The following is a 44,170-nucleotide window of genomic DNA, read 5'->3' as shown; positions in this document are numbered from 1 at the left end:
CTTTGATGCCGATCTTCGCACCGCTGGTGGTAACAAAATCCTTCGCAGTGATCGAACCATTCTGCGCGGTGATCGCAATACCGGCACCGGTCGTTTGCACCTGATCGAGTGTCAGACTGTCACCCGCCGTCAGCGTAACCTTGTCGCTACCGCCATCGATGGTCGAACCATCGGCCTGGGTGATGTTGCCTTTGGTCGCAGTGATAGTCACGGCACCGCTATCGGTCGAGGTGACATCCGACAGGCCATTGGTGAAGGACACGTCATTGTCACCGGTGATCTCAATTGTTGCATCCGACGTTTTGATAAAGTCGTTGGCGACAACATCGCTCGCTTGCGCCGTGATCTTGATGGCAGAACTGGTCGTCTGCACCTGATCAAGCGTAACTTTCTTACCAGCGGTCAGGGTGACTTTACCCGTACCGCCATCAATCGTGCTGTCATTCTCCTGATAAAGATCACCCGCCGTGGCGGTAATCGTAACATCCCCCGATCCGCTCGAGGTCACATCGGCTTCATCGTTAAACAGCGTCACGTTCTGCGCGGCGGTCATGCCGATTGCGCCGTTGCTGGTCGTGATGAAATCCTTCGCCGTGATCGAACCAGTCTTCGCAGTAATCGCAATATCGGCACCGGCGGTTGTGACCTGATCGAGCGTCAGGCTATCACCCGCCGTCAGCGTGACTTTATCGCTGCCACCGTCGATGGTTGAACCATCGGCCTGGGTGATATTCCCGGCCGTGGCGATGATTTCGACTTCGCCCGCGCCAGAAGACGTCACATCCGCATCGGCAGTATCAAAGGCAACGTTTTGCGCTGCCGTCATAGCGATTTTTGCACCGCTGGTCGTGACGAAGTCTTTGGCGGTGATTGAGCCGGTTTGCGCCGTGAGGGTGATCGCGGCTCCGGCGGTTTTGATCTGATCGAGGGTCAGGCTGTTTTTCGCCGTCAGGCCAATTGTGCCATTCCCGCCATCAATGGTGGAACCGTCAACCTGCGTAATGTCGCCGGACTGTGCCGTTAACAGCACGCCGCCATTCCCCGTCGCAGAGATATCTGCCGTCGCTTTATTCAGCGCAATACCGCCCGCAGAGGTGATTGAGATGGCACCACCGCCGGAAACGTCATTGTTAAGGGTAACATTACCATTTTCAGCCTTGGCCGTGATGGCACCTGCACTGCTGGAAATTTGATCAATGGTCAGGTTTTGATCGGCGGTGAGATCCACCTTGCCAGCACCCCCGTCAACCAGGGTCTGGGCCGCCATGACAAGATCGCCGGTTTGCGCCGTGAGTGTCACATCGCCCGCATTGCGGGATGTAACGCTGGCAAGGCTGCCAACAAGACGCAGGTCTTGGCTGCCGATAAGGTCAATATTGCTACCATTGGTCGAGATGGCATCGGCAATTTTAAGAACACCATTATTTTTGGCATTCAGATAAATCGTGCCTGACGTCGCCGTGATGCCCCCCTTGCCGCTGGCAAGTTCAATATCGCCATCATTGACGATGGAGATACCGGAATTTGAAGCCACAGAGGTGTTCTGGGCAATACGGTTAATGGTCAGATTGCCATTATTTTCAAGCCACAACTTGCCATTGCTGATTTTAACATTATCAAGCGTTGCGACTTTCGAGCGCAGCGTAACGTCACCGCCAGCATCAAGATTAAGGGCCGATGCAATAACGCTGTTGGCCGCCTGATCCGTAATAGTGCCGTTGGTCGTTTTGAGGGTCACGGCATCGAGGCCGGCAATTTTGCCAATCTCCAGCGAACCAGCCGCCGCAACCTCGACCAGGGCCTGCGTTGCCTGCTGGGTAATCGTGCCAACCTTCAGCGTTGCCGCATCCGAGAACCGGATCGCCCCGGACGTTGTATTAGTTGCATTCAGCGTATCAATGCTGGTTTCAAGCGCGTTTGTCGCCCCAATGCCATTGGCAGCGGCAAGTGTAACCACAGCACCGGCATTATTGGCTTCAAGGTCGATGCCCGTATCGCCATTATCGGTGATCGCACCGCTTGTGCTGGTGATTTTGATCGCATCGGAGGTGGCATTTGCCGTGACAATACGCGCAATGCCGATATTACCATCTGCCTGCAAGGTAACGGTACTGGTCCCGGCCTTGATTTGGGCCCCATCTGCCTGGCTGATCGAACCGCCATTCTGCCCTGCCTTGGCCGCTGTTAATGTCAGCGCCTGAGAGAGGGTGCCAAGGTCGATAATACCTCCAGACGTCATGCTGATATTTTTATCGGCAACCAGCGTGGTCTGTACACCGTTCCCGCTAAGGCTTCCCTTAACCGTGATCGAACCGCCCGATTTTGCCGTCAGCGCGATCATCCCGTTCGAGGTGAAATCCTGATCGATTGTCAGATCACCCTGCGCGGTAATCTCGCTTGCCGTGCCGCTTTTGATATCCACGCTATCAAGAACAAGGCTGCCCTTGTCCTCGATCAGGATTTTGCCGCTTTCGCTATTGACCAGGGACAGACGACGAACATCGAGATCAAGAGCATTGGCACGACCAATCCCCTCATCCGAAATCAGGGTCACAAGACCGGCGCTGTTGCTGCTGGAAATATCGTCATTGGTATCGCCACCATCAATAATGTGCCCATCGGCATCCACCTTAATGGCCTCATCGGTCCCATTGCTGGTTACAAGCGATGCCAGGGTAATGTCCCCGCCCGCCTTGACCGTAATCGTCCCCGCACCGGCATTAAGCGTTGCACCGTCATTCTGGGTGATGTTGCTGCCGGTTGCTGTCATCGCAACATTGCCACCGCCAGAGCTTATGCTGCTGGCCGCAAGCATGACGATATCGCCCGCCGAACTGTAGCTTTGGTTATTGCCGTTGCTGTTAACGCTGTTGCGAAGCGTGATGCCGTTATCGGCACTGACATCAAATACGCCTTTGACATTGACAATACCAAGCGCAATCGAGCGACCGGGACCGGAAATATAGGCCGCGCCGTCACTTGTGGTTACGTTAAGGCTACCCGTCGCACTGCTGATGCCAACATCAAGACCGCCCCCCGCAACCGAGCTGCCGATCCCCTTTGAGGCGGCAAGCGTAACGGATTGCGCCACCACATCGGCAATCGCATCATTGGCACCATCAAGAATGCTGCCGTTATCGGCGGTCAGATTGACATTATGGCTGGAGAACAGACCATCGACATAAATATTGCCACTGATTTCATGAAGGAAAATATCATCCGCGGCACGCGCGGTCAGCAGGCTGCCGTCAGACTGATTGATCATGACCGGTGCATCAGCCGTACCGATATGACCATCACTGGCCTCGAAGATCATGCGGTCGCCATCAAAGTTGGCGGCATTGCCATCACGGCCATCGGTAATCGAACCGGCAACCTTGACGCGGATTTCCTTACCCGAAGCATTGAAGACGTTAATGTCCTTTTCCGAGCCCAGGAAAATATCGCCCCCCGCCTTGATGGAGGTCGTGCCCTTGGCATCAATATCGAAATCTTCGCGTTGAACGATGGTCAGGGTCTTTTTGGCGTCATCACGAATAATATCGTCACTTTCCGCTGCCGCCAGCGCCACCTTGACGTCATCAGTCAGCGCGTTCGACTTGGTCAAATCGAGAACGATGTCGCCCTTGTGATTGCCCATGCTGCCAGAAACGTCAATCGAGACATTGCGTGCCGAAACGTTGGCCGTTTCAACGACTGTCGTGGTATCGGTCGTTTCCTTGAAGGCAAAGGATGGCAGAAGGTTGGTCAGTTCCTTTTGCGTCCATTTGTACCCGTCGGTAACAGCGGCAATTTCATCGGACGTGGCCGTGTAGGTGAACCCGGCATCATAGGAAACATCGCCAAATTTTTTGAAAGCGGCCTGATAGCGTTCCGTCTGGCGGTCGGCATAAGCCTGAATGCCCGCGTCATCCAGACCGGCATCAAGCAGGCTGGCGCGTTCGGTATCGCTTACGGTGTAAGTGAAATCGGCATTGGCGGCATCAGCAACATATTTGCCATCGCCATCCTTTTTCAGGTTCCGCATCGAGAAGTAATCGTCATAAAGCGATTTCTGCTCGGTTTCATAGGCTTTGACCTGCGCATCCTTTTTGGCATCCGCATCACTGCCCATCAGATCCAGGCTGTCAAACAGATCCAGAAGCTGCTGGGTGGTGTCGGTATCTTCGGTTTCATCGGTATTGCCGTCAATCAGGCTGCCATCGCTGACCTTGATCGAGACATCGCCCACCGTTTCAATTCGGTTGACGATCAGATCACCCGATGTTTCCTCGACATTGATGTCACCACGCGCGGCCTTGGCCGTCAGTTTGCCACCATTTGCCGCATCGGTATCCACACGCAGCACGCCATCGCTGGTGCCAATGCGACCATTACGGGCGACAAGTTCAACGTCGTGGCCCTTGATCACGCCATTACCCGAGGTAACAATATCAAAGTCGGCACGCAGGCCTATAGAGCCGCTCCCGGCCTGCAGGTCACTTAGCACAAGGCTGCCGCCCGGCGCATCAAGATAGATGTTTTTACCCGACGAAACCGAGACCAGATCGCCCTGTTTCTGCACCAGGTTAAGGTAATTATCCGCCCGGCCAACCGACCCGTTCAGAGCGGAAAGCTGAAGATTGCCGGACTGAACCGCCCCGCCATCACTATAGATATCGCCCATCTGCGACGTCAGGGTTGTGGCACCACCCACATTGCTGAGATTGCCGCCAAGGGCAATGCTACCCTTCGAGGTGACATCCACCTTACCCGTGTCATAACCGATAAAGTTGATGCCAATCGATTTGTCCGCCGCGACAGAGTGGTAGTAATAGGTGTTGGTCCCGGTTTCGGTGATGGTTGTGCGGGTGAATTCATAAGTCCGCGTCCAGCAAACAAACCAGGTGCAGTCACTGCCCCAACTGCGTTCGGAATCCCCCTGATAGACCTGCCGGTTCGAGGTGGTTTCCTCGGCCGAATTAAAGGTGTAATCGGGCTGGCCGGACCGCTGGGCAACATAATCACCGGATGGCAGTTCAGCCTGGCTAAGTTGCTTTTCTTTCGGATAACCTGAAACCAGATTTGAATCCGTGAAAGACCGCTGGGAAATTGGAATAAAACCAAAGACGCTTTTTTGCTGTTTTTTAAACTGCTTTTGCGTCTGGGTCGTGGTGGATTTACCCGCCATCCAGTAATAGCGCATATCCTGCTGCATATTATAGGAAGACGAGCGTGAACCCGCCGACGTCCCCACCAGCTTGGTCGCCTGTGAACTGTCAAGATTGATATTGCTATATTGTTTTATGTCATTCCCCAGGCGTTCATAACGCGTTGTCAGGGCACGACCCTTGCCATTATCCTTGCTTTTGTCGATCAGCGTGATCTGGCCTTCAATTCCGCCGGTATCGACATTATCCAGACGGACGGTATTGCTGGAATTATTAACGATCTTGATACGACCGTAACCGTCAATCACATTGATTTTGCCATTGCCTGTTGACACCAGACGCCCGCTTAACAGAACGGTTCCGCCTTCAACCTTGGCATCGAGAATGCGGATCTCACCGGTGACACGGTCCAGTTCGGCCTTGATGCCACCAACACCCACACGGCCCGATCCCATGCTGATGCCAACATTCTTGACCTCTACATAACGGGCACCGGTGTGCGAGCCGGTATTGTAGGCCGCATCAACATCGGACTGATTGATCACAATTTCCTTATCCGCAATGCCCGACTGGATCACACCATTGATATTAATGGTATCGGCATTGATGAAGACATTGTTCGCCGCAATCGTCGAACTTGAATCACCACCGGACTGGCTGACATTGTTTTCCGAACCGCTGGTGGCCGAACCATTTTCATATTTGTTGACCAGCGACGAGAAACCGGCATCCGGGTTGGGACCAATATTAAGCAGCGTATCGGGGGAATCAAAAACGAAGTCCCCGCCAGTTGAAATTTCAACGGTTTCCCCGCGCATTCCGGCAACCGAATAGATCGAACCCTTATTGCTGGAAACCTTGATCAGACCGTTAATGTTGCTGATCTGACCGGCCAGAATCACATCGGGTGCGGCAATGTCGAGCTTGTCACCCGGGTTATAAACACCGGAATCAGGGTCAAAGTTGTTTTCAATAATGATTTTGGGATCATCGGAAGAGACCGAACTGATCATTTCCATCGACGCGGTGCCATCGGCATCGGTGTTGCGCGCATTGATGTCGGTTGCGTTCAAAACCGACTGGCCGTTAAACAGAATTTGACCACCCAACTCGTCAGGCACGGTCATTTCCGTAATACGGATCGGCATCGGCGAATTATTGATGATTTTGATTTCCGCATCGCCCGGGCTGTTGATTTTGCCCGAACCAACAACGTAATCGGAGAACAGTTCAACATTGCCGGTGGCAGCTTCGGTTGGATCAACCTGGATCACATCGACATAATTATCGGCCTTGCGGCTGGCAATTGCGGCACGCAGGATCGTAAGACGGCTGTTAATGTCGTTTTTAACCTGGACGCTGTTGGCATCGCTCGAACTGCCATAACGGCGCAGGACATTTTCCAGGCGGGTTACTTCCGCCTGAAGGCTCTGTCCGAGATTCTGGTCAGCCAGAATGCTAAAGCCCATACCCTCGCTAATTTCATCGGGCGTGAAAACCTTGATGATTTTCGGGGTCGAGGGATTATCCGGGTCTTGGGTTGCCAGCACCCAGCGATCATTTGCAGTATCATAACTTGGATAATAACGGATCATATTGCCGTTAGCATCCTCGACATAGGAACTGAAATTGGTGCCAAAAGTAATGTAACGCTTGTTGCGAATACCGGTACGCAATTCGCCATCTACCTTGATACCACCAACACCTTCGTTTTTGCTGGTGCCACCCACGACTTCAAGCGACCCTTCGGTATCGGCACCAAAGACTTCACCAATGGCTTCGAGGGCCTTTTTGGCAAGGTCGGTTGCACGGCCCACACCACTGGCAAACAGGTGCCCCTTTGTCGCCTGAACGCGCAAATCCTTGGCCGAGGCAACCAGCGCATCGGAACTGATCGTGACCTTGCTGTTATGAATGGCGTGCGCATCCGCAGTTGGCGGCGTCGGAATGGAAATCGCGGTTTTGTTAAACAGGCGTGTATCGGCCTTGGCATCAATAATGCCCAAACCGGTCGCATCGGCCCCGGCATAAATTTCAACCTCGCCCACACCGACCATGTTGGTTCCATTGCCAACAGTCACACCATCGCTGGCCGTTACTGTCGCCTTGGAAACACCACCCGCCGCACCGGCAAAGCCATATGTTACGGAGCGCGCCCGCGCACTCATGGTCGCATCACTGCGCGCGGCAACCACCAGATCACCAGCCTGGGTTTCAAAGCTGGCATTGTTGCCCAGCGTCACATTGCTGCCAATCGTGGCGCTTTGCTCTGTCGTGGCGATTGGTGCGCTGATCAACCCGCCGCTGTCAAAGCTGGATTCATCATCGACATTCACCTTGGTCAGCGCCTGGATCGAGGCATTGCCCTGATCGGCCGCATTGCCAAACACATAAATGTTTGAATCCGAACCAATACCGATATTGGTCGTGGCATTCATGGTGCCCTTCGATACACCCACAGCCATGTTAAACCCGCCGCCCTGGCTGGTTTTAAAGTTGGATCCATCGACCAGATCCTTGGCAAGATTGTTCAGGGCCGAGAGCGACAATTGATGGGTTTTAAGGCCTGTTTTAGCCCCGAAACCCGCCCAGACATTGCTGGTGCCATCCACCACCAACGCGCCCGCGGCCGCCTGGGCAAGGGCTGCCCCGGTGGTATCGATTTTACCGTCATATTTGCCATTCGAGGTGGCAGAAATCGTTGTTGTGCCATCGGCGTGCAGGTTTGTCAGCGATGTGCTATCAAGCGTCCCAGCCTGCACCGTGCTGTTAAGGTCAACATCGGTCAAACCGGCCTGAACGACACCAATGCCGCCTGCGCCCGATATGGTATCGCCATATGCGTGTTCAGCGCCGACCGAAGTCAGGGAAAGATCGGCCATTGTTGTTGCGGTTGTGCCCGCACCGAACAGGGCCTTGCTGGTTGTATCGACATCCACAACCGCACTATGCCCGCCCAGCGAAATGACACCTGCCGATACCCCAATGGCACGGGCCTCGGCAGCCGTTTCGTTACGCGCCGAAACCGATATGCCGTGGTCGGCCACAGCGGTCGTGACATTGTTTTCATCGGTCTGGGTGCGCTGAATGCCCAATAGTTTGGCGTTGCTGCCGGTTGTGGCCGCAACATTGACATTCGCCTTCGTGACAGCAGATGACCCCGCTGCCCCGACGAGAATACCGCCGCTACCGGCAATGGCCTTTGAATCGGCATTGTTGTTTGACCCTTTCAGCATTTCCGCCTTAAGGGTGATGCTGTCGCCGGTCACACTGGCATTATTGTCAACCAAGGTGCTGATATTGCGGTCCAGCAGGGTTTGAGAGAGCGAAAGACCCAGGCTATACCCCGCACTCAGGGCTGCACCAACCGCCTCGGAACTGGCATCGGGCTGGTCAATGGCAGAAATGACAACATCGCCATCGCTGTAGATAACCGCGTTGGCATCAATCCGGGCGGTTGTATCGCCGTCCAAATCCACCGTGGCATCGGCCCCGGCACCCGTACCGACCAAACCAAGAGCCGCCCCGACCGAATAGGCATCAAATGTGCCGCCATTGGTGGCCGTTACGGTAATATTCCCGGCAGCATCATCCGTCGCACCGAGTTTGGCATTCGACCCGATTTCGGATTTTACATCGTCGTCGGATTTTGTCACCGCGACCGAAATCCCGGCTGCGGCAAAACCGGCCGCCCCGGCAATGGCGCGCGACTGGCCGCCAGAAGCATTTTGCGAGGTAATCGAAATTGCATTGTCAGCCAGAAGATTGGCCCCGGAACCAATCACCGACTGGGTTGTCGTACTGCGATCCAGCACTGCAATGGTTGCACTAAGCCCGACAATACCGGCCGAGGCCCCATAAGCCTCGGCGATGGAGCGATCGGTTTTGTTTTTAAGATCCGACGAAATGCTGATCGCATTTCCGGCATCAAGACCGGCATTCTGCCCGACCAGGGCCTGGGCGGTTGTGCCCATGCTGGCGACTGCGACCCAGCCACCAACACCAACCGCCCCGACAGCCGCACCACCGGCAAAGGCACGGACACGACTTTCGTCGGTCGCCTTGATGTTAATATCGTGGCCCGCCTTGAGGGTGGCGTTATTATCGACAACCGCCGAAACACCATCGTCATAGCTGACATTGCTGGAACTCAGCGGTGCCATGACATTTTGGGTTTTTGATTTTGCCGTGGTGCGGTCACTATTGGCGTCCGCCGCCTGGGAATGCGCCAGCTTCCCGGCATCCGATGTGGACAGATCGGCGGTGCGATCCTTGCCAGCCTCGGCATTTACCTTTTCGGTGATGCTGCCATTGTCCGATGTCAATTGATCGGTCCCGCGGCTGTCCGCATCGCCACCCAGAACGGCAATCGCAACCGAACCTGCAACACCGGCAGCAAGCCCGCCCGCCCCGGCGATACCGGTGGCGGAAATATCCTTTTGTGCACTGGCGGTAACAGAAACATCGTGTTTGGCCGACACCAGCGTATTCGCACCAATACGGGCCGTTGTCGCATTTCGCGCCACGGCAATATCCATCCCAAAGCCAACACCGCCGATACCGCCAATCGCGCCAGCACCGGTTGCCCCGCCAACGGTCAGGCTATTGGTGGCAGACACATTAACAGCCTGATCGCTATCTGCACTGGTTGTGGACTGATTGATTTTTGCGCCGTCGGCAATTTCGGCAACGGTTTGCACGGTGGCCGTACGCACACTGATGGCCCCTTGCAGGGTCAACCCGGCAGAAACACCCCCGGCAACGTTATGTTGCATCAGGCTCTGAACGGAATCGGCACGGACCGATGTAACACCATTGGCATTGGTGGTGGCATTTTTGCCAATACGCGCGGTGATGTCAGACGAGGAAACGGCAACACCAACGGACCCGCCCTGTGCCGTGACCGCAGCAGCCGAGGCCGAACCGATGATCTGGTCAAAATCGCTGTTCTCCTTGGCCGTGACCGTCAGATCATCGCCCGCGACAATAACGGATCCATCCGCGATTTCAGCAAGGACACTATTATCGACAACATCAACCCCCAGCGACAGATTCTGCCCGGCAATGGCACTGGCAGCCCCATTTGCCGAAATGCTGGAAAGGTCCTGGTCAGAATTGGCAAGAACAACAATATCGTCTTTTGCGCTGACAGTACCGCCCATGCGTGCTGTCAGGGTTTTGGAAATAACGTTGGTGGCCGCTGCCGCACTGATGGCCGGGCCCATGCCCGTAACCGCCGCTGTCACCGGCACGGTGTTCAAATCCGTGCTGTCATAGGCCGCAACCAGAACATCCTGCGCATTGACCGCCCCGACATTAAGGGCATTGATGGTGGCATCACCAATTTCAGCCCGGGTTTTCCCGGCAATCACATTAACCGATGCCACACCCGAAAGTGCACCACCCGCACTGGCCCCCGCACTGATCGGCAGGGAGGTGACATCCTGATCGGAACGGGCGACAACAGCCAAACCATTGATGGTTTCGGTATTGCGCGTCAAGGTCGAACGGTCCACATCAATGGCGGAAACCGTCAATGTGCTTTTGTCTTTGTTGGTCTGGGTGGTTTCAGCCAGAACTTCGTCACTGCTTTCGCTGCGCGAACCGCCATCGGCGGCAATTGAAATGGCCGTGCCATTCCCCAGGACATTCAGTTTCGCCCCGTCGGCAACCACGGCCTCGGTGGTTGCCTTGATGGTATTGACGGAAACAACACCCCCAAGGGCCGCCCCGCCCACGGCAACAGATGTTGAAATATCGTCAAGTTCAACATCGTTAAGTGCCTGAACCCGCATATTGCCATAGGCATTTACCGATGCGCCCTCGAGCACGCGTGCCGCCGTATCGGACACAACCGTGTTGACCGCAGCCGTCCCCCCTGCACCAACACCACCGCCCTGCACACTCACCGTGACAGAAACGATATTGTCATCCGAATTGGCATCAACCGTTACATCGCGGTTGGCATCAACCTTGGCATCCTCGCCAATCCAGGCCTGGGTTTCCTTGGCAATGGTCGTCACGTTCGCCGCTGCCCCGACACCGACAATCGCGCCACCAGCAGCACCACTCACGGTGATGACATTGCTGTCGCTTTTGGCATCCAGACTGACATCCTGGCTGCTGCCTGCGGTTATGTCATCATCCTGGTTCACCAGAGCACCGTCACCGATATAGGCCGACGCATCGGAAAGCAGGGTGGTAATGGCGACCGAACCGTTAACAGCAGCATAGAACCCGCCACCGCCAGCAGCAGCCGCATTGATAACGTTATCGTGGCTGGCGGCATTGATGGAAATGGCATTCACCGCATCAACCGCTGCCTGGCTGGCGATATAGGACTGGGCGGAACTGTCCACCGTGGTGATGGTAACACCGCCACCAACCGAGACACCGCCGCTACCGGTTACGGCAAGCGTTCCGGCAATCACCTTGGAGGTATCAGACGAATTGATGTCGATGGTGGAACCGGAATAAACCGTGGCCCCCTGACCAATAAACGCCTTGGTATCGTTACGCGATGCTTCGGCAGTCGCGTTGAAATCGTCGGTAATACTGGTTTTGCCGCGCTGGGCAGCAGCAGCGTCATTGGCGGTTTTCGCTTCGTCGCGATCGCCAAGGGCATCACCGATCAGGTTTTTGTTGGTCGCACCGTCGGCTGCAGACCACGTATTGCCCGGCTTTTCGCTATCATTGCTGGAAAGACGCGATTTGGCATCGTCATCGACGATACCGCCCAAAAACGCCACCGTTACCGCACCGGCGACACCGGCCTGGCCCCCGGCGGCCCCGGCAACACCCAATTGCAGCAACTGCTTTTCCGATGTGGCCGTCAGCGAGATGCTGTCATGGGCGGAAACAAGACTGCCATCCCCGACAAAGGCATTGGCATTATTGCGCAGAATAACCACATCTGCCGCCGCACCAACCCCGGCAACACCCCCGCCGCCAAGGCCACCCGTCACGCTGACCAGACGCACAAAGGCGTCGGCATCAATATCTACATTCTGGCCGCTGACGGAATAATTGCTGTCCTGGTTGACCTTGCCTGCGGCATAGGCCTGGGTCGTGGATGTATGCACGCCCACACGCACCGACCCGGCCACACCGGCACTTCCGCCCCCGGCACCGGCCACAACAGCGGCATATTCTTCCTCATGGCCGCTGGCGGAAATTTTGGTTTTACCCTTGGCATTGGTTTGGGCATGGGTATCGGTATAGGCCTTGGTGGTGTTATCCAGCACCGAAACACCCAGCGCCCCGCCGACACCAGCCGACCCACCGGCACTGATTTGCCCGGCAACCTGGATAAAGGTGGTATCGGTATCGGCATCAATCGTCAGATCACCACCGGTATTCACCAAACCATCAATATAAGCCAGCGTCGTATTGGATGCGACCAGCACCGACAGCGACGCGCCAACTCCGGCATTACCGGCCGCAGCGATATTGGCCGCCACCGAAATGGCATGGGTGGCCTGATCGGCCGCCACACTCACATCATCACCGGCCTTCACATTGGCATTCTGCCCGATATAGGCGCTGGTGTTTTTACTCAGCGTCAGGCTGTCAATCGCCCCGCCAATACCATTGCCGCCCCCAACGGCAACACCGCCAGCGACATCAACCGACAGGGTATCCCCCTCGGCCTGAACAGTGACTTTCTGCGCGGCACCGGCTATACCGGTGGCCTGGTTGATTTGTGCACCGTTGTCGATATAGGCCTTGGTGGTATCGGAAACCACGCCAACAGCAACCGCACCGGCCACCGCATTCCCGCCGCCAGCCGCACCCGTGGCCGAGAAATTGGCAATATCCTGGTCAGAATAGGCCGTGACCGACAAACCCTTGCGGTTTTCGGTATTCAGCGTCTTTTTGAAAAGGGAATCTTTAAGGTCATCAATTGTGGACGCCTTCAATGCCAGCGCATCATCCGACGTTTTTTGCAGTTTATCGCCTGCACTGTCCTTGTCGAGATTTGCAAAACCGTCAAAAAGCGGGCTGCTGATGGTAACACCACCCGTCATGACATCCAGGCCGGTGGCCGAATTGCCAAACGCGGTAACATTGGCATTGCGGCCAATATAGGCCGTGGTTTCCCCAATAAAGGTGGTCACACCAAGTGATGCCCCACCGGCATTGCCACCACCGCCGGCACCCGTACCGTTAATCACTAGGGCATCGGTTTCATCGCTGGCATGAACGGCAATATTGCCGGTGCTGGTTACAGTCGCACGCGAAACACTATCATCATCCGTATCTTCGCGTTCACCAATAACGGCCGTGGTGGTGTTGTCAATCAGGGCCAAACCACCAGACCCGGTAATCGCCGTTCCGCCGACAACAGCCACACCCAGCGACAGGGCGGTGATGTTCTGTTCGCTACCCGCCGTCACTTTAATGTCGGTATCAGCTTTGGCCGTGCCGTTCAAAACAGCACGGGTGGTTTTGGCAATGGCGTTACTGGCCAGCACACCGCCAACACCCGTCCCCGATCCGAATGCACCAGAGCCCATGATGTTGCCAATATCGGTTTTATCCTTCGCCGTTACCGAAATGCTGCGCGCGCCTGCATCATTTGAACTATTGAGCAATGCACCATTGCCCACCGTGGCCGAGGTATCGCTTTTAACCGTATTCGCACCCAGGGTAACAGCAACGGTTGTCCCCCCGGTCGAACCAGCGGCACTGACAGTGGCCGATGCAATATCTTCGCTGGCATCTGCATTCACCGAAATCGCATTGGCCGCCGAGACACTGGCAGCATCACCAATCGAGGCAGCGGTTTTTGCCAAAATCAGGTTGGTTGCCAGCCCGGCACCGACACCGGTCTGGCCGCTAAAGGCAACACCGCCCACAAAGGTGCTGATCCCCGTGGCACTGGTTGCGGCAATGCTGGCCCCCTTGGCCGAGGATATGGTCGATTTCGAGGCAATATCGGCGATGGCTTCGGTTTTAATGACATTAATGCCCACCGAACCGCCAACGGCGGTGCCGCTGGTCGCTGCAGCACCCGCCACAACGATGGAACCAAGATCCTGTTCGGCCTTGGCCTCGATCTTGACATCACCGGTTGATGTCAGGCTGGCACCCGTCGTTGCGCCCGAGGTTCCCAACCGCGCCGAAACCTTGTCGGCCAAAACCATCGCATTTAGCGTAACACCCACGCCGGTCTGCTTGGAGGCGGCAATCGCCCCGCCCAAGGTACGGGCATTCTGACGGTTTTCAGCCGTCAGGGTAATGTCATCGGCGCTAACGGTCGCCGATTTGGCAATGCTGGCCGAGGTTTCGTTTTGCGTGACCGTGACCGAAAAGGAACCGGAAATTGCAGTATTGCCGGTCGAGGCGGCACCGGCCAGCGCCTCGGTATAATAGTTCGAGGTCTGGAACACCGATGTCGGATTAAGCAGGGAATAATCCCCGTCAAAACCAAAGCTTTCTTCGGACTGCCGCAGATTTTTCGCCGAAACCGTCAGATCGCCGGTGGTGGAAATTTTGGCCCCGTCATCGACCAGGGCGGTGTTGGTATTGCCCGCATTGATCAGGGCGAATGTCGCGCCAACAGCCGTCTTGGCTTCCGCCCCGACACTGACACTTGCGGCAAGGGCACGCGAAACAATGTGGTTTTTCTCGCTGGAGGTAACGTTGACCGCCCCGGTGGAGGTGACATCAACATTTTTACCCAGGGTCGCACTGCTGTCATTGTCGGTATTGATCACGCTAAGTGCACCGGCCACGCCAATTTTCTTGGCACCGGAGCCGGCAACAGCCTCGGCCATCAGTTTGTTGGCAAAATCATCCGCCTGGTTTTGCGTGGATTGCGCCGTAACATTGACCCCGGTCGAGCCGGAAATTTTGGTGTAATCGCCCAGCTTGGCCGTGGTTTCATGGCCGGTTGCCGTTACCGCCACACCAACGGCAATGCCGTTGTCCGACAAGACAGCCGCCCCCACACCGCGTGTCTGGGCATTGGCGTCATTTTTGGCGGTAACATCAATATCCCCGCCTGCTGACAGGGTGTTCAGATTACCCGAGGTGCCATCATCAATCGACGCGATGCTTTTGCGATTATTGACGCCAACACCAACGGCCGCCGCAATGCTGATGGATTTACCGCTTTTGGAACTATCGGCATTGCCCTTTTCATCGACCGAGCTGGTTTTATTGTTCCCGGCAGTCTTTTGATCCGCCAGCGCCTGGGCGCTGCGTGGTTTTTTCTTGCCATCGCTGTCATTGCCAAAATCACCGGCCAGCAACATTTCGTCAGTCGCGCCGACAAATTTGTTTTTATAGCCTTCAAGAACCGTGCCGCGTGCGGTTGCCAGTGCCAGGTTTATGTCCTTGGAAAGTGCGGTCGAGGACACAGTCAATGCGCCCTTGGCACTAACCGAACGCGCAAGCGATGCCTTGGTGGTACTGTTGGTCACACCCACGGCAACAGATGCCCCGGCGGCGGCCTTGTCCCCGGCGGCCTCACCATCGGCCTGAACCAGCACTTCCGAGCTTGAATCCGCACTGATCGTGACCTTGCCATCCGAGGTCAGGGTATCTTCATCGCTACCGACCCGGCTTTCGGTTGTTTCATTGCTCACGCCAATAGCAACCGCAGCATCAAGCGAATAGGCCGACGTATCGCTTTTTTCCTCAAGGTTCAAAAGATCGGTTGAGGGTGCGCTGGCAGCTTCGGCATGGGTGGTGCTATCGAGCCCCGAAGTACTGGAAACCGAAACATCACCCTCGTTGGTCGATGTCAGTTTAGCCCCGTCACTTACACGTGCACGGGTAACGGTATTATCCACCGTAATCGCGAAGGATGCGCCAATGCCCAGCTTGCCGCTTTCCCCGCCAGAGCTGCTATCGCCCGAACCCGAACCGGAGCCACCTGAATCCGTACCACCTGAGCCAGTGCCGCCGGAACCCGTGCCGCCGGAACCGCTATCACCAGAACCACTGCCCTCGGAGGTCTTGTTTGCCTCGATCTTTTCACCCACCGAGGTCAGCTTGCCATTGATACGCGCCGTCATCCCGCCAAGGGTGGTGTAACGGTCCTTGAACTCGTCAAGGGTCGGGGTCTTTTCCCCAACCGAACCCGATGACATCGTTTCAATGATGCGGTTGGAGGTCGCAGTCACACTCGCGCCACTTGCCTTGACCGAAATATCGGCATTCTGGCCGACATCCGCCGTTGTGGTCTGGTCAATCAGGGCAATGGCAACAGCACCGGCCAGCGACAGGTTGCCAACCCCGGCCCCGGCAACGGCAGAGGTGACATATTTATTGGCATCATCAATAACGTCTTCGTCATCATCATCCTTCACCGCATTGCCCTCGTCATCAAGCACGGTAAAGCTGTTGGTGATGGCGGAAAGATTGACGCCGGTGCCAGAGACACTGGCGGCACTGCCGATGCTGGCGGTATTGATCACATTGGCAATATTCAGGGCAACCGCAGCCCCGATATTGTTATCGGCCTCCGCCGCACTGCCATCGGCAGCCGCCTGGCTGTCGGTATTATCCGCCGATGTGATTTTGATATTGCCGCCCGAAACCGTGCGCGATGCCGCAATGCCGGCACTGGTTTCGGTATTGGCAACGGTCAGGCCAAGGGCGGCAGCGGCAGAAACCTTGCCACCTTCATCAGCTTCACTGCCCTTGTCTGCCGAGACATTGGCCTTTTGCGCCGTTTTATCGCCATCTGTCTTGTCGCCTTCTTTGGAATACAAATTGCCAAAGGCGGCTGCCTGTTTGATGGTTCCCAGCACATCGCTTTTCGCCTGATCTGCGGGATCTTCTTCCTCTTCGGTGCCAGTATCGCCGGGGTCAGTATTGCTGCCTGCGGCAGCCCCGGTGCGAATATCGCGGGCGGATTTGGCCGCGATGGTAATATCGCCAATTGTCGTCAGGTCACGATCCAGCAAAGATTTGACATCGGCATTCACGGTGCTGATGCCCACCGTCAAACCAACAGCCACATTCGAGGCATCATCGGCATCGCCGCTTGCCCCCTTGCCAACCGACAGGACGGCCAGGTTCTGTTCCGCCGTGACAGAAACCGCCCCGGCCAGGCTAAGACCGGTGCTGGCCGATTCAATACCGGCGGTGACATGATCATTGGCAACCGACAGGGCCAGAACCGGCACAACGGCCACACCGCCTGCCCCTGCCGAATTGGCCGTTGTCTTGACCGACCCATTGGAAAGGGCCGACACATCAAGGCCCGACGCATTCGTCAGACTTGTTCCACCACGAACAGCGGCATCCACCGTGCTGTTAGAAATATTAATCGCAATCGCTGCGCCAATGCCGACACTGGGCTTTTCTTCCTCATCTTCGTCGGTTTTGGTATAGGTTTCATAGGCTTCAAACAGCGCCCCGATAACGGATTCATCCTCGGGCGAACCATCGGCAACCACACCGGCATCAGCCCCGCCGGTCGCACTGACGGTAATGGTGCCATTATTGGCATCGACCGAAACGTTATTGCCAATTTCGGCCAGCGATGAATTGCTGTTGATAATCAGCAGGCCAAGCGCCCCGGCAATGCCAACATCCTTGGCTTCCTGCCCGGCAAAGGCCTCGACACTAAAGCCGTTATTTTCTTCATCGGTGATGTCTTCATCAATGCTTTTGGTTTCGGCATTGACCGTCAGCCCATTGGCATCAATCGTCAAGGTTTTGCCATCGGCAGCGGCAATGCTGGCCAGCAGTTTGTTATCAACCGTTTGAATGGCAACACCGGCACCACCACCGACCTTGCCACCGGCGGTAATGCCGCTTGCCAGGGTATTGGTCTGGGCAATCGCTTCGGCATTGACATTCACCGCGCCCGAAAGCGACAGGGTTTTATCGGCATTGGCCGTAATCAGGGCCTCGGTATCAAAATTGCTCGAAGCATAGGAAAGCGCACCGGCAACCTGTACCCCACCGCTGTCTTCCTCGCCTTCCTTCGGCTTTTCCTTCAGATTGTCACTGACATTTTTCAAAACCCCGTCAAACAGTGCCGAAATCTCGCCTTTGCTCTCGTCACTCAGGGACGTCCGGTCCAGCGCATCGCCAAACAGCTTCGATGCCGTCCCGGTACCATTGGCAACACCCGCGCGCGCGGCGGTATTTTGGGTGGTAACGTTTTGAGCATTGACGGAAAGGCTCGCGGCGTTTGTTACCAGTGCGCCTTCACCAATCTCGGCAATCGCGGTGGCATCAACATCGGAAATCGCAACACCGATAGACGCCCCCGACCCGCCACTATCCACCGTGGCCGCATCGGCAATGGTATCCACCTGGGTTTTACCGGTTGCGCGCACAGTAACAGCATCACCCTTGGAAATTTTGGCCGTGCCGTTCAGGCGGGCAATCGCGCTGTTCTCGATTACGGAGACAGCCGTTGTCACACCCGCCGCCGCCGCAACCGATTTTGCCACGGCTGTGGAATCCGTCACTGCATCGGCGGTCACATCCACATCACCATCCGCCTTCAGGTCCGCCGTACCTGTGACCAGCGTGGTGGCCTTGCTGTCTGTGACCGCAACCGACGCATTGATCGGGCTTGCCAGAAGCGCACCAATCACTTCGCTGGTGATTTTGCTCGACGATGCCAGCGAAATATTGCCACCCGCAACGATCGACCCATTGGTCATGGTCAGGCTGGCGGTGGCACTGCGGGCATCAAAAATACCGGCGGTGATGGTCGGCAGGCCCTGCTCCGCCTTTGCCAGGATCGAGACATTACCAGTAGCATTGATCACTGTATTGGTCAGGGCCACATTTGCCGAAACCTCGGCAAGCGGATTGCTGCTATTTGCAATCGCCGATGCAGTGATCGTAACATTCGCCCCTTTCAGGGTAGCGTTGGTAATTGTGATGGCATGAGTGGCGGAACCTGCCACCTCAAGGGTGATATTACCCGCACCCCTGTTAAAACTCCCATTCGAGGCATCAAGCGCCGAGCCGGTTTCAAAAACAATGTTCTGACCCTTAAGCGTAATATCGCCGGATTTCTTGCTAGTTGATGTGGTCGAGACCTTCACGCCTGCCTTCAGCGTGATCGTGTCACGTCCTTCATAAATGTAATTGGTGCCGTCATTTTGCGTTACATTTGACGAAATCGTCAGATCTTCCGGGTCAATCAGAATCGTGCCAGCCGCACCATCATTTGCCCCGCCCGCAAAAGTACCACCATTGAGATAAACCGCTTTGTGGGCGCTAAATTCGGCAAAACCGCCATCGCCAGACACATCCCCGCCGGAAACATCAATATGGGCACCAGCGGCAAAGGTGGCGTCATTGTCAGCAAAAATCGTGATCGTGCCGCCGCTGGAATTTGCACCAATACCCTTTGCGGAAATATCCGCCCCGGCCTTGACCGCAATATCACCGGTGGCGCGCACATCAATCGTACCGGCATTTTGCCCGTCGGCCCCGTCCGCCGTCAGAACACCGGAAACATCCACCCCGGCCTGGCCGCCTTTGATTTCAATATACCCGTTCTCGTCAATAACGGCTTCCTGCCCGGCATCCAGGCCATCAACATTGACTACATCGGAAAAGGCAATCTGGTTTAAGGCCTGTGCGCCGACAACAATATCGCCGGCCACCTGCACGCCATTGGCGATCAAGGCGGCCTTGCGCGTTGCACGAATGGAGCCTTCAATCGTGATCAGGCCATCTTCGGACAGCGGTACATTCCCCGACAAAAGCTGCTGCAGGGCACCCGAATTGGCCTGGCCCGGGGCATCAAAAAACGATCCGGCATAATCGCTGGTCGGCGCCATGATGGTCAGGCTGCCAACGTTCAGCTGCCCCTGCGCGCCAATGGCAACACCATTGGGGTTAAGCAGATAAACCTGCCCGCCGATTTGGCCGTTTTTGATGGAATTGAGGATCCCGTCAATATGGGAGCGCGGACCATTAACCATATTGATCAGATGGTCGGCCTTGCCCGGCACAAACAGATTGACGGTATTGCCCTGGTAAACGTCAAACTTGCTAAAGGAGTTCAGCGCACTTTTGCCCTGAATGGTCGAGGTCGTCACATCGGTGACATTACCATGCACATTCAGGTTGGTCGCGGTATTGCCATCCGTCACGATTTGCGGATTGGCCATTGCCACAAACGGCACAAGGAATGTCGTCGTACTCAGCGCATAGGCAAATGCCCGCCGGATCACACGACCTTTATTTTCCCCAGTAACCGAAACCATCTCGTCACTTCCCCCATATGTGCCACAAAATGACAGTCATTTCGTGACCTCAAAATCCCCAGACATTTATTAACCGGCACCAAACACCCGTGTCAGACGGTTGATTTTTGTCGATAAAACCAACAGCACCGGCCTGCAGAATTGCCGTATAGACAACGCGACGCTTACGTCACCGCGCAGATCCTATAGATACCCAGCTTTCTGGAAAAAGAAAAACAGCTGGGACATCTTGTTAGAAAAATTCATCTTTTACGGCGATAAACCGGGCAAATGGACCACTCTTTCGACACATGATGTTATTTCCCGACCATCAACGTGAATGCGGCAGACCACCGCACCTGCCCCGCCATGCAACTGTTCAGCCAATCTGATGCAACCAGTCTTCACATTCGCGCCCGGCCTCCCGCGAGAATGGCTGCACGTCCTGATCATATCCCGCCTGACTATTGCGCAATTCGCGCGGCGTCATACCAAACCGACACCGAAAGGCACGGCTGAAATCATTGGCGTGGCTAAAACCGTTTTTGCGCGCAATCACGGCAATTTGCGTATCGGAGTGCGCCAGCAAATCCCGCATCGCCTTTTTCAGCCGCTGTTCACGCAGAAAGTGACGCACCCCGCCTTCTTCCTGGAACAGGCGGTATATTGCACTGCGTGAAATACCGCAGGCATCACAAATCTGGTTCACATCAAGATCGGGATTATCGAGATTTTGCCGAATAAAGGACCGAATACGAAAATCGGCGAGATCCTCGTTTGCTGATGCCTCCGCCTTGCGACCAATTGGTTCAAAACTGTTCAGACAGGATGCCACCATCGCGGCGACAGCAGGCATCAAGCCATCACTGTCCACGCTGTCAAGCAACGGCAAATTGCGATTCAGCAAAATCAAATATTCCGCCAGCATCCGCACAATCGGCAAGGATGAAGGCAAAACCCGAATAGTGTGCTGATCAGGATGGTTCAACAAAGGCGCAATATAGTGGCGCGGAATAATCAGCGTCAGATGCCTTAAATCCGTGGCCTGCGATTTGAGCTCGCAAGCAAGATCAAATACCAGAATGTCTCCCGCACGCACAACATGTTGCCCGGAGCGGTCTTCCCAGGCCGCAGCCCCATTCAGAAACAGTTGAATCATGAAATGATCCAGCCCGTCGCGTGCAATTTCAAGGGGACGCCGCTGCCAGAATTGCGCCACAGCAGTGACATCCGACAAAATCAGATCACCGGCGCAAACGGAGCCAACCCTGCCATTAAAACGGCGTGGATCACGCGTCTCGCGCACCGCATCGACGTCAAAAACGCAGGAGACCGTCTCGCGCCAGACATCATAACGCAGGCGTTCTTCAATACGGGCGGTATCGAAGAATGCTCTCCTGATCGCATCAACGGGCATGAATTCCTTCCCTCACAACTGTTTTACCTAAACAGAATGATCAGTCCGAACTGATTCCACCCCTCTACTTGAGAAGTATTATTATTTCAGTTCATTTTTTGTACCATTTTCACCAAACGGGTACCAGACAAACAAAGAAACCCATACTTGCAAATTATCAAACCTATCCTAAAGTAGTGAATTCCAAATAAAAATAAGCCAGGTTTATTAATGTCGACAGACATTCCGCAAGAATTAAGGAAGATCAATCTGCACTACTATTGAGAGAACCTGAAAAATTTGCACCACCCGAAAGATAAAACTCGGATTTGGTAAAGTTCCTGATCTTTGCGATAGGAAATTGACAAGGCACAATCACCATTTCATTGAAAAAGACTACAACCATAGGCACCCACTGCCCATCGGCAAATACACGCCAAATCATACGACATTTGCGCCAGCAAGCAGGCCTTGCCGATCGCCTGTTTGCTGGCAAAGAAACAACAGCCTTTACATCCCGGTAGAAATTCATCCACCACCGACATTTCCCGGATGTTCGCGGGAAATAGGGCACATGAAACTATTTTCCGGTTATCCCGCGCAAAATGTGCGATCCATCGCCTTTAAAACGCCGTATCGATCGTCACGCCAAGCTTGCGCAGCCAGTTTTCATATTCGGGGCCCGTCTTGCGCGAGGATACATACCTGCCTGTGTCATGGTCCATCCGGCTGCTTCGCAATTCACGTGGCGTCATACCAAATCGGCGCCGAAAGGCACGGCTGAAATCATTGGCGTGGCTAAATCCGTTTTCACGCGCGATCACGGCAATTTGCGTATCGGATTGCGCCAGCAAATCCCGCATTGCCTTGTCCAGACGTTGCTCGCGCAGAAAATGACGCACCCCACCCTCCTCCTGAAACAGGCGATAGAGGGCACTGCGCGAAATCCCGCAGGCGTCACAAATCCGGTTCACATCAAGATCCGGATTACCCAGATTTTGCCGGATAAAAGACCGGATACGAAAATTGACCAGGTCATCGTTTGTTGATGCGCCCGCATTACGGCCAACTGGCCCAAAACTGTTGAGGCAGGATGCCACCATCGCGGTCACGGCGGGCATCAGATCGTTGCCGTCCACTTTGTCGATCAGTGGTAAATTGCGGTTCAGCAACATGATATATTCTGCCAGCATCTGTACGATTGGCATCGAGGCCGGCAAGATGCGCATGTTATGCTGATCGGGATGATTTAACAAAGGCACAATATGATGACGCGGAATAATCAGCGTCAGATGCCGCAGATCCGTCGTCACCGATTGCATTTCGCGCGCCAGGTCAAACACCAGAATGTCTCCGGCACGCGCAGTATGCTGCCCATAACGGTCTTCCCAGGCGGCACTCCCCTCCAGAAAAAGCTGAAACATGAAGTGATCCAGCCCGTCCCGCGCAATTTCTACCGCACGGCGCTGCCAGAATTGCGCCACACTGCGCATGTCCGACAACATCAAATCACCAACACGAAGAGCATTAATCGTCACGTTGAAGCGGCGCGGATCACGGTTCTCGCGCGGCGCATCAACGTCAAAAACGCAGGAAATGCTCTCGCGCCAGACATCATAACGCAGTCTTTCTTCGATACGGGACGTATCAAAGACTGATTTTTCGATCACATGTGTGGGCATGGATCCCTTCCATCACTACTGTTTTACCTAAACAGAATGATCAGTCCCAACTTTCTTTCCCTCTACCTGAGGGATATTTTTTATCGTGTGAAGGTCCAAGCGGCATCAGGAACAAACACCCCCCGTCAGACACCCTGACAAATATGCAAACCATTTTTGCCCATCATCAGGATACCGAACCGAGAAGGGATCTTCCCTATCCAATCAGTTAAGCTTCACGACAGTTGAACCCACTATATCAGGTCGACATTTGGATAGCCAGCCATCTGAAAAAGAAAAACACTTTGGATCATAAAGTTAAGAAACATACGTTTTCCGCCATTTTTTAGCAAAAATCTTGTCCGTCAGGAGCCTGATGTTTGTTGCCGGTCCGACAATCGGGTATACCGCATCCGCGCTATACAATCGAGCTTTCTACTGAAAAGATGTTGCTTGCGAGATGGAAAACCGGATCTTCGCATTAGCAAAACAATTAAAGTGATCAGACCGCTTTGATCATGCTGCCAGAAGGTGAAACATGACCGAGATGGGCCATATTGCCAATCTGGCGCAGCCACAATTCATATTCCCGGTTCGCAGCACTCGACATTGTTTCCCGTTGCGCTTTATAGGCCACATGGGCAGCGCGCAATTCCCGGGGCGTCATCCCAAAACGCCGACGAAAAGCGCGGCTAAAATCATTTGCATGGGTAAAACCATTTCGGGCGGCAATAATGGCAATCTGTTGATCCGGATAAGCCAGCAGCTCGCGCATTGCCCTGTTCAGGCGCTGCTCGCGCAGGAAATAACGCACCCCGCCCTCTTCCCGAAACAAGCGATAAAGAGCACTTCGCGAAATACCACATTCATCGCAAATCCGGTTCACATCCAGATCTTCCTTTCCGATATTGTTTTCGATGAAAGTGCGAATACGAAAATCCGTTAAATTCTCGCTCAGGGCGACTTTGTCATTCACACCACCTGGTCCAACCATATTCAGGCACGCCGCCACCATTGAAACGACTGTCGGAAACAGGTCTACCCCTGTAATATCGTCCATCGCTGACAGGTTGCGATTTAACAGAACGATATAGTCAGCCAGCATTCGCGCCAGTGGCAATGACGACGGTAAAAGCTGCATATGATGGTGATCGGGATGATCCAGCAAGGGTATCAACCGGGAGCGGGGAATGATAACCGAAACATGCCTAAAATCGCTGGTCTGGCTTTGCATCTCGCAGGCAAGGTCAAAGACGACCATGTCGCCAGCCCGGGCGATATGTTCTCCGTAGCGGTTTTTCCATGTCATGCTACCATCAAGAAATAGCTGTATCATGAAATGGTCCAGGCCATCGCGCACAATTTCAACGGGCCTTCTTTGCCACAACTGGGCAACTGTACTGGTTTCCGCCATCACCAGATTGCCGACCCGCAACGACTTGATGACAGCATTGAAGGTCCCTGGATCACGGCTTTCACGCGGACCGTCCACATTAAAGATACAAGAGATACTTTCGCGCCAGACATCATAACGCAGCCTTTCTTCAATACCTTGTGTATCAAAGACAGACTTTTCAATAACAAGTGGGGACATCGGCCAGTTCCACTAAAACTGTTTTACCTAAACAGCGTGATCAACCCGGTTTTTCTGCCTCTTTACCTGAGGGGCTGTTCAGCAGACCGGTTTTGGTATCATTTTAAAAACAAATCTGCCAGCCAAAGCTATGGCACATATCGCCCCCTATACTTCAAACGTAGACAATTACCCCAATGGCTATGAACTAATGGTATAAAAGGTCGCCAAACCTTCACCCTGCAAAAACTGGCCGATATGCCAGCAGTGCGACCGTTTTCGAGTTTTGGGGTTAAACTAAAAACGACATGGCCCTTTAAACCACCGGGCAGATTGGCGGCACGGCCTATCGTATCGAAAGTGAACGCCTGGCTGCGGATGGCACAAAGCTGTCGCTGGGTCTGGGCCTTGCCAGCAGCGACAGCCTTGATTTCCGGTTGCAATATGATGGTGAATTGCGTTCCGGCTATCAGGCGCAAACCGCCACCTTCCGCACAACCTGGCATTTCTAGGCACCGATGAAACATAAAGGCGGTGGATGTTTGGGCATCCATCGCCTTTTTTATTGTCATCTCGCCAGCATGACCGACATCACACCAGAAGCCCGGTTTCACAGCGGGTGCAAAACTGATAAAAACCAAAAAATACATTGCGAAACAGGCACCGGATCGCCCGTGCCCAGCGTGGGAAAAAACGATGGCCTCTACAGATCAAACGGGTTCAAACGACGAACAGCTTACCATCCCCCAGGCCATTGAACGCGCCTATGCCCACTGGAATGCCGGCCAGGCACAACAGGCGGAAATACTGGCCCGTCGCGTTCTTGATGTTTCGCCCCAACAAATTGAATGTTTTCATTTGCTGGGTCTGATTGCGCACGCCTATCAACAACCCGCTCTGGCGCTGGATTACATGCGCAAGGCCTGCCAGCCGGATTATGCACCGGGCGTTTATCTGGCAAATCGCGCCGAAATTTGCCGCCAGCAGGGTTATTTGGCCGAGGCAGAGGCCGCCGCGCGCAAGGCCGTTACCAAAGCACCGGATTATGTGGGGGGATGGAATAATCTGGGTATTATCCTGCAGGAAGAAAACAAACTTGCCGAGGCCGTTTCGTGCCTGGAAAAGGTCGTTGACCTGGAACCGGAAAACCCGGAAGCCCGCAATAATCTGGCCAATACGCTGCTGTTAAGCGGGCGATATGACGATGCCCTTACGCATTACCAGACCGCGCTTGACCTGCATCCCAATTATGCCGAGGCACATAGTAATCTGGCCCATTTGCTGACACGACAGGGCCACTATGACGCGGCGGACAGCCATCTGCGCGAGGCGCTGGAGATCAATCCACAACTGATTGATGCCTATACCAATTTTGTTGACCTGGAGCTTAAGCGCAACAATTCCGGCGCAGCGATGCGCCGTCTGGACAGTCTGCTTCATTTTGCGCCGGACCACCCGTCTGCCCTGATTGCGCGCGCCAAGCTTCTGCGGGGCCGGGGTGCGCTTGACCCCGCGCTGAAATCCATCACGCGTGCTATTGAAATAGCCCCGCATCTGGCCGCTGCACATAACGCCCTGGGCGAAATTTTGCATGAACAGGACAAAATTGACGATGCCCTGACCGCCTATCGCAAGGCCGCAACCCTGCCGGGGCGCGAGCAGGAACAGGCGCAATTGAACGTCGCCCGGCTTTATATGATTCGCGGGAAAAAGCAGCAGGCGGTCGCCGCCTTGCGCGACATTCTGGCCCGCAACCCGCGCTGTCTTGCCGCCTGGAATGACCTTGCCGACCTTAAATCCTTCCGGTCCAGGGATGCCGATTATAAGGCCCTGTTGGCCCTGAAGGCGCAATATGAAAAGGGCGAATTCAGCCTGTCGGTTGACGACGAGATGATGCTGTATTTTCTGCTGGGCAAGGTTCACCTGGATACCGGTGCCTCCAAAACGGCGTTTGACCATCTGACCCGTGCCAACCAGATGAAACGCAAAACATTCCAGTTTGACGTGGATAAAACCCGCGACTGGATGCGCCATATTGCTGCGACCATGACAGAGGACTGGCTGCAAAACCATGCCGGTCAGGGGAATACATCGCAAATGCCGGTTTTCATTGTTGGCATGCCGCGCTCTGGCACCACCCTGACCGAACAAATACTGGGTGCGCATCCCGATATTTTTCCGGCCGGGGAGCTTACGAAACTGCAAAACATCATAGAGGAAGCTGGCCCCTACCCGCAATTTGTTGCCAGTTCAAGCCCGGCCCGGCTCGCCGAAATGGCAGAAAATTATCTGACAATGGCGCAGGAAAATGCCGGAACCTGCCGCTATCATGTTGATAAAATGCCTGCCAATTTCCTCTATGTCGGGCTGATCCATGCGATGTTTCCGAATGCCAAAATCATTCATTGCCGTCGCGACCCGATTGATACCTGCCTGTCCTGCTATAGCAAACTGTTCACGGCAGAACAGTTGTTTTGCTATGACCTGGAAGAGCTGGGCGCGTTTTATCTGGCCTATCAGGAATTAATGGCACATTGGCGCAGCATTTTACCACCCGAAAACTTCATCGAAATCGATTACGAAAAGACCGTCGCCGACCTGGAAGGACAAGCCCGCCGCCTGACCGATTTTATCGGCCTGCCCTGGAATGCGGCCTGCCTTGAATTTTACACATCAGCCCGCAGCATCCGAACTGCCAGCGTTAACCAGGTGCGCGAACCGATTTACACAACCGCCATCGGCCGCTGGCAAAAACACGCCAGGCAGTTAAAACCGCTAACGGATATTCTACTGGCCGAAAAATAGGCCGTTACGGGGTGCTCCAATAGGGAATGCGGGAAAATTCGGGACGCTGCGAGATTTCCCGCCAGTCCCGCGCCCAGCAACAGTGATGATCATACTGATCAAAACCCAGCATTTCCACCTTTGCCCCAGCCGGTAAAGCCGCCATATAGGCCTGTGTCACATCGGGCCCCACGGCATCATCCCGGCCCCCGGCAAGGTGGAGCTGGGCAATATTGGCAATTTTCGGCGCAACATCCGCCGGGTCAATAGACCCGGAAAGTGGCGTTAACCCGTCACGTTGCGCCCAATAAGCCAAATCCAGGTTGCCCACCACGGTTACAATTCCGGTCACATCCGAACGTTCAGATGCCAGTAATACCGCCAGCGCCCCACCGCCGGAATAACCGACCAGAACGATATGACGGGCCTGAAACCGTTGTTTGAACTGGTCAAGGGCCATGCTGAGGCTGGCAACAATTTCGGGGGCATAGCGCCCGGTTGTCCAGTATTTACGGCTGCAATTTCGGCCATGTTCCGGCAGCGTATATTGGCAGGGCCGCGCCAGATACAGCACCGGCTGCGCCGCTTTGCCTGCTGAATGAATATCCTGCACGGCCATGCGCAAAGCGACCGGGTCGCTGGGTGTCGGGTCCTGTGCCGGGCGATAGACCGTCACATAGGCCAGCCCGTCCCCTTCCAGATACACAAACAACGTCTCGCCCGTTGTAACCTGCGACCAGGACGCGGCAATATCAAACAGCCCCGCCTGGACCACGCCAGATTGCCAATCGGCATTTGCAACCAGAGCAGAGCGCACCTCATGGCGTGCGGCAACGCCCCCGCACGCTGTCAGCATCAAAAGCCCGGCAAGGGCGATCATGGAACGGATCGGCGTCACGCAAATTTCTCCGCAAGGGCAGTGCGGATATGGATCATCACACTCTGCCAGTCCCCGATAGATGGCTGGCGAAACAGGCGCACCGAGGGATACCACGGGGTATCATCGCAGTCTAACAGCCAGCGCCAGTCCGGCACAAAAGGCAACATCACCCAGGCCGGACATCCCAGCGCCCCGGCAAGGTGAACCGGCGAACTATCCACCGAGATTAACAGATCCAGCACCTGCAAGATCGCCGCCGTATCTTCAAAATCGTCAATTTCTTCTGACAGGTTCAATAATTTCATGCCTTTGGGCGGCTTTTGGGCATCAACTGCGCGATCGCCCTTTTGCACGGAAACAAAAGTCACCCCGGCATCGGCAAGCGGGGCCAGTTGCGCAAAGGAAAGTGAGCGATTGGCATCATTCAAATGCGTTGGCCGCCCCGCCCAGACCAACCCCACCAGCGGGCGTGGCACATCCTTCAGGCGGTGTTGCCATTTTTCCAAGCGGGCCGGATCCACCGACAGATAGGGTATTTTCCCCGGCAGGTCCGCCATCTTCAACCCCAGGGCCATGGGCAGGGTCATAAGATGGCAATGCTGGTCAAAATCAGGCGGCAGGTCGCCTTGCAATATCACATCATCACTGGTGCCCAGCCGCCTTGCAAAACCTTCCTGTTCCGGGCGCACCTGCAATACGATGCGTGCCTGGCTGCGTTCCTTTGCCGCCTCGACCAAACGCAAAAACTGGAATGTATCGCCAAAGCCCTGCTCGTCATGGATCAGCAGGGTCTGATTGCTTAATCGCCGACCATCCCATAACGGCTTTTGCACCTTGCGATCCATATGGGTGGTATGGCCCAAACTGTAACGATATTTATATTCCCGCCAACCCCGGCCAAATTCGCCCAATAGCAGTAAAACTTCTGCCAGATCAAAACGGATTTCGAGATTGCCGGGCACCTGTTCGACCAGCATTTCAAGAATGGGACGGGCCTCTTCGGCCTTGCCCTGCTGGCGCAAGGCCAGAACCAACCAACGCCAGACATGCAATGGACCCGATTGCACCAGCATCTCGCGGCACAGGGATTCAACGGTTGCATATTCCTGTTTTTCCAGCGCGGAACGGATTTTCTGTTCCATCGCGGAACCATCGGTGGCGGCAGGCATCGGCGTCATTGCTGTTCCATCTGTCATCAGGCTACTGATCCAACAGCATAGACAATTGTCGCTATCAGCCCCGCATGCAAGCTGAAAATCAGCCCCTGAACCGATACGGGAAATACCCGACAAACATCAGGAAATGACGTTCTCTTTAACAGATTCCAATATTGCCGAAAGATACAATGCCCTGCCGGGCCATTTCTGTTCTTTCTTGCAACGTTGATAGGCAGGCAGAACCTGCAGATCGATCTGTTGCCAATAGGCGATCTGGCACAAATCAAGCAATTCATCGTCGCGAAGAGCGGGAAGCGCGAGGGCCGCCTCAAAATTCCGATCAAAGAACGATGCCGGAGACATAGTGCCGGACGGGGTCGCGGCAATTTCGGCAAGAAAAACCGCTTTTAATCTGCCTTTGCGGCTTGATTGCGCTGAATCTTTCAGACCATCAAGTTCTTGTGCATTCAACAACATCATATCGTGCCTCAATACAACGTGCATTTACCCAAAACTTCGACCATCGTGTCTTTCACCCAGGTTTCCACAATGCCCGCTTTTAGGGCGGGTTCGTGCATATATCCGCTTTTATGACCCGTCCGGCGTGATTTGGGCACAGCAGCGGCAAACCGCCCCGAACTGGCTGGCACCGTCATGTCACCTGCACCGCTTGGGGCGGCAATTTTGAAATCCGTGCCAACCCAGCCGCCAGAAATTTCCTTGTCCTCTTCACTGCCCCACAGCAAACCTTCCCGCCGATAATCCTCGGTCCTGTCCGCCGAGACATCTTTTTCACTCACATCCCGCCCCCATGACCCGAAAGGTTTCGCGCTCTCCCAATCAACCCGGTCATAGGTTTTAAGGCCCGGATCATCGCTGTAGCAAAGATACGTCACTTCGTGGAAATCGCCGGAAGAAACCAAAATGTCATGAAACAATTCAGCATCTTTATTTACCTCAGAAAAATACTGAAACCCGGATTTCGTGGGTGGCAGATCCTCCATCCCTTCCGGAAACAGCCATTCCGGATTTGCCGCCCGATACATCCGATCTTCACGACGATAGATTTCGGTATAGGGATTGCGTTTCGGCAGCTCAATAAACGGTTCGTCATCGCTAAACCACTTAACCGCCCAGTTCCGTTCCGGGTTTTTAACCGTCAGCCATTGAGCCTTACCTTCATTATCCTTGTAACGCTTGTTGGGCAGTAATTCCTGCCCACCGGGCATATGCCCCAAAATAGCCGTGACCAACTGACCCTGACGCCCCAACACCACATATCCGGCCCTTTCAAACGCACCATCAATGGGCGAAAAAATACTGAATTCAGGATGTTCAAACCCGAAATGAAAACGTTTATAGGCCGCTGCCGCGCCATCTGTTGGCATAACTGTGTGTAAAACGGCGAATATATCACCTGCCGCACCGTGGATCATGGCCGCAGACCGGGCAACAAGCCCGCCCATCGAATGGGTCAAAACAATCGCCCCGGGGCATTGTGCACCAATATCTGCCGCGCGCTGCTTTGCCTTTGCGACCCACTGCTTTATTTTATCTGCGGCATATTTTCCAGAATCGTCATTGGATGCCGACCAGTTATATCCCAACGCAAAAACCGGCATTTCCACCAGATTGAATTCCGGGTTAACCTCTTTTACAGTCAGGCTTAGTGTTTGTGGAAATTGCTGTTCCAGTTTTTCCAAGATGGATCCATAAGAACTCCAGGCGACAGATCCCCAATTTCGTTCGACCTGCGATCCCCAAAACCCATCAGAAGCATTGGAAATATTCTCATGGTCCGAATATTCCATTGGTTCAAGATAGTCTTTGTTGAATGACGCCCCACCAATAAGAGCCTTTTTTCGTGCACTGGCAGACAAAGCTACAGAAGCTCCCTCCAACGTATGATCGCCAGGCACAGACATGTCGGCGTTTTCAAAGGCTTTCCCTATCCCGGTAAAGTGTAATGGGTTAATATAAAACCCGCCTGCAAGACCGTATTTTTTTAGCATAAGAGCAACATCATCAGGATCCCACATTACTTTATCTGGATTGGCCTTCTGCCTTAAGCGCGACCCCATGATCCCGGGAATGAAAATAACGGGTACAACAACATCTTTAGGACACTGAATCAAAATACGCCTCCTCAATTAGGTTTAATATTACCCAGGAACCCCAAGAACTCTTTTTTGTCATGTTCCCAATTCCGGGCACGAATATCACCAATCGTCTCTATCGCGATAAGAGGCGTTTTGACATTCTTCTTTGGCCCCATGAAAAGCGCCTTGATCCAGTGCCGGTCAGCGCCATCCTGGGCATCCCAAATGTGTGTCATGGAACCGCGATATCCACGACCTCCGGTAATATCCTCTTGTTCAGACTGGATAATATTGGGAAACATATTGATATCCCCAACCGGGGCCAACGGTCGATCATCTGACTTTGGAGACTCCATCTTTTGCGAAAGTACCAGTTCAAATCCATGACGGCCTTTTTCAGATCCACTCAAAATATCAACGGTGAAATCATATAAATGGCGAGGATTATAACCGGAGAAAACATATCCATCATAACAAAACCCGGTTGATTTGTTCTTTTCGGTGGCAGGCTCGGCGTTCAAATTTTCGTAAAAAGTACGATATTTAGGATCAGAACCATCACCTACAATTGAGACTGATGCGTCTTGGCTGAACGATAAAACATCATCTGCAACCTTCTTTGCACCAAAAAATACTAAGCTATTATCTGAAATTCTTCTCGAGCGCTGTTCTTTCGCAACAACAAAATCCCAACCATTCACCCGCGTAGAAAAAACAGCTTCACCAAAACGTTCATGTCCATGAATATAATCCAGCGCCGAACCCTGAAAATTGCGTTCGATATGCGGGTATTGCCAGTCAATATTCGTGGCCGGGTGGAACGAGGGTTTCAGCCCGGGCGGAATTTTTAAAGAATGATAGCCAACGCAATAATCACGCCAGTCGCTGGTATCCACTTTCACATCATCAATATTGATCGTATCCACGTCCGCCTCCTGTTTACAGGCCATAACCAGCGTGCAAAGCACGAGCATGAGAACTTTGCGACTATGTAAAACCAGTTTTTCAAACACGTCGGATGATCCTGCCTGCGTTGGGGTTTGCTGTTAGCGCAACAAATGTGAGGTCTTTGGCAAAAAACTGCTTTCCGTTTTCCGGCGTTAATATGGCGGGAAGCTGGTTCAGGACGGATGGCTCCCAGAACCGGAAATAAAACCATTTTCCGCTTTCATCCTGAATACGGACAAACTTGCGGAAATGCCGCCAGATATCCTCGAACCCCATGCGGGAGCGGATGTAAATTCCCGGCTCCTTGTGCCACAAATGGGCGGTTGTCATGCTCTCGGGCAGTTTGGGATTATAGGTCAATAACCGGCGCGTCATATCAGCGGACGGATCAAGCTCCAGCAGTAAAGGTGCGACATCTTTAAGGTCCTGCGCGGCCTGCCCTTTAAAAAGACATCGATAACGCAAACCGCATTCCGCGATCTCGTCAAAGCCGGATTGCAGTTTGGCGGCGTCTATGACCGCATAGGTCCGCATCACGGGAACCTGTGCGACATCGCCATCATCTTCAATCGCGGAGGAATCAGGTTCCGGCTGCCCAAATAGCGGGTCAAGCAACATCTTCGGGACGTTTTTAACCGGCCAAGCCCCAAACTGGTCGTCCAGTGGGGCTGTATCGGCAATGTCTTCGTAAACGAGGTAATTTTGTTCTGTATCTAGCCCAACCCCGACATTGTGAAAATTCAGCGGGCCAAATTCAACAGGATGTCCGGCATGTACCGCACGGGCCAGAACACCAATCCGGCTTTGTTGATCTCGATGACGGCGCAGATAATGCGGGGCGCTAAGACCTTCTTCCACCCACAGTAAACTCAGGCCTTGCGCCTGAAGGTGTTCTTCAAGACGGGCGTGAAAAACGTCAAAACCATCGGCCCAGACGGCGACCTGACAGCAACATTCTCGCTGCCCGTCGATCTCTTTTAGATGACAATCCCCAATCCAGGCCTCGGATACAGACATCACGTCCACCCAACCTATGACAGAATCACGTTCCCTAAATCGTCAAATCACCGTCAAATTTGTTCGTCCAGTTGACCCGTTTTTGGGTCAGGGCTTTACCTTTGCCGTTGGCGAGCCCGAGGTAATGGTGCCGCCACAGCTAATGGCGCAGCCGACATAGGCAATCGGCTTGCCATTATCCATCGACTGGCTGGATCCCTGGGTGATGGTGCCACCGCAACTGCATTTATCGCCCACACGGGCCACCGGCTTGCCATCCACCAACGACTGCCCGCCCGCCGAAATGGTGCCGCTGCCATGTTTGGAACAATCCACCTTGTCGCCAACCCGTGCTACCGGTTTCATGGCTTACTCCTCCGCGGCTTTTTTGGCGCATTCTTCGCAAATCGGCAGACCTTCGTTGGCGGCCATCGAAAGCGTCGGCACCTGGGCGGAGCCTGATCCGCCCATCGACACCGCACCCTTCAGGTTGATTTTCGGCGCTTCAAGCGTGATGCCCGATGAATCCAGGGTGATTTTGCCGCCAGGCCCCTTGATGATGAATTTTTCAAACGCCATCAAGGTATGGGTGCCGGTATTCGTCGTGATGGTTTTACCCACATCCATCTTGTAGGTTCCAGCGACCGAGCCCTCGTAGTTGCGGCCGGTTTCGTAAAGATGGTCGGCATAGATCGACTGTTTGTGAATATTGCCCACCGTATGGACGTGATCCTTGCCGTATTTTTCCTGCTGGTTACGGCCAACAGAATAGGTCATGTCATTACCGATATTTTCGGTATGATCGTTTTTGACATTGATGGTCTTGTCGTTACCGATGCTTTCGCTCTGATCATGGGCAACGGTTTTGGACCGGTCATTACCGATCTGGTGGGTTTCATTGTTTTCAATGATGGTATTGTGGTCTTTCTGCGCGTGCATAAAGACTTCTTCACGCCCCGCCTCGTCTTCAAAGCGCAGTTCGTTATAACCCTCCCCCTTGTGGGTTTGGGATTTGATTGTCATCCGGGTTTTATTTTCCGGCAGGCCATAAGGCGGGCGGTTGGTGGCATGATAGGTGCGGCCGGTAACAATCGGCTGGTCCGGGTCGCCTTCCAGATAATCGACAATCACTTCATGGCCGATACGCGGGATCGCCATGTGCCCCCAGGCCCCCCCGGCCCAGTTCTGGCTGACACGGATCCAGCAGGATGAATTTTCGTTCTTTTCCCCATGACGGTCCCACGGAAACCAAACCTTGATGCGGCCAAATTCATCACAGTAAATTTCCTCGCCTTCCGGTCCGGTCACATGCGCGATCTGCGGACCATCCACCAGCGGCTTTTGCGCCAGCGGCGGACGATAGGGCAAATGGCCCGGCATGGTGGTGAAACTGGCCTTGTAGGTGGTGGCCCCACTGCCCGCATCCTCTTCAAGGGCGGCGGATTGTGTGCCGCTATGCTGGACCGACAAAATACGATGGCGGCCATTGGCGCTGGCATCGTCATGGCCGGTCAGCTCGAAATGAAAACCGGGGCAAAGCTGGATATTGCTGGTCTGGCCGTGGCCGGTGGTGGCATCGACCCGCACACTTTCAATCCGGTGTTTGGTAAAATCGCTGCCAACACGCGGGTCCTTGTAACGACCGGGGTAATCATACAGGGCATAATCCGCCTGCAAGCCGTTATTTTCCTGCGCGGCCTGATTACGGCGCTGATTGGCAGGCGGGTTTTTAAAGGTATAGTCGTTCATCTCGTAGCTGGACGAACGCAGCTTTTCACGCTGGGAAAAGGCACTGATCCAGCTACCGCGATTTTGCCCGCCAGGACGGGAATTATATTCGATCTTGCCGGCATTCGGCAGCATTGGCGTTGCTAGCGGCGCGTCGGTCAGGATCAGCTTGTGGCTGTTTTCAGAATGTTCAAAATAATAGAAAATGCCCTCTTCCGACAACAGGCGTTCAATAAAAGCGCGATGGGTTTCCCGGTATTGGGTGCAATATTCACGCGGGGCATGCTGACCATTCAGGCGCCATTCCACATCGGTAATGCTGTATTCCTTGAACACCTCGGACACGATCTCGGGCACGGTTTTGGTTTGCCAGATGCGGCTGTCCGATCCGTGATCAAGGCGGCTTAATGTCGGGCGCAGGGTAACGGAATAAAAGGTGCGGCGAATGCCGCTATCGCCCCGTTCCACCTCGGTTACGATCCCGTGCAAATACCGCACTTCATCATATTTATTATAAATGCCCAGGCATCCCGGCGCATCGATCAGGGAATGCAGGTCTATCGCCGGGTCGGGAGAGGCGAGATTGATGGAAATCTCGAACGGTGCATTAATGGTTTCGCGTGCTTCAAAGCCAACCACGGAAAAATCACCGACCGCACCGGTAAAGGCGAATGCCAGATCCTGGTCCTGCGATAAAAACCGTTTTGCCAGCCCCGAGAGGGTTTCTTCCGAAATGATATGATTCATGGTGCGCCTCTTGCTGCGAACGCGATTACATTAAAACACCCCAACCGGGAGATCCTTTAAACCAAAAGAACCGGTTTTCACCCGGAAGCTGCAACCCTGACGTGCGGAAGTGGCAAAAACGTGGCCGAATGACAAAAAATCCTGCCAGCCCTTGTACACAACCGCACAAACAGAGGAAGCCGGACCCGATAAACAGGTCCGGCAGGTCTGGTTGGGAAAAACAGACCTTAAGCCTGGACAGGGGCGCGCCAGTCGTCGGAACCGGAAGTCCCGGCAACCACGTGTTCCCACATGATTTTACGATAGGTCATTTTGATATCGACCAGCTGGGTGAAGTCCTTGGTGGCCGGATCTTTGGCATGCGGCATGGCGCAGTTGATATCAACGATCAGGGCTTCTTCAAACGAAGTGGTGAAGAAGTGAACCTGCTCGGATGCCTGGGTGCGGTACCATTTCAGTTCAACCTTCGGCAGCAGCTCGCCGGTGACAAGGGCGTTATACATCAGCGGAACAGCCTTGTTCAGGGTGCAGGTGAAGGTCACCGGCTGATGAATACGGGTGCCAGTCGGATTACCCGACTGCGGGTCACGCGGCGTGATCACGGAATGATCAAAAGCCTGAACCATGATTTCATCTTCATGGCCGGCCTGCCATTCGTTGGTGATACTGTCAAAGGTGGTGGCACCCTGGGTGATCAGGCCCTGGGTTTCGCCTTCGATGGTAAGATATGCTGGCATCGGCATAGGAAAATCTCCATTAACAAGTTGGACAAATCGTTTCACCGCGTTCGGTGTGAAAGAACCATGCCTCAACCCATTGAGCAGCGTCTGCCCGAAATTTCACAAATTTCGCATTTTTTTCATTTCGGAATAACTTATTGATAATATTGATTAAAACAGGGTTTTCACCAATTCAAATTTTGAAATATCGGGCGGATTTCCGCCCGCCCGAGCGGAAATCCGCCCGCACGCCGTAATTGAGGGCCTTTTTCAGTACCATTTGAAAGCGCAATGACACTGTGATTCGCACAGCCCCAAAAAACGAAATCCCGCTTCATATTGCAAAGCGGGATACGGTCGACATTGACAGCATGCACATGACTATGAAGCCGACAGATCAGCATGCCTTTTCATCCATGCAGCAGCCTGATCATGAATGTCTGACGGAAATTTCTTGCGCCCCTGAATTGAACGCTCCCACCACTTATAGGTATTCAACAAATTCAAATCTTCGTAACTGAAGTCTTGCCGCCCAAGCAACAATGAACGCAGTTTAAAGGCGAGATTCAAATTTGTTAAAACAGCCATGTTAATTACGTCACCAATACCAAACATCTTTCTTTTCGGCGGATTGTGACCAAGAAACAATTTGACAAAAACCGCTTGGTCCGGGCGGTTGGCCTCAATCAAGCTTTTCACTCTATCATCACTTTGATAACTTCCGCCGATAGACAATATCCACAACTTACCCCGTTCCCAAGTGTATATTGCGCCAATATCCATATTTACGATTAAGCCCCGCGGTTTGCGATAAAAAAACACTCCCAAAAACGACACCAAAGTCCAGGCAAGAAGTACAACATCCATTAGATAGTTTGAAAGATTCATATCGATAATCTGAAGAAAATATTCAAATCGCGAAGTTGAACTCGTGCAACCATAATAATGGTCCTTCAAGCAATATTTTTCGTACCCAATTGTCCATAACTTCGATTCCCCCCATAAATAGCCCCTCCCGTAACGATCAAGAAACGAATCACTAAAGGTTTTACCCTCATCAAGTGAAAAAATGCCAATGTCAGGTTTGTATGGGGAAGGGTTCACAACATATACGTAATACATCAAGACCGGATAGGAGAAAAGAAGAGAGAGAAAAACTAACTTGAACCTCTTAAAACCAACCTCATCCAACACGAAACATCTCATATATACATTCCGTTTTTCAAAATTTCTTCTTTAACCTTACGGCACTGTCAAGATCGGAAGAGAGCAAAGAGAAACGTACCGGTTAAATGAAAATAGTATTATTTTCGTAATGCAACATTGATTATACTGAATCGTCGATTACTGGAAAACCACAGCACTTCATGTCATAACCCTTTATTCGCGTAGTCGCCTATCTGGATTTTTATCCATCCGGGTTTGGGAGCCCATTATTAATCAAAACTTTGTTTATCACGCAGATTTTTGGCATATTTCAACTTCCAGTCCGTTGCCTTGGAATCAATATTCTTGGGCAAACTCGCCACACCAAATAGCGAGCTTTGCCACCATTTTAGTGGCATGTGATCGGGCGCATTTGCGATGCGGTCGTCGCCAGGTTTCCCTGCCAGGAAATGTTGAAGGGCCGCGCCAAGCTGTTTGCCATATTCATCGCAGTCCGGCGGATAGGCGCCTAACGCAAATTTACGTTTTTGCGGTGGTTTTCGCGCATTTCGCAGCCAGACCGTCATCGGTCCACTGCTGTTAAACCGACCGGAAAGCGGATCCCATTCACCGCGATAAACAAAGTCAAAATCCGCCGCCGGGAGGATCCAGAATTTACCGGCAGAAACCCCATAAACGGCACCAATCTTGCGGTTAAATCGCACAGGAGCCGGACGTCGCATGAAGAACCAGGCAAAAGCGCAGATCGCGACCAAGCCGAGTGCGAACATGGGGACGATATAAGACTTGGGACTGGCGTGAAATTGCAGGACAATAAATTCAAACGGTGTGGTATCGCCTGAACAGCCAAAATAGTTTTTTGTCAGGCACTGGTTTGCATAAGTCTGCGCCCAAAGCGAATCTTCACCCCATAAATAACCGCGTCCGATTTTACCGAGAAAATTATCAATCGGAGTTGCCTGCCCCATCACATAGGGCAAAAATAACCACCACAAGGTCGCAAGCCATGTTGCGAGGGCAACAAGACCTGCGGCCATTTTCCAGCGACCGAACGAATACTGGGCCACATCAATCACATCCGCATGCGGACGTGCCACACCGTCAAGCCCGGATGCCGGTTTATCAGACAAAGACACCATTAAAGATGCCCTTCCCCGCTAAGACGTGCCGTATAGGTTTGGCCGGTTTCACCACGGGTATATTCCGCACGCACAAAATCGCCCGTATCAACCGGCCCGTAATAATACCCGGTCATGGGCGTATGACGTTGCTGATCGGGCCCTGCGGGCGGATCAATTTTAACGACAATTGTCGAAGACCCCGCCATTGCATCAACATGGATCTGCCCGCTGTCATCGCCACTGATTTCCCCGTTGGACAAATCATAGCTCAAACGCCACGAACGGCCATAAAGCTCGCGGATACTCAAATCGAGTGTACCGGGCGTTTCTTCGGTAAAGGCCGGGCTTTCAATGACAAACATGCCATCGTCGGCGGTTTTATTCTCAATCGTCATGGTCCAGAGCAAATCTTCAAACCAGTGGATTTCCTCTTCAAGATGCTGTTTCCACGGCCCCGGCAGATTACGGGTTTCCTCGATCAGTTCCTGAGGTGACGGTCGAACCTGCAATTCCCAATAGGGCGCATGACTGCCCCAGAAACATTTGCGCACCACATCCTCGATATCGGAATAGGCCAAAAACGTAACGCCAAGCCCGACCAGCAGCACAACCGCCCCAAGCCAGGCGGTCGCCGGAAACAGCATCAGCACCGTCCCGATCAGCATGGCGGAATTGCCAATGATTTCGGCGGGGTCATCGCGCTCGACCCCCCGATAAATGCCGCCTACCGACATCACCAGGCCCAGGCAAATCGAAACACGCGGCAGCCAGGTCGTCACCACACGCCCGATCCCGGAGGCAGAGGCCAGACGCGGCGCATAAATAAGATCGTCCGCGCCTTGCGGAATGGCCTTTTTATACAAGACCTCCAGCGCGTCCTGGGTGATCTGCTGGGCGGGCGCGACCATTTTCATGGTTTTGGAGGCTAGGCCCAGCGACGCATCCGCCACCCCGATTGCCGTTGCCGTCAGGGTAAATTCCTTGCTGGTCAGAAAGCCTGTCATTGCCCCCTTTTCAAAAAGCTCGTTGGCCTTTTTATGGGCGGTTGCCGTTTCAACCAATGCCCAGGCGCCGAGCAACACGCCAATTCCGGCGGTTCCGGTTTCAATCGATCGAATGGTACGATCCGCCCGCAAACCGCCAACCAGCTCCAGCTTGCCGTTCATTTCAACGGCCGGGATGTCCACCGTTGGCATCCTTGTATCAAGGGCGGACATGTGCAATTGCCCTGTCGGGCTAATACCGGCCAGAAGATCTTCCACCTGCGCGTCATCAAAGGCACCTTGCAGGAACTTCACGGCATCGACATAGGAAACCGTGCGTTTGGTCAGCATAATTGTGCCGGTTGACGACCGACGATAGGCATTAGACACGGCATTGCGAAATTCGTCCCCCTCCAGCACCGCCCGCTCGGCGGCAACCTCAAGCGCGATCGCTTCCAGGGTAATATCAAACGAAAACTGCCAGTTCCGGATGCGTTCAAACACGCCGGGGCTAAATCCGCTCCAGGCTTTCATGAACAGGCGCAACGGTTTATTCAGGGACGAGCCACTATTCTGGTCGGCATCGGGAATATCCTCTGCCCCGCCAAGCCCCTTGCGAATGGCAATATGCCCCTTGGCCGTCGCCCCCAGACCGGCAAGCGCACGCCCCAACAACAGGGACGCATAACCCACGGCATCCGGGTCATTTTGCTGTTCAAAGCCAAGTGTTAAATGCTTGCCAAGATGATGGTCATTTTCATTACCAATGCTGAGATTGATCGCTGTGACCAGTTCGTCCAGCGTATTGTCAATTGCATCAATGATCGATTTCAGATTCTGATAACTCACCTCCCAGCCATCGGCAAAGGCGGGATCCTGAAACTGATACCATTCATCCCGCTTGGGAACCTGGTCTTTCACCGCCTCGCAAAACCGGCCAATCGTTAACGGATAAACATTGGCATTGGCGAAATTCTGCTTGTGCTCGATTTTCGCGGCATAGCGAAACTGCATTTCCAGAATATCACCCAGCGGATCATGCAGGGCCGCAACAATGGCACATTCATCCGAAATTTGCGGCGGGGTTGCCGTGGCAAATTTGGTTTGCGACAGGCTTAAACGGGCGGCCAGCGTCGGGTCTGTGCGCAAGGGTGTTGGTTTATATTCCTCCACCAGTTCTTCGGCCCTGCCAATATAGGCCGCCCACTGGTTTTGCCCGCGCAAATTAACCGGCTGCATGATCTGCTGGCGGAAACTTTCCTGATGGCCTTGCCGGAAAAATGACGGCGGCCAGCGATATTCGCTATAGGCCAGCCACACCTTGCTGGCCCATTTCGGCACCCAGATGGTTTTGCTGGCCGGGGTGGAACTGTCATATTTCCAGGTATCGGCGCCGTAATTATCCGTCCACTCATATTTGGTGAAGCTGTAATCGGCACGATGGTAGCTGTCGGTATCACTAGGAACGAAGTCGCCATTAATATCCTGGCCCTTGGTGTCATAGCGAAACACATACCAGGCGCCAGGCCCCTTGCGGTCGCTGGCGTCATCGGTTTCCTGCGGGTTTTCGACATACACATAAACAAACCCGCGCCTTAGCGTGCGGATGATATATGATCCCGGATTGCCGATCGAGGTCGGTTCCTGCACACCTTCAAGGTCATAGGGCAACAGTGAAAACCGCACCGGCAGAATGGGAATACTGCTCCGCTGGCAGGGGAAAAACGTTTCTTCTGAATCTGCATTCGCAGAAAAATCACCATATTCCATGTCGTTTGCTCGCTTTTTTGTGTTCCAACCGGGCTTTGCCCCGATGCAGTTTAATCTGCACCTTCATTGTCTTTAATTTCGCCCGCAAGGGCGTGGATCAGTGTGTTTTCTTTTGTTGAGACCGCAACCATTCTTCCGCACGTTGATCAATATCCTCCGGCAGTTTCTTCCGACCCAAAACAGACCGGTGCCACCAGCGATATTTCAGATTTTTCGGCCAGCCGCGTTCGCTATCCTCATAAGTACCCAACATGAATTCATGCAGTATTTCGCCCAGGAATAGGCCATATTCTTCACCAGGAAAGGGATATATTCCAAGTCTGAAAGTTTTTCTCTTCTTCAGATTTTGCGATGATCTTAATTTTATATCCATTGGGCCGTTAAACCCACCGCCATTCCAAACATCCCGGCTCAACTGGCAGCTGTAATCAAATATGTATAGAGGATGTATCCAAAGCTTTCCCCGATGCCACGTATAAATAGCACCGAGATTACGATTAAAGCGCACGGGAGCCGGACGGCGCAGAAAAAAATAACCGAAGCTAAGACAGCCCCAACCTAAAAAAAAGATACATATATCGAAATATGTCCTCGGGTGCCGTTTCATCTGAAGCAACATAAACTGGAAAGGCGTCGTATCTTTGGTGCATCCATAAGACTCATCTTGAACACACCCCTTCAAATAAGTACGCTGCCAAGACTCATGATGCCCCCACAAATATCCATAACCAAAATAACCCAGAAAATATGCTCTATCCTCCCACGCGCTCATTTCCTGATCCTGATCATATGTTCCCGCTTCATCATTCTTTTCATAAGGTTGAAAAAAATAAATCAGGGTAGAGGCCATGATAAAAACTGCTGTGAACCCAGCAACAAATTTTAAACCATGAAAAAAACGCTCGACATCCGCTATTCCTGATGCACGAAGCGCGATCCCCAGATAAATGGCATTTGACTTTTCTGTCGTCATCAAAAGTTCCTAAAATTCTCCAGATAGGCAAAGCCAAAAGGTTACAAATATTTATGTTTCTTGAGCCACTTTTCGGCGCGGGCATCAATATCGTCTGGCAGTTTTGCCACAGGGAAAATAGACCATTTCCACCATGCCAGAGGTAATCGTTTAGGCGCATTTTCAATAATGTCCGGCGTTCGCGATGTTTTCAGGAACGCAGTGATCGCTTTTCCCAAAACCTGGCCATGTAATCGATCCCAATGCGGATAACCGCCCAGTTTGAATTTACGCGTCTCGTTCGGGTTTTTCGCGTTCTGCAGGCGAACAACCATTGGACCACTGGTAAAGAACCGGCATGACAGCGGGTCCCATTCGCCTCTATATGAAAATTCAAATTCAGAAGCCGGCAAGATCCAGAACTTCCCCAGGCCCCAGCCATAAATAGCACCAATTTTCCGATTAACTCTGAACGGAGCCGGACGACGGATAAAAAAATAAAAAAAAAGCCAATAATATAATAAAGGCACCAATAATTGTTATAATATAGTGCTTCGGATCGTCATAAAATTGAATGACAACATATTGCAATGGCGTCGTCGTATTTTTACAAGCCAAGATATGATTTCGCAAACAATCATTCAAATAAGATTCTCTCCAACTTTCATCCACCCCCCACAAATATCCACGCCCTAAAAGACCTAAAAAATGATCAATCTGTTCAAATCCGCCGTTTAGATAAGGTAGAACCGCATATCTTACAGTACTGATCCAAGTAGCAACTGCGGTAATACCCGCAATCATTTTCCGACGACCAAAATCATATTTCTCTACATCAACAATATCCTGGGAAATACGTGATATCCCTTCAAATTGAGACGCGTTAAAATATTTTTCCAGCGTTATGCCCAACCCTGATTTCTTTGATTTTAACATATTGGACTTATGACACCTTTATGCTCAAAGAATTATCCATGCGGAGACAAAAACCCTACAATTACTATATTCCGATCTCATGCCTCATTTTTTCTGATGTAATCGCAACCACTCTTCCGCACGTTGATCAATATCCTCCGGCAGTTTTGCTACTGGAAAAACGGCCCATTTCCACCATGTCAGGTGTAATTTCTTAGGCGCATTTTCAATAATGTCCGGCGTTC

At 53.3% G+C, this 44,170-nt stretch carries 22 protein-coding genes; 1 reads left to right on the top strand and 21 read right to left on the bottom strand.

Translation table 11 applies throughout. From position 1 onward, the window contains the following. The 6 genes from TH25_RS22840 to TH25_RS22820 form a co-directional block, all read right to left on the bottom strand. A partial coding sequence (locus tag TH25_RS22840) for a leukotoxin LktA family filamentous adhesin (RefSeq protein WP_114090576.1) occupies positions 1–20,350 on the bottom strand: 20,350 nt, incomplete at its 3' end. A 358-nt stretch (positions 20,351–20,708) separates the two neighbouring features. After that, positions 20,709–21,746 carry a helix-turn-helix domain-containing protein gene (locus TH25_RS22835; RefSeq protein ID WP_114090574.1) on the bottom strand — a complete coding sequence of 346 codons (1,038 nt, stop codon included), beginning with the start codon at positions 21,744–21,746 and terminating at the stop codon, positions 20,709–20,711. Between the two features lie 244 nt (positions 21,747–21,990). Further along, on the bottom strand, positions 21,991–22,257 hold the full coding sequence (locus TH25_RS24810; RefSeq protein WP_147253077.1) for a hypothetical protein: 267 nt from the start codon (positions 22,255–22,257) through the stop codon (positions 21,991–21,993). A 91-nt stretch (positions 22,258–22,348) separates the two neighbouring features. After that, a complete protein-coding gene (locus TH25_RS22830; protein WP_114090573.1) occupies positions 22,349–23,407 on the bottom strand; it encodes a helix-turn-helix domain-containing protein in 1,059 nt (352 codons plus the stop codon). Between the two features lie 481 nt (positions 23,408–23,888). Then, positions 23,889–24,980, bottom strand: a complete 1,092-nt coding sequence (locus tag TH25_RS22825) for a helix-turn-helix domain-containing protein (protein ID WP_114090572.1) — start codon at positions 24,978–24,980, stop codon at positions 23,889–23,891. Positions 24,981–25,108: 128 nt separating this feature from the next. Beyond that, entirely contained in the window at positions 25,109–25,609 is a 501-nt protein-coding gene (locus TH25_RS22820) for a hypothetical protein (RefSeq protein ID WP_114090571.1), read from the bottom strand. A 46-nt stretch (positions 25,610–25,655) separates the two neighbouring features. Between TH25_RS22820 and TH25_RS22815 the strand changes: the two genes are divergently transcribed. Beyond that, positions 25,656–27,764, top strand: a complete 2,109-nt coding sequence (locus TH25_RS22815; RefSeq protein ID WP_114090570.1) for a tetratricopeptide repeat-containing sulfotransferase family protein — start codon at positions 25,656–25,658, stop codon at positions 27,762–27,764. Between the two features lie 4 nt (positions 27,765–27,768). On the opposite strand, the gene TH25_RS22810 is transcribed toward TH25_RS22815, so the two are convergent. From TH25_RS22810 to TH25_RS22735, 15 genes are all read right to left on the bottom strand, one after another. Continuing rightward, a complete protein-coding gene (locus tag TH25_RS22810; RefSeq protein ID WP_114090569.1) occupies positions 27,769–28,641 on the bottom strand; it encodes an alpha/beta hydrolase family protein in 873 nt (290 codons plus the stop codon). After that, positions 28,638–29,819: a tetratricopeptide repeat protein gene (locus TH25_RS22805; RefSeq protein ID WP_220151487.1), complete on the bottom strand. Its 1,182-nt coding sequence runs from the start codon at positions 29,817–29,819 to the stop codon at positions 28,638–28,640. Before TH25_RS22805 ends, TH25_RS22810 begins: the two co-directional genes overlap by 4 nt. Positions 29,820–29,918: 99 nt before the next feature. Continuing rightward, positions 29,919–30,260 carry a hypothetical protein gene (locus TH25_RS22800; protein ID WP_147253076.1) on the bottom strand — a complete coding sequence of 114 codons (342 nt, stop codon included), beginning with the start codon at positions 30,258–30,260 and terminating at the stop codon, positions 29,919–29,921. A gap of 8 nt (positions 30,261–30,268) precedes the next feature. Further along, positions 30,269–31,915, bottom strand: a complete 1,647-nt coding sequence (locus TH25_RS22795; protein ID WP_147253075.1) for an esterase/lipase family protein — start codon at positions 31,913–31,915, stop codon at positions 30,269–30,271. Positions 31,916–31,926: 11 nt separating this feature from the next. Further along, entirely contained in the window at positions 31,927–32,892 is a 966-nt protein-coding gene (locus TH25_RS22790) for a hypothetical protein (RefSeq protein WP_114090564.1), read from the bottom strand. Continuing rightward, positions 32,885–33,844 carry a DUF4123 domain-containing protein gene (locus tag TH25_RS22785; RefSeq protein WP_114090562.1) on the bottom strand — a complete coding sequence of 320 codons (960 nt, stop codon included), beginning with the start codon at positions 33,842–33,844 and terminating at the stop codon, positions 32,885–32,887. Before TH25_RS22785 ends, TH25_RS22790 begins: the two co-directional genes overlap by 8 nt. Positions 33,845–33,931: 87 nt before the next feature. Further along, positions 33,932–34,189, bottom strand: coding sequence for a PAAR domain-containing protein (locus tag TH25_RS22780; RefSeq protein WP_114090561.1), 258 nt, complete (start codon positions 34,187–34,189; stop codon positions 33,932–33,934). Positions 34,190–34,192: 3 nt separating this feature from the next. Continuing rightward, positions 34,193–36,298: a type VI secretion system Vgr family protein gene (locus TH25_RS22775; protein WP_114090560.1), complete on the bottom strand. Its 2,106-nt coding sequence runs from the start codon at positions 36,296–36,298 to the stop codon at positions 34,193–34,195. A 227-nt stretch (positions 36,299–36,525) separates the two neighbouring features. Continuing rightward, positions 36,526–37,041, bottom strand: coding sequence for an Hcp family type VI secretion system effector (locus tag TH25_RS22770; protein ID WP_114090559.1), 516 nt, complete (start codon positions 37,039–37,041; stop codon positions 36,526–36,528). 357 nt (positions 37,042–37,398) lie between these two features. Then, positions 37,399–38,211: a hypothetical protein gene (locus TH25_RS22760; RefSeq protein WP_147253074.1), complete on the bottom strand. Its 813-nt coding sequence runs from the start codon at positions 38,209–38,211 to the stop codon at positions 37,399–37,401. A gap of 242 nt (positions 38,212–38,453) precedes the next feature. Beyond that, positions 38,454–39,323 (bottom strand): hypothetical protein, encoded by an 870-nt coding sequence (locus TH25_RS22755; RefSeq protein ID WP_114090555.1) that lies wholly within the window; start codon positions 39,321–39,323, stop codon positions 38,454–38,456. Continuing rightward, positions 39,323–42,058 (bottom strand): toxin VasX, encoded by a 2,736-nt coding sequence (locus tag TH25_RS22750; protein ID WP_114090554.1) that lies wholly within the window; start codon positions 42,056–42,058, stop codon positions 39,323–39,325. The genes TH25_RS22755 and TH25_RS22750 overlap by 1 nt, the downstream gene beginning before the upstream one ends. A 97-nt stretch (positions 42,059–42,155) precedes the next feature. Next, complete coding sequence (locus TH25_RS22745; protein ID WP_114090552.1) at positions 42,156–43,031, bottom strand: hypothetical protein; 876 nt, start codon at positions 43,029–43,031, stop codon at positions 42,156–42,158. A gap of 41 nt (positions 43,032–43,072) precedes the next feature. After that, positions 43,073–43,423 (bottom strand): hypothetical protein, encoded by a 351-nt coding sequence (locus TH25_RS22740; RefSeq protein ID WP_147253073.1) that lies wholly within the window; start codon positions 43,421–43,423, stop codon positions 43,073–43,075. A gap of 49 nt (positions 43,424–43,472) precedes the next feature. Then, complete coding sequence (locus tag TH25_RS22735; RefSeq protein ID WP_114090550.1) at positions 43,473–43,946, bottom strand: hypothetical protein; 474 nt, start codon at positions 43,944–43,946, stop codon at positions 43,473–43,475. Positions 43,947–44,170: the final 224 nt, after the last annotated feature.

Source organism: Thalassospira profundimaris (assembly GCF_003326755.1).
Taxonomy (GTDB): Bacteria; Pseudomonadota; Alphaproteobacteria; order Rhodospirillales; family Thalassospiraceae; genus Thalassospira; species Thalassospira profundimaris_B.
This window is presented reverse-complemented; position numbering and strand designations above follow the sequence as displayed.

Excerpts from the sequence above, each read along its gene's own strand:
- TH25_RS22835 (WP_114090574.1), bottom strand. The coding sequence starts at position 21,746 with ATGCCCGTTGATGCGATCAGGAGAGCATTCTTCGATACCGCCCGTATT.
- TH25_RS24810 (WP_147253077.1), bottom strand. The coding sequence starts at position 22,257 with ATGAATTTCTACCGGGATGTAAAGGCTGTTGTTTCTTTGCCAGCAAAC.
- TH25_RS22830 (WP_114090573.1), bottom strand. The coding sequence starts at position 23,407 with ATGCCCACACATGTGATCGAAAAATCAGTCTTTGATACGTCCCGTATC.
- TH25_RS22825 (WP_114090572.1), bottom strand. The coding sequence starts at position 24,980 with ATGTCCCCACTTGTTATTGAAAAGTCTGTCTTTGATACACAAGGTATT.
- TH25_RS22820 (WP_114090571.1), bottom strand. The coding sequence starts at position 25,609 with ATGTATTTTTTGGTTTTTATCAGTTTTGCACCCGCTGTGAAACCGGGC.
- TH25_RS22815 (WP_114090570.1), top strand. The coding sequence starts at position 25,656 with ATGGCCTCTACAGATCAAACGGGTTCAAACGACGAACAGCTTACCATC.
- TH25_RS22805 (WP_220151487.1), bottom strand. The coding sequence starts at position 29,819 with ATGACAGATGGAACAGCAATGACGCCGATGCCTGCCGCCACCGATGGT.
- TH25_RS22800 (WP_147253076.1), bottom strand. The coding sequence starts at position 30,260 with ATGATGTTGTTGAATGCACAAGAACTTGATGGTCTGAAAGATTCAGCG.
- TH25_RS22785 (WP_114090562.1), bottom strand. The coding sequence starts at position 33,844 with ATGTCTGTATCCGAGGCCTGGATTGGGGATTGTCATCTAAAAGAGATC.
- TH25_RS22780 (WP_114090561.1), bottom strand. The coding sequence starts at position 34,189 with ATGAAACCGGTAGCACGGGTTGGCGACAAGGTGGATTGTTCCAAACAT.
- TH25_RS22775 (WP_114090560.1), bottom strand. The coding sequence starts at position 36,298 with ATGAATCATATCATTTCGGAAGAAACCCTCTCGGGGCTGGCAAAACGG.
- TH25_RS22770 (WP_114090559.1), bottom strand. The coding sequence starts at position 37,041 with ATGCCGATGCCAGCATATCTTACCATCGAAGGCGAAACCCAGGGCCTG.
- TH25_RS22755 (WP_114090555.1), bottom strand. The coding sequence starts at position 39,323 with ATGGTGTCTTTGTCTGATAAACCGGCATCCGGGCTTGACGGTGTGGCA.
- TH25_RS22750 (WP_114090554.1), bottom strand. The coding sequence starts at position 42,058 with ATGGAATATGGTGATTTTTCTGCGAATGCAGATTCAGAAGAAACGTTT.
- TH25_RS22745 (WP_114090552.1), bottom strand. The coding sequence starts at position 43,031 with ATGACGACAGAAAAGTCAAATGCCATTTATCTGGGGATCGCGCTTCGT.
- TH25_RS22735 (WP_114090550.1), bottom strand. The coding sequence starts at position 43,946 with ATGTTAAAATCAAAGAAATCAGGGTTGGGCATAACGCTGGAAAAATAT.